This is a genomic window from Pseudoalteromonas sp. 31A1 (genome assembly GCF_011378815.1).
Taxonomy (GTDB): domain Bacteria; phylum Pseudomonadota; class Gammaproteobacteria; order Enterobacterales; family Alteromonadaceae; genus Pseudoalteromonas; species Pseudoalteromonas arctica.
The window spans coordinates 1-56,130 of sequence record NZ_WTKY01000023.1 but is presented as its reverse complement, the minus strand read 5'-3'; the positions used below and the strand labels follow the sequence as shown (position 1 = coordinate 56,130).

At 39.7% G+C, this 56,130-nt stretch carries 52 protein-coding genes; 29 read left to right on the top strand and 23 right to left on the bottom strand.

Annotated features, from left to right (window positions below; genetic code table 11):
- Positions 1 to 117 precede the first annotated feature (117 nt).
- From hemF to GQR52_RS17610, 6 genes are all read right to left on the bottom strand, one after another.
- Positions 118 to 1,068 carry an oxygen-dependent coproporphyrinogen oxidase gene (hemF, locus tag GQR52_RS17635; protein WP_165729288.1) on the bottom strand — a complete coding sequence of 317 codons (951 nt, stop codon included), beginning with the start codon at positions 1,066 to 1,068 and terminating at the stop codon, positions 118 to 120.
- A 1-nt stretch (position 1,069) separates the two neighbouring features.
- Complete coding sequence (locus tag GQR52_RS17630; protein ID WP_004335153.1) at positions 1,070 to 1,633, bottom strand: L-threonylcarbamoyladenylate synthase; 564 nt, start codon at positions 1,631 to 1,633, stop codon at positions 1,070 to 1,072.
- Between the two features lie 25 nt (positions 1,634 to 1,658).
- Positions 1,659 to 2,234, bottom strand: coding sequence for a topoisomerase DNA-binding C4 zinc finger domain-containing protein (locus GQR52_RS17625; protein WP_165729287.1), 576 nt, complete (start codon positions 2,232 to 2,234; stop codon positions 1,659 to 1,661).
- A 114-nt stretch (positions 2,235 to 2,348) separates the two neighbouring features.
- On the bottom strand, positions 2,349 to 2,822 hold the full coding sequence (locus GQR52_RS17620; RefSeq protein WP_010555161.1) for a DUF494 family protein: 474 nt from the start codon (positions 2,820 to 2,822) through the stop codon (positions 2,349 to 2,351).
- 1 nt (position 2,823) lies between these two features.
- Complete coding sequence (gene dprA, locus GQR52_RS17615) at positions 2,824 to 3,915, bottom strand: DNA-processing protein DprA (RefSeq protein ID WP_165729286.1); 1,092 nt, start codon at positions 3,913 to 3,915, stop codon at positions 2,824 to 2,826.
- A 31-nt stretch (positions 3,916 to 3,946) separates the two neighbouring features.
- Complete coding sequence (locus GQR52_RS17610) at positions 3,947 to 5,065, bottom strand: LysM peptidoglycan-binding domain-containing protein (RefSeq protein WP_165729285.1); 1,119 nt, start codon at positions 5,063 to 5,065, stop codon at positions 3,947 to 3,949.
- Between the two features lie 118 nt (positions 5,066 to 5,183).
- On the opposite strand from GQR52_RS17610, the gene def reads away from it, so the two are divergent.
- From def to trkA, 4 genes are all read left to right on the top strand, one after another.
- Positions 5,184 to 5,687: a peptide deformylase gene (def, locus tag GQR52_RS17605; RefSeq protein ID WP_165729284.1), complete on the top strand. Its 504-nt coding sequence runs from the start codon at positions 5,184 to 5,186 to the stop codon at positions 5,685 to 5,687.
- A 24-nt stretch (positions 5,688 to 5,711) separates the two neighbouring features.
- Positions 5,712 to 6,665 (top strand): methionyl-tRNA formyltransferase, encoded by a 954-nt coding sequence (fmt, locus tag GQR52_RS17600; RefSeq protein WP_010555158.1) that lies wholly within the window; start codon positions 5,712 to 5,714, stop codon positions 6,663 to 6,665.
- A complete protein-coding gene (gene rsmB, locus GQR52_RS17595; protein WP_024593219.1) occupies positions 6,658 to 7,953 on the top strand; it encodes a 16S rRNA (cytosine(967)-C(5))-methyltransferase RsmB in 1,296 nt (431 codons plus the stop codon). Before fmt ends, rsmB begins: the two co-directional genes overlap by 8 nt.
- Before the next feature lie 86 nt (positions 7,954 to 8,039).
- Entirely contained in the window at positions 8,040 to 9,416 is a 1,377-nt protein-coding gene (trkA, locus tag GQR52_RS17590; protein ID WP_004335170.1) for a Trk system potassium transporter TrkA, read from the top strand.
- An 81-nt stretch (positions 9,417 to 9,497) separates the two neighbouring features.
- Here trkA and GQR52_RS17585 read toward each other — a convergent pair whose 3' ends face one another.
- The 8 genes from GQR52_RS17585 to GQR52_RS17550 all read right to left on the bottom strand — a co-directional run bounded on the left by GQR52_RS17585 (position 9,498) and on the right by GQR52_RS17550 (position 17,133).
- Positions 9,498 to 9,713, bottom strand: a complete 216-nt coding sequence (locus GQR52_RS17585) for an EF-hand domain-containing protein (RefSeq protein WP_007584177.1) — start codon at positions 9,711 to 9,713, stop codon at positions 9,498 to 9,500.
- A gap of 77 nt (positions 9,714 to 9,790) precedes the next feature.
- Positions 9,791 to 10,003, bottom strand: a complete 213-nt coding sequence (locus GQR52_RS17580) for a calmodulin (protein ID WP_165729283.1) — start codon at positions 10,001 to 10,003, stop codon at positions 9,791 to 9,793.
- A gap of 139 nt (positions 10,004 to 10,142) precedes the next feature.
- Positions 10,143 to 10,355, bottom strand: coding sequence for an EF-hand domain-containing protein (locus GQR52_RS17575; RefSeq protein WP_004335175.1), 213 nt, complete (start codon positions 10,353 to 10,355; stop codon positions 10,143 to 10,145).
- A gap of 464 nt (positions 10,356 to 10,819) precedes the next feature.
- Positions 10,820 to 11,479: a flagellar brake protein gene (locus GQR52_RS17570; RefSeq protein ID WP_165729282.1), complete on the bottom strand. Its 660-nt coding sequence runs from the start codon at positions 11,477 to 11,479 to the stop codon at positions 10,820 to 10,822.
- Positions 11,480 to 11,523: 44 nt separating this feature from the next.
- Entirely contained in the window at positions 11,524 to 12,975 is a 1,452-nt protein-coding gene (locus tag GQR52_RS17565; protein WP_121953916.1) for a TrkH family potassium uptake protein, read from the bottom strand.
- A 96-nt stretch (positions 12,976 to 13,071) separates the two neighbouring features.
- Complete coding sequence (locus tag GQR52_RS17560; protein ID WP_165729281.1) at positions 13,072 to 13,686, bottom strand: YigZ family protein; 615 nt, start codon at positions 13,684 to 13,686, stop codon at positions 13,072 to 13,074.
- An 88-nt stretch (positions 13,687 to 13,774) separates the two neighbouring features.
- Positions 13,775 to 15,097 carry a Xaa-Pro dipeptidase gene (pepQ, locus tag GQR52_RS17555; RefSeq protein ID WP_024592280.1) on the bottom strand — a complete coding sequence of 441 codons (1,323 nt, stop codon included), beginning with the start codon at positions 15,095 to 15,097 and terminating at the stop codon, positions 13,775 to 13,777.
- 149 nt (positions 15,098 to 15,246) lie between these two features.
- Positions 15,247 to 17,133: a transglycosylase SLT domain-containing protein gene (locus tag GQR52_RS17550; protein ID WP_165729280.1), complete on the bottom strand. Its 1,887-nt coding sequence runs from the start codon at positions 17,131 to 17,133 to the stop codon at positions 15,247 to 15,249.
- A gap of 193 nt (positions 17,134 to 17,326) precedes the next feature.
- Between GQR52_RS17550 and fadB the strand changes: the two genes are divergently transcribed.
- The 3 genes from fadB to tusA all read left to right on the top strand — a co-directional run bounded on the left by fadB (position 17,327) and on the right by tusA (position 21,216).
- Positions 17,327 to 19,486: a fatty acid oxidation complex subunit alpha FadB gene (gene fadB / locus GQR52_RS17545; RefSeq protein WP_165729279.1), complete on the top strand. Its 2,160-nt coding sequence runs from the start codon at positions 17,327 to 17,329 to the stop codon at positions 19,484 to 19,486.
- Between the two features lie 4 nt (positions 19,487 to 19,490).
- Positions 19,491 to 20,660 carry an acetyl-CoA C-acyltransferase FadA gene (gene fadA / locus GQR52_RS17540; RefSeq protein WP_007584192.1) on the top strand — a complete coding sequence of 390 codons (1,170 nt, stop codon included), beginning with the start codon at positions 19,491 to 19,493 and terminating at the stop codon, positions 20,658 to 20,660.
- Between the two features lie 316 nt (positions 20,661 to 20,976).
- Positions 20,977 to 21,216, top strand: a complete 240-nt coding sequence (gene tusA / locus GQR52_RS17535; RefSeq protein WP_008138040.1) for a sulfurtransferase TusA — start codon at positions 20,977 to 20,979, stop codon at positions 21,214 to 21,216.
- A gap of 62 nt (positions 21,217 to 21,278) precedes the next feature.
- Here tusA and GQR52_RS17530 read toward each other — a convergent pair whose 3' ends face one another.
- From GQR52_RS17530 to dnaA, 8 genes are all read right to left on the bottom strand, one after another.
- Positions 21,279 to 21,803: a transposase gene (locus tag GQR52_RS17530; RefSeq protein ID WP_165729278.1), complete on the bottom strand. Its 525-nt coding sequence runs from the start codon at positions 21,801 to 21,803 to the stop codon at positions 21,279 to 21,281.
- 317 nt (positions 21,804 to 22,120) lie between these two features.
- Entirely contained in the window at positions 22,121 to 22,570 is a 450-nt protein-coding gene (locus tag GQR52_RS17525) for a hypothetical protein (protein ID WP_165729277.1), read from the bottom strand.
- A gap of 74 nt (positions 22,571 to 22,644) precedes the next feature.
- Complete coding sequence (glyS, locus tag GQR52_RS17520) at positions 22,645 to 24,714, bottom strand: glycine--tRNA ligase subunit beta (RefSeq protein WP_165729276.1); 2,070 nt, start codon at positions 24,712 to 24,714, stop codon at positions 22,645 to 22,647.
- 2 nt (positions 24,715 to 24,716) lie between these two features.
- Positions 24,717 to 25,619, bottom strand: a complete 903-nt coding sequence (gene glyQ / locus GQR52_RS17515; protein ID WP_007584197.1) for a glycine--tRNA ligase subunit alpha — start codon at positions 25,617 to 25,619, stop codon at positions 24,717 to 24,719.
- A gap of 142 nt (positions 25,620 to 25,761) precedes the next feature.
- Positions 25,762 to 28,188: a DNA topoisomerase (ATP-hydrolyzing) subunit B gene (gyrB, locus tag GQR52_RS17510; protein WP_165729275.1), complete on the bottom strand. Its 2,427-nt coding sequence runs from the start codon at positions 28,186 to 28,188 to the stop codon at positions 25,762 to 25,764.
- 12 nt (positions 28,189 to 28,200) lie between these two features.
- Positions 28,201 to 29,295, bottom strand: coding sequence for a DNA replication/repair protein RecF (recF, locus tag GQR52_RS17505; RefSeq protein ID WP_008138030.1), 1,095 nt, complete (start codon positions 29,293 to 29,295; stop codon positions 28,201 to 28,203).
- Positions 29,296 to 29,310: 15 nt separating this feature from the next.
- Positions 29,311 to 30,414 (bottom strand): DNA polymerase III subunit beta, encoded by a 1,104-nt coding sequence (gene dnaN, locus GQR52_RS17500; RefSeq protein WP_024599960.1) that lies wholly within the window; start codon positions 30,412 to 30,414, stop codon positions 29,311 to 29,313.
- Between the two features lie 13 nt (positions 30,415 to 30,427).
- On the bottom strand, positions 30,428 to 31,816 hold the full coding sequence (gene dnaA, locus GQR52_RS17495) for a chromosomal replication initiator protein DnaA (RefSeq protein WP_010555148.1): 1,389 nt from the start codon (positions 31,814 to 31,816) through the stop codon (positions 30,428 to 30,430).
- Positions 31,817 to 32,334: 518 nt separating this feature from the next.
- Here dnaA and rpmH point away from each other — a divergent pair.
- The 20 genes from rpmH (at position 32,335) to glmU (ending at position 51,441) form a co-directional block, all read left to right on the top strand.
- The gene (gene rpmH, locus GQR52_RS17490; RefSeq protein ID WP_004335215.1) at positions 32,335 to 32,469 is read left to right on the top strand and encodes a 50S ribosomal protein L34; all 135 of its coding nucleotides are present in this window, start codon (positions 32,335 to 32,337) and stop codon (positions 32,467 to 32,469) included.
- Positions 32,470 to 32,476: 7 nt separating this feature from the next.
- The gene (rnpA, locus tag GQR52_RS17485) at positions 32,477 to 32,899 is read left to right on the top strand and encodes a ribonuclease P protein component (RefSeq protein ID WP_007377653.1); all 423 of its coding nucleotides are present in this window, start codon (positions 32,477 to 32,479) and stop codon (positions 32,897 to 32,899) included.
- Positions 32,900 to 33,028: 129 nt separating this feature from the next.
- Positions 33,029 to 33,304: a membrane protein insertion efficiency factor YidD gene (yidD, locus tag GQR52_RS17480; RefSeq protein ID WP_165729274.1), complete on the top strand. Its 276-nt coding sequence runs from the start codon at positions 33,029 to 33,031 to the stop codon at positions 33,302 to 33,304.
- An 8-nt stretch (positions 33,305 to 33,312) separates the two neighbouring features.
- Positions 33,313 to 34,950 (top strand): membrane protein insertase YidC, encoded by a 1,638-nt coding sequence (yidC, locus tag GQR52_RS17475; RefSeq protein ID WP_165729273.1) that lies wholly within the window; start codon positions 33,313 to 33,315, stop codon positions 34,948 to 34,950.
- 135 nt (positions 34,951 to 35,085) lie between these two features.
- Positions 35,086 to 36,450 (top strand): tRNA uridine-5-carboxymethylaminomethyl(34) synthesis GTPase MnmE, encoded by a 1,365-nt coding sequence (gene mnmE / locus GQR52_RS17470; protein WP_165729271.1) that lies wholly within the window; start codon positions 35,086 to 35,088, stop codon positions 36,448 to 36,450.
- Between the two features lie 1,105 nt (positions 36,451 to 37,555).
- Complete coding sequence (gene mioC / locus GQR52_RS17465; protein ID WP_024591277.1) at positions 37,556 to 38,005, top strand: FMN-binding protein MioC; 450 nt, start codon at positions 37,556 to 37,558, stop codon at positions 38,003 to 38,005.
- Between the two features lie 428 nt (positions 38,006 to 38,433).
- Positions 38,434 to 40,323 (top strand): tRNA uridine-5-carboxymethylaminomethyl(34) synthesis enzyme MnmG, encoded by a 1,890-nt coding sequence (mnmG, locus tag GQR52_RS17460; protein ID WP_010555145.1) that lies wholly within the window; start codon positions 38,434 to 38,436, stop codon positions 40,321 to 40,323.
- Positions 40,324 to 40,338: 15 nt separating this feature from the next.
- Positions 40,339 to 40,959 (top strand): 16S rRNA (guanine(527)-N(7))-methyltransferase RsmG, encoded by a 621-nt coding sequence (rsmG, locus tag GQR52_RS17455; RefSeq protein WP_165729269.1) that lies wholly within the window; start codon positions 40,339 to 40,341, stop codon positions 40,957 to 40,959.
- Between the two features lie 14 nt (positions 40,960 to 40,973).
- The gene (locus GQR52_RS17450) at positions 40,974 to 41,759 is read left to right on the top strand and encodes a ParA family protein (protein ID WP_004335235.1); all 786 of its coding nucleotides are present in this window, start codon (positions 40,974 to 40,976) and stop codon (positions 41,757 to 41,759) included.
- Positions 41,760 to 41,779: 20 nt separating this feature from the next.
- Positions 41,780 to 42,703: a ParB/RepB/Spo0J family partition protein gene (locus tag GQR52_RS17445; RefSeq protein WP_165729267.1), complete on the top strand. Its 924-nt coding sequence runs from the start codon at positions 41,780 to 41,782 to the stop codon at positions 42,701 to 42,703.
- A 142-nt stretch (positions 42,704 to 42,845) separates the two neighbouring features.
- The gene (locus tag GQR52_RS17440) at positions 42,846 to 43,226 is read left to right on the top strand and encodes an ATP synthase subunit I (RefSeq protein ID WP_165729265.1); all 381 of its coding nucleotides are present in this window, start codon (positions 42,846 to 42,848) and stop codon (positions 43,224 to 43,226) included.
- A 15-nt stretch (positions 43,227 to 43,241) separates the two neighbouring features.
- Entirely contained in the window at positions 43,242 to 44,099 is an 858-nt protein-coding gene (gene atpB / locus GQR52_RS17435) for a F0F1 ATP synthase subunit A (protein ID WP_010555143.1), read from the top strand.
- Between the two features lie 61 nt (positions 44,100 to 44,160).
- Entirely contained in the window at positions 44,161 to 44,403 is a 243-nt protein-coding gene (gene atpE, locus GQR52_RS17430) for a F0F1 ATP synthase subunit C (RefSeq protein WP_007585980.1), read from the top strand.
- 41 nt (positions 44,404 to 44,444) lie between these two features.
- Positions 44,445 to 44,915 carry a F0F1 ATP synthase subunit B gene (gene atpF, locus GQR52_RS17425; protein ID WP_004335264.1) on the top strand — a complete coding sequence of 157 codons (471 nt, stop codon included), beginning with the start codon at positions 44,445 to 44,447 and terminating at the stop codon, positions 44,913 to 44,915.
- Between the two features lie 16 nt (positions 44,916 to 44,931).
- The gene (atpH, locus tag GQR52_RS17420; protein WP_007585978.1) at positions 44,932 to 45,465 is read left to right on the top strand and encodes a F0F1 ATP synthase subunit delta; all 534 of its coding nucleotides are present in this window, start codon (positions 44,932 to 44,934) and stop codon (positions 45,463 to 45,465) included.
- 14 nt (positions 45,466 to 45,479) lie between these two features.
- Positions 45,480 to 47,021 carry a F0F1 ATP synthase subunit alpha gene (gene atpA / locus GQR52_RS17415; RefSeq protein WP_007585976.1) on the top strand — a complete coding sequence of 514 codons (1,542 nt, stop codon included), beginning with the start codon at positions 45,480 to 45,482 and terminating at the stop codon, positions 47,019 to 47,021.
- A gap of 60 nt (positions 47,022 to 47,081) precedes the next feature.
- Complete coding sequence (gene atpG / locus GQR52_RS17410; protein WP_007585974.1) at positions 47,082 to 47,942, top strand: F0F1 ATP synthase subunit gamma; 861 nt, start codon at positions 47,082 to 47,084, stop codon at positions 47,940 to 47,942.
- A 33-nt stretch (positions 47,943 to 47,975) separates the two neighbouring features.
- Complete coding sequence (gene atpD / locus GQR52_RS17405; protein WP_007585971.1) at positions 47,976 to 49,361, top strand: F0F1 ATP synthase subunit beta; 1,386 nt, start codon at positions 47,976 to 47,978, stop codon at positions 49,359 to 49,361.
- A 13-nt stretch (positions 49,362 to 49,374) separates the two neighbouring features.
- Complete coding sequence (locus tag GQR52_RS17400; protein ID WP_165729264.1) at positions 49,375 to 49,797, top strand: F0F1 ATP synthase subunit epsilon; 423 nt, start codon at positions 49,375 to 49,377, stop codon at positions 49,795 to 49,797.
- 285 nt (positions 49,798 to 50,082) lie between these two features.
- Positions 50,083 to 51,441 (top strand): bifunctional UDP-N-acetylglucosamine diphosphorylase/glucosamine-1-phosphate N-acetyltransferase GlmU, encoded by a 1,359-nt coding sequence (gene glmU, locus GQR52_RS17395; protein WP_165729263.1) that lies wholly within the window; start codon positions 50,083 to 50,085, stop codon positions 51,439 to 51,441.
- 27 nt (positions 51,442 to 51,468) lie between these two features.
- Here the strand turns inward: glmU and GQR52_RS17390 are convergent, their stop codons facing one another.
- Complete coding sequence (locus GQR52_RS17390; RefSeq protein WP_165729262.1) at positions 51,469 to 52,311, bottom strand: LytTR family DNA-binding domain-containing protein; 843 nt, start codon at positions 52,309 to 52,311, stop codon at positions 51,469 to 51,471.
- 144 nt (positions 52,312 to 52,455) lie between these two features.
- On the opposite strand from GQR52_RS17390, the gene GQR52_RS17385 reads away from it, so the two are divergent.
- Together GQR52_RS17385 and GQR52_RS17380 are read left to right on the top strand one after the other, a co-directional pair.
- Positions 52,456 to 53,685 carry an acyltransferase family protein gene (locus GQR52_RS17385; protein WP_165729261.1) on the top strand — a complete coding sequence of 410 codons (1,230 nt, stop codon included), beginning with the start codon at positions 52,456 to 52,458 and terminating at the stop codon, positions 53,683 to 53,685.
- Positions 53,686 to 53,768: 83 nt separating this feature from the next.
- Complete coding sequence (locus GQR52_RS17380) at positions 53,769 to 55,562, top strand: choice-of-anchor I family protein (RefSeq protein WP_165729260.1); 1,794 nt, start codon at positions 53,769 to 53,771, stop codon at positions 55,560 to 55,562.
- Positions 55,563 to 56,130 lie beyond the last annotated feature (568 nt).

Sequence of the window (56,130 nt, the reverse complement as noted above, 5' to 3'; positions counted from 1 at the left end):
GCAAGGATGGCTTAAGTTACAAGCCATCCTGGAAGGCTACGATTTAGCAAAATCTCTTGAGCCAGACTTGTGATCAAGAGACAGCTAATTAGCGCCTTTTTGATTACTGTGTAATTGTTATAGTTGCCACTCTCTGGCTATCAACTCACTTGGTTGACTAGTTAACCACTCTTGCGGGCGTAAGTAATACTGATATAGGTTAGCTTCTGGGCTACTTGGCTCTGGTTTATAGTTATATTCCCAGCGTGCAAGTGGTGGCATAGACATTAATATAGACTCAGTGCGCCCGCCACTTTGTAATCCAAATAAAGTGCCTCTATCCCATACTAAATTAAACTCGACATAACGTCCGCGACGATAAAGCTGAAAATCACGTTGTTGCTCTGTGTATTCGTCATTTTTACGACGTTCAATAATAGGTAAATAAGCATCTAAAAAGCCATTACCCACCGATTGCATAAACGCAAAGCTTTGCTCAAAACCAAGTTCGTTTAAATCGTCAAAAAACAAACCGCCTACTCCGCGAGTCTCATCTCTGTGCTTTAAATAAAAGTACTCGTCGCACCAGGTTTTGTATTTTGGATAAACGTCGCTGCCAAAAGGCGCACAAATGTCGTGAGCAACTTGATGCCAATGTTGTACGTCTTCTAATACTGGATAAAAAGGAGTGAGATCAAACCCGCCACCAAACCACCATATTGGCTCTTCGCCTTCTTTTTCGGCTATAAAAAAGCGCACATTGGCATGACTTGTTGGTACATGAGGGTTTTTAGGGTGAATAACTAACGACACACCACACGCATGAAAGCTGCGCCCTGCAAGCTCTGGTCTATGTGCTGTTGCCGAACCTGGCATTGAAGCGCCAAATACGTGTGAGTAATTAACTCCGCCTTGCTCTATTACAGTACCATTTGTGGTTACACGTGTGCGACCACCACCACCTTCTGCTCGCTGCCAGTTATCTTCTATAAATTTAGCACTGCCATCTGCAGCCTCCAAACCTTGGCAAATAGTGTCTTGCAAAGCCATAAAGTATGCTTTTACTTGATCTAATAATTCGCTTTGCATATTAACCTCTAAATATTTTGCCAGTCATGGCGTCTTTTATTGTGCTTGGTTGAGTATTACCACCTAACGGCTCGTCAACGTAAAAGCCAACTTGTTCTGCAAATTGCGCTTTGGCTTGCTCAATACTAATTACTGTTTCTTGACCGGTTAAGTTTGCACTGGTTGATACTAGTGGCTTACCAAACTCTTGGCACAAACGTTTTACTGTTGGATGGTTTGTTACTCTTACTGCAATGGTATCAAACTGCCCTGTGAGCCATTTAGGCGTATTTTTAGATGCAGGCATAACCCATGTAATTGCAGCAGGCCAACTCGAAAAAATATCAGCGCGTTTATCCATTGGTATTTTTGCATCATCTACGTATTTTAATAATTGCCCGTAGTTATCAGCAATTAAAATAAGCCCTTTTTCAACCGGGCGCTGCTTAATAGCTAATAGTGCCTCAACGGCTTGTTGATTATCTGGATCACAACCTAAACCATATACAGCTTCTGTTGGGTATAAAATAACTTCGCCTTGCGTTAAGCATGTTATTGCAGTGGGCGTATTTGAAAGGTCTGACAAAGTAGTCTCCAGATATAATTAAACGTTATTCAGTTGGGGTGAGCTTATGCATGCAGCTTTTTTGTGGGCATTGCAATAATGTGCCGTTTGCCATATTTCTCTCTATGACGATAGGCCAGTTACATTCAGGACACGGGTGTTCAACCGGTTTATTATTAAGTGTGTATTTACAACTTGGATAGCAATCACAAGAATAAAATACTTTACCAAACTTATTACTGCGCGCGACTAAATGACCTTTTTTGCATTTAGGGCAACTTGGCAAAGTGTCTTCGCTTTGTTTTTCTTCATTTTCGTTAGCAATGTAATGGCACTCTGGATATCCCGTACACCCAATAAACATACCGTAGCGCCCATTTTTAACCACCAGTGGTTTGCTGCACTCAGGACATGCTGAATCTTCAAGAACTTTAATTTCGTTACTATCGTGATGTGCCAACGGCCTAATAAAGTCGCATTGGGGATAACTTGCGCATCCTAAAAAAGGGCCTGATTTACTATTGCGGATCACTAACTCTGAACCACACTGTGGGCATATCTCGTATTCTTTTTCGAGGGCGTGCTTGTTCGCCGAGAAAAGCGAATGGTCGATTTTACTCATGGTGATCCTAATAGGTTAGTGAATTTTCGCCTAATATACCCAAACCACTTAAAGATACAAGCAATGCCGTGCTTATCCGTTTAAGTAATTTGAGTACAATTAAGATAATTATCTCTAATGAAGAAGTTCGCTGGGTTCATCAAAAATCAAATCTTCCATTTGCTCATATGCCTCTTCAGAGCCAGGAACATTAAACAAAATCATAAGTACAATCCATTTTAAATCTTCTAGGCTTATGGTTGGTTTATCTAGTGAGGCTAAACAGTCCATTACCATCTCACGAGTTACATTGTTAATTACGCCTATTTGCTCAATAAACATTAAAAAGCCACGACACTCAGCACTGAGCCTTTGGCATTCACTATCGGTAAATATACGCACAGCATCTTTAGGGTTAGTAATAAGATAAGGAGACTCGTCACTGTGTTGTAAATCGGCGAGTTGCTCTAACCAATCGAGTGCTTTAAATATCTCAGGCTTATTAAAGCCCGCGCGCAGTAGCTCATCGGTTAATTCATTTTGCTCTGCAAATATATCCGCTTCGCTATGAATGTAATTTTCAAAAAGATATAAAAGAATATCAAACATATTACCTTCCTGCGCTTAGCTTAATATAACCATCTAACACTCGCTCAATCTGATCGTCTAATTCTAAATCGAGCAACCTAGCGAGCACTTTGTCTATTGGCCACTGCGCACGACGCACAATGTCATCTACGCTGGTTACTTCAAAGCCAATACTATTTAGAACCTCGCATTGAGAATTTGCCTGAATAGGCTGCTCTTTGTTACATACATTATTGTCGTAAGTAAAACTCACCTCATCAAGAATGTCGGCTACGTTTTCTACTAGCTTAGCGCCTTGCTTTATTAAAAAGTGACTTGCCTGCGCTAACGGGTTTTTGATAGAACCCGGTACTGCAAACACCTCTTTATTTTGCTCAAGCGCATAACGTACTGTTATTAACGAACCGCTTTTAATTTCAGCCTCAACAATAAGCACTCCCAACGATAACCCAGAAATAATACGATTACGACGCGGAAAATTATGTGCATTAGCAGCTGTTCCGGGTAAAAACTCACTCACCAGCAGGCCGCTTTCTAAAACTTGGTCTGTTAATAGTTTATGGCGTTTGGGATAGTAAATATCAACCCCAGTACCGAGCACAGCAATGGTTTTACCCGTACCAGCAAGAGAGCCTTTGTGCGCAGCACCATCTATCCCTCTTGCCATACCTGAGGTAACTGTAATACCAGCCAAAGTTAATTCGTATGCAAATTCTGATGCTATTTCAAGTCCGGTGGGTGTCGCATTACGACTTCCTACTATTGCAATTTGCGGCGTAGATAATAACGAGACATCACCTCTACAAAATAGTAATAAAGGCGCGCTGGCAATCTGCCGGAGATCTTCTGGATAAAGCGCATCAAAAATACAGACAACCGTAATGTTGTGCAGCGTAATTAGTTGCTCATAATGGCTGACTTGTTGCCAATTGGTGTTGAGTAAATTACTCGCTTGATTAGCAGTTAATCCAAGCTTTAAAAGCTTGTCATGGGGTAAGTCGAATAACGACCCAAGGGAATAATGTGTAGATAATGCTAAAAGGGTTTTTATACCCAACCCTTTACACATATAAAAGGCAAGCCAGTGGGCTAGCTTGCCAGATGACTGATCCATGCTCTCTCCTAGAGCACCGACTCGCTACTTCTTAATGAATAACTGCAATATCTCCAATGCGAATTGGGTGCTGGTTTTTAGTTATTAATGCATAACTTACTTTGTCATACACTTTAAAGACAATTAGCTCGCCAACTTTTTCTTTAGGCATAGTCCACGTTGTATTTTCTTCGTCAGACTCACCACCAAATAATTGGCTTGCATCAGATAAAAGCTTCTCGTATTTACTAGAATCTTCTGGGTAACGAGGGCCACGAGGGCCATCAATAACCGTTGGCGATTGACGTTCTAGATCTAATACATGACCTTCTTCTATATTTTGTTCACTGCCTAAGTTTAGCACTACAACATCCATTGTGCTGAATTCTCTAACGTGTCGTGGGGAAGCAATAATATTCCCTGTTACAGGCTCAGAAGGACGGTGAATATTAAAGTACGCAGGAAGCATTTGACCTTCCATTGCCGGCATTAAAAAATCGCCTTGCTGAATTTCTCGTTTAACAGACTCAACACGTAATGACGAAGGCACGCCATTATGTTCATCACCCGCTCTAAACGCACGTGCGATACCCACGTAAGATGCACGCGTTGCTAACACTTCACCGGTTAAATCAGTGTAAGGATCACCTTTATGGTAAATGGCATATGCCTTATGTACTTGTAAGTCGCCTTTAACATATAAAATATGGCCTAACGTTTGTGTTTTAGTATTTTCGTTAGCACCTAAAATATAAGGTTTGCCTTTAATATCGTCACTGTTCATTGCTTGCTCGTAACTGATATACGGTTTGATCATTTCAAGCGGCAAAGTAGTAATAGCATTACGCCCTTTTGGTGTAATACGACCCTGAGGAGATAGCTTTCTATATCCTTTATTAATCACTAAACGTGGGTTTCCATCTGCATCGTATATCAGCGCTAATGCATCACCGGGGTAAATTAGGTGCGGGTTGTCAATTTGTGGATTCATTTGCCAAAGTTCAGGCCATAGCCAAGGCTCATCTAAATAGATGCCAGAAATATCCCAAAGTGTATCGCCTTTTTTTACAACATACTGTTTTGGTGCATCTTTTTTTATTTTAAGCACGTCAGCAATTGCGGGGAACGCAGCACTTAACGTAAGCATGATTGCAAGTAATGGAGATTTCATTGAGCTTCCTTGTATTGTTTTTTCATTATTATTGCCCAAAACCTGTTAAAGGTGAACGCGAATGGCTAAAATAAGAGCATACAATACCCTAAATTAAGCACAAGTGAAAAAGGTAACTATGGCTAGGTTAGAAGTTTTAAGATTTCCAGATGAGCGTTTACGTACTACAGCAAAAGATGTTGCACAAGTTGACGACACAGTACGCCAAATTGTAAAAGACATGCTAGAGACAATGTACGATGAAAATGGCATTGGACTTGCGGCCACGCAAGTAGATATTCATCAACGAATCGTTGTTATTGATGTATCAGAAGAGCGCGATGAGCCACTGGTATTAATTAATCCACAAATCATTAAAAAAGACGGCTCTACCGTTAGCGAAGAAGGCTGTTTATCAGTACCTAACTCGTATGCAAAAGTAGACCGCGCTGAAACAGTAACAGTCGCTGCACTTAACGAAAACGGTGAAGAATTTGTACTAGATGCAGATGAATTACTGGCTATTTGTATTCAACACGAACTAGATCACCTTCAAGGTAAGCTGTTCATTGATTACTTATCTCCATTAAAGCGCCAACGTATTCGTAAAAAGCTTGAAAAAGAAGCTAAATTTGCAGATTAGTAATAAGTACCTTAGGAAAACTCAGTGACTCAACCATTACGCATTATATTTGCCGGTACGCCGGACTTTGCAGCACGTCATTTACAAGCGCTGATACAAAGCGAACACCAAATAGTGGGTGTATATAGCCAGCCAGATCGCCCTGCAGGTCGTGGTAAAAAATTAAAAGCCAGTGAAGTGAAAGCGCTAGCGCTTGAGCACAACTTACCGGTTTTTCAGCCACAGTCATTAAAAAATGATGAAGCACTAGCAGAGCTAACAAGCTTAAATGCCGACATTATGATTGTTGTAGCGTATGGCTTAATCTTACCTAAAGCTATATTAGAAGCCCCACGTTTGGGTTGTTTAAATGTGCATGGCTCTATATTACCGCGCTGGCGCGGCGCTGCACCTATTCAACGCGCAATTTGGGCAGGTGATGAGCAAACCGGCGTAACAATAATGCAAATGGATGAAGGGCTAGATACCGGCGATATGTTACATATAAGTCGCTGCCCTATTAGCACGACAGAAACTAGCGCTAGTTTATATACAAAGCTTGCTGAGCTAGGTCCAGACGCGTTAATTGAAACCATTAATAAATTAGCTAATGGCGAGATCACCCCTGAACCTCAAAATGATGAACTTGCTAACTACGCTAAAAAGCTTTCTAAAGAGGAAGCTAATATCGATTGGTCAATGAGTGCACTGCAAATTGAGCGAAACATTCGCTCTTTTAATCCATGGCCAGTGTGCTTTACCCAAATGGGTGGGCAAACAGTAAAGATTTATCAAGCGCAGGTTGTGCTGCAATCAGGTGATCCTGGGCAAATTTTATCAAGCGACAAAAATGGCGTAGTAGTGGCGTGTGGCGAACACGCTTTATGTATTACGCAATTACAGCCGCAAGGTAAAAAACCAATGGCAATTAACGACTTTTTAAATGGTCGTAGTGACTGGGTTACCCCTGGCACAATATTAGGCGAAAACAATGAGTAATGTTCCAAACGTACGAGCGCTGGCCGCTGAAACTTTATATAACGTAGTTGATAAAGGCGCATCGCTTAATCAAGAACTTCCATTTGCAAGCCAAGGCTTGCCGCCTAAAGATAAAGCGTTGCTACAGCAAATTTGTTATGGCGTTTTACGCTACTTACCGAGCCTTGAAAATTACTGCCAACACTTAGTAGAGCAGCCATTAAAAGGTAAACGTAGAATATTTCAGTTTTTATTATACGTAGGTATTTATCAACTGCAGCATATGCGCGTACCACCACATGCTGCAATTTCAGAAACTGTAAACGCACTGGCTCAACTGCGCGCTTTAGGATTAAAAGGGCTGATAAACGCCATTTTACGTAGTTTTCAGCGCCAACAAGCAGAGCTTGAAGAAAAAGCGAAGCTTATTCCGGTATGTTTATACAACCATCCAAATTGGTTTATTAAACAGGTGCAAACAGCCTACCCAGATAGCTGGGAAGCACTACTTGAAGAAAACCAGCAACAAGCACCAATGTGGCTTCGTGTAAATCAAGCACAATTTAGCACGCAAGAGTACAGCGACATGCTTAGCGCTAATGATATTGAACACACCTTAAACCCTGACTTTATTGATGGGATTAAGCTTGCCAAACCACGTGATGTATTTTCGTTGCCTGAGTTTGATACAGGTGCATGTTCAGTACAAGATGCTGCAGCACAGTTGGCAGCCCGCTTTTTAGAACCTAAAGCAGATGACTATATTTTAGATGCCTGTGCAGCACCTGGCGGAAAAACGTGTCATATATTAGAGCTTGCTGATGCTGATGTACTTGCACTTGATAGCGACTCAACTCGCCTTGAACGCGTTAAACAAAACTTAACGCGTATTGGCTTAGGTGCAGACCTTCAATGTGGCGATGCCTCACAACCACATACTTGGTGGGACGAAAAATTATTTGATCGTATTTTGCTTGATGTGCCTTGTTCAGCCACTGGCGTAATTCGCCGTCACCCTGATATAAAATGGTTACGTCGCGCATCAGATATCGAAGACTTATCTAAGTTACAAAACGATATTCTTGATAGCATTTGGCCACTGTTAAAACCAGGTGGCACATTGGTATATGCTACGTGTTCGGTTCTTCCACAAGAAAACCAACAGCAAGTTGCTAAGTTTTTAGCTAATAACGATGATGTAGAACATATACCTCTACACGAAAATGATACCGTAACAACTCCTGGTTTGCAGTTACTGCCCGGTGAAAGTGATGGATTTTATTACGCTAAGCTAGTTAAAAAAGCCTAATAGCCGTACACTAAATAGTTAGCCATTTATGTAACATTAAATGGCTATTTTTTTAATTAAATTATGATCAATACCACGGGTAAATAATGAAAATAATTATACTCGGTGCCGGGCAAGTTGGTGCTACGCTTGCTGAAAACTTAGTTGGCGAACAAAACGAAATTACCGTTGTTGATATAGACGGTAACCGATTACGTGAACTTCAAGATAAGTACGACTTACAAGGGGTTATGGGCCACAGTGCGCATCCTGATGTATTACGCCGTGCAGGCGCTGAAGATGCCGATATGATTATAGCGGTAACCAGTTCAGATGAAGTGAACATGGTTGCATGCCAAGTGGCGTACAGTATTTTTAAAACGCCCACTAAAATTGCCCGTATTCGCTCGGAGCAATATTTAAAATACCGTGAAAAACTATTTCAAAACGATGATTTACCTATCGACCATTACATTGCTCCCGAAGCACTGGTCACTAAGTATATTCGCCGTCTAATTGACTACCCTGGTGCTCTGCAAGTATTGCAGTTTGCTGATGGCATGCTCTCGTTAGTAGCCGTAAAAGCTTACTATGGGGGTTTATTAGTAGGTTATGCGTTATCTGCACTTAAAGAACATATTCCTAATGTAGAGACTCGTGTTGCTGCTATTTATCGTCAAGGTAAAGCAATAAAACCACTGGGTACCACCGTTATTGAAGCCGATGACGAAGTATTCTTTATTGCCGCTACAAAACATATACGCGCAGTAATGAACGAGCTACAAAAACTTGAGCGTTCGTACAAAAAAATTATGATAGCTGGTGGCGGTAACATTGGAGCAGGCCTTGCCCGCTCACTTGAAAAAAATCACACCGTTAAACTAATTGAACGCAGTAAAGAACGTGCCGAGCAACTCTCAGAAATGCTCGATAACACGGTCGTTTTTTGTGGTGACGCATCTGATCAAGAACTGCTCTCAGAAGAGCATATTGAACAAGTCGATGTATTTATTGCCGTAACCAACGACGATGAAGCAAACATTATGTCGGCCATGCTTGCAAAACGTATGGGCGCACAAAAAACCATGGTACTTATTCAACGTGGAGCTTACGTTGATTTGGTACAAGGCGGCGAAATAGATATTGCCATATCGCCACAACAAGCCACTATATCAGCGTTATTAACGCACGTACGCCGTGGTGATATTGTTAACGTGTATTCACTGCGTAAAGGCGCAGCAGAAGCCATTGAAGCGGTTGCTCATGGTGATGAAAACACATCTAAAGTGGTTGGTCGTGCGATTGCCGACATAAAACTTCCTGCAGGTACAACCATTGGGGCAATAGTACGTAATGACGATGTGTTGATAGCTCACGATGATACAATTATTATGTCGGGCGATCATGTCATCATGTTTTTAATCGACAAAAAACACATTACCGTTGTAGAAAAACTATTCCAAGTAAGTGCTATATTCCTTTAACTAGTTACTCTAATTAGTTAATTTAATACACAAAAAAGCCGCTGATTAAGGCGGCTTTAATGGAGTATGCTTAAATATTGATTACTGTACTTTTGAAAACTCTTCTTTAGAGATTTCACCATTACCATCAGTATCCAAATCATCAAAAATCTTTACAAGCTGAGGGTTAACCTTCGCTTCTTCCATTGTAATAGCACCGTTACCATCTGCATCAAAAGAGGCAAAATCTACTGCGGCATATGCTGCTGATGAAGATGCTAAAACGATAACTGCAAGTGTTGTATTTAATGTTTTCATAATAATATTCCTAGTAATATGGGAAGTCCTTTTCAAAGATCCCTGACTGTGAAAAATGTTTAATCTGAAAAGATTAATTAGTAATTAGCGAATTCTTCTTTAGAAAGCTCGCCGCTACCGTCGGTATCTAGCTCAATAAATTCAGCCATTAAATCTGTATCGACTGCCGCTTCGCTTGGGCTAATTGTGCCGCTACCATCGATATCAAGGCTGTCAAAATCTGATGCTGCAAATGCAGCGGAAGAAAATGCTAGTACTATAAGTGCTAATGCTTTATTTAAATGTTTCATAACTTAATCCTTCAATGTTCTATCAAAAAAATTGCTTCGTTTAACTTAAAACGTAATTTTTCACTTCCTTGTTATCCTCTTTCGTAAGCTCCCTTGCCTACTTAGGTGTCTTTGGCAACTCAGGATAAATACTTTTTAATTAAGCTTCTGAAAATTCTTCTTTTGATAACTCACCATTTTGGTCAGTATCAAGCTCAGAAAACATGCTCATTAGCTTTGCATCAACTGATGCTTCTGCTTGGCTAATTGTGCCACTGCCGTCTACATCCAGTGTGTCAAAATCTGTTGCAGCAAAAGCGGCTGAAGAAGATGCAATAGCGATAAGTGCTAAAGTTTTATTAATGCTTTTCATAATATGTATCCTTCAAATTTATGTGTGTGCGATTAAGTATTTCACTTTGAATCACGATTTCGTTCAGTACACTTAGACTATTACAACTTAGATGCCAACATTTAAAAGCTATTAATTTTCAATAAGTTAAATATAAAACGTACAACAAGAAGGCGTTTTTAGAATAGTTATTGTTGCCCTTTAGCAACACGTTTTAAAGGGATGACATTAAAGTCATTAAAAACATATAGTTATGTTTATATAAAAAGATACATTTTTAAGTGTACGGTTTTAAAAGGAGGGATTTTAAAGAATAATTGAGATAAATTTTAACGAGGAAGCTTTAATAACAAAAAATAAGCTGTAAAAAATAATACGTAATCAGTTGTTTTATTTAAATAATAATTTTAATTATGAAAGAGAAAAAAACATTTTATAAATACTGACGTAAAATGCCTTTTTGTTGCAAATAAGCGAAAACCTATTTATTCAACGGTAGGCTCAAGCGCAGAAGGGTCTATAAAATGCTCTTTCATAAAGGCTTTCATTTCATCCTCGCTTGCTAGTAGCTTAATTCCACAGTGCACACCTGCGGCATGCTCTTTAACACTGCAAATTTCACCTTCAAAATCTTTATCACTGCTATTAAGTACGACAGTGCATTGCATATCTTTAATACTTTCAACTTGCTGATCGCCTCTAATATCAAACATTACACCAGTGAGTGAAATGTCTTTAATAAGGCCTTCAAGTACCCTATCGTCACTTAGTTTTAGCTTTGCAGGTAATAAGGTAGGTATGCGTGTTTGTGAGCGTAGCGCAAATAACTGCACTTGCTTTGGAAAGTTTATAAACACGAGTTTAGCGGGATGAGAGGCTACCGACATAATTTGCTGGCGAAACGCAATAACTTGCCCACCACTACCTTCAATAAGCGCTCTTACAACAACCATTACGCCATCACGTAAATAGTCACTCGCCACAGGTAAACGCTTTGCATTGGGATAATTTAAAATAATAAACTGTTTATCGAGTAAACCAACTAATTCAGTTTTAACACGCTTACTGCTTGTAGGTGTTAATATTTCTAGGTCGACTAAGCTGCCTACACTTATATGCTTTAGCTTTTCTAAATTTGTTGGCATATCCCTTTCCCACTAACTTGTATTTTAAAATTCAAATGGCTCGTTTAACCACGCCAAAATGTAGGCGTAAATAGTACTAATAAAGTAAATATTTCTAAACGACCAAACACCATTGCAATGGTCAGTAACCATTTAGCACCATCGGTTATAGCACCATAATGCGAGGCTACATCACCCAAGCCGGGACCTAAGTTATTTAAACAAGCCGCAGTGGCTGAGAACGCAGTTATGTTATCCATACCCGTGCCCATAAGCGCTAACATAATAATAATAAACACCAACGCATACGCAGAGAAAAATCCCCACACGGCTTCTACTACTTTGTCTGGCAACGCCTTTCGACCCAGCTTGATTGAATATATAGCCCGTGGGTGCACCAAACGATTAAGCTCACGCACACCCTGCAAGTACAGTAAGAACACGCGCACTACTTTCATACCACCACCAGTAGAGCCTGCACAACCACCAATAAAGCTCGAAAATATAAGTAAAATAGGTAAAAACAAAGGCCATGTTGAAAAGTTATCAGTAGCAAAGCCTGCTGTTGTACTCATAGAAACAGCTTGAAATAATGCCTGATCGAGGGTTTCATCGCCATTAGCAAATATTTCATTAGAGGAAAGTACGGTAAAACAAATAACCACCAGCGCTAATTGAATACACAAAAACACCTTAAACTCAGGGTCTCGGATATAAACTTGTACGTTTCGACTCGCCACTGCAGCGTAGTGCAGGGAGAAGTTAACAGCGGCAATAATTAAAAAGAACACACAAATAAAGTTAATTACAGGGCTGTCAAAGTGCCCCATGGAAGCATCGTAAGTAGAAAAACCACCTATCGCGACCGTTGAGAATGCATGACATATCGCATCAAACCACTCCATCCCTGCTGCCCAATAAGCCAGCATACAAGCAATAGTCAGCGACACATAAATATACCAAAGGTGCTTTGCTGTATCGGCAATTCGCGGGGTCATTTTGGAATCTTTTACAGGCCCAGGTATTTCAGCGCGATATAACTGCATACCACCAACACCTAGCATGGGGAGTATAGCGACAGCGAGTACGATTATACCCATACCGCCAAACCACTGGAGTTGCTGGCGATAAAACAACACCGACTTAGGTAAGTACTCAATACCGGTAAGTACTGTAGCGCCGGTGGTTGTTAAGCCAGAGAATGCTTCAAACACCGCATCGGCGAGCGATAAATTAGGTTCTTGTAAAAATATGAGCGGTAAGGACGCAAACGCCCCAAGTACCAGCCAAAACAAAACAACAATTAAAAAGCCTTCACGCGCTTTTAAGTCACCGTTTTCATGGCGGTTTGGGTAATAAGCCATCATGCCAATAACAACACTGAAGATAAATGCTAAAACAAAAGGAACACCACCACCGTCTTTATATATTAAAGACACCAGTGCCGGAGGCACCATGGTAATACTAAACAGCGCAACAAGTTGGCCAAGAATTTTTATGATGGTACGAAATTGCATTTAGCTTGTCGCTTTTATTATTAGTAAATTCAGGCTGAGTCGTATCAGCCAAATTAAATAGGGTCAGTATGCATTACATGCAATTTGTGTAGGTTATTACTCTTTAATAGTTAACTCAACTGCGCCGTGACTTAAATCAAAAATATCTTTGATTGCTTGCTGAGCTTCGCGGCTATCTATAGTAATGAGCCATTCAATATTAGCAGTAAATTGCTTATCAATATTAAGCACTTGATACTTTGTTTTTAATAACTGTTCAATAGCACCTTGCATGCTGTATTCGCTACTCCCAGTAATTTCAACACTGGGAACTTTAAGTACCGTTTGCAATTTTACTAATGCATTATTTAATGAGCCACCATAAGCACGTACTAATCCGCCCGTGCCTAATTTTATTCCACCAAAGTAACGTGTGACTACAGCTGTGATTTCGCCAAGGCCCGAGCCCACCAGCACATTTAACATAGGCTTTCCTGCCGTGCCATTTGGCTCACCATCGTCCGAAAAACCATAAACATGGCTGCCACCGGGGTTGCCTGCCACATGTGCCCAGCAGTTATGACGGGCATCGCTATACTTTTCTTCAATGCTTTTAATAAATGCTTTAGCTGAATTTAAATCGGGGGTATGTGCAATGTGAACTATAAACGTACTTTTTTTAATTTCTTCTTGATGAAAAACGTCAGCAGCGGGATATTTATATTCAGACATATTTTAAACTTGTAAAAAGGGGGCCAAAAGGCCCCTTTAAATAATGTACGTATTTTAACGTGTATAAACTAATTAGTGTTAACTAGAATTAATCGAGCGCTAAATCTCGTGTCATATTTTCTAAGCTATCTTCGTGAACAATAATGTTATCTTCAATACGAATACCGCCAAATGGTTTAAATGACTCAACCTTTTCCCAATTAATAAATTGCTTATTATCGGTTTGCGCTAAATCACCAAGCAGTGAATCAATAAAATATAAGCCTGGCTCAATGGTAAACACTTGGTTTTTTTCAATCAGGCGAGTACAACGCAAAAATGGATGACCTTCAGGCGATGGTTGATGTGCGCCCTTTTCGTCACTCATAAAACCGCCCATATCATGTACTTGTAAACCAAGATGATGCCCTAGCCCATGTGGGAAGAAAGTAGAGGTAATTTTACGCTCAACAATTTCCTCAGCGGGTAGGTTAACAATTTTAAAGTCACTGAGTATTTGTGCGATACGGTTATGGCACTCAACATGTAAGTCACCATAAAGCATACCCGGCTTTAAACCTTTACCTAGTTCTATTTGTTGAACTGTCATAGCTTGTACAAGCTCAGCAAACTCACCCTGCTTTTTAAAATCATACGTACGAGTAATATCAGCAGCATAACCATTAAAGTTTGCACCAGCATCAATTAAAAATGAGTTATGAGTGTGTGGCGCTTTTGGATCAAAGTGCGTGTAGTGCAAAATAGCGCAGTTTTCGTTAAGCGCAACAATGTTGCCGTACGGCATTTCATTTTCGCTTTGACGTGTTGCCATTAAGTACGCTTGCTGAATATCGAACTCGCTACCACCATTAAAGAATGTGTCGCGTGCAGCTTTATGCCCATCTACTGCAATGCGGTTAGCGTTGCGTAAACATTCAAGTTCGTACTGCGTTTTATAAGCGCGGTGGTAATGAAAATAGTTAAGTACAGGCTCAGGGTTCATAATACTAAAACCAAGTGCTTGCGCTACTTCAATATATTCGCCCATGTAAGCGTATTTAGCTTTGTCGTATGGTAATAACTTTTCAACTTGATCAGGCTGAAGTAATAGCTCTATATCAAAGTACTCAGCCCAAAAGTCGCGAGGCTCGTCTGGTACTTTATGCCAAAAATCTACTGGACGATAAAATATTAGTTTTGGTTTGTCGCTGCCATTTACCACAATCCAGCAATGAGGATTATCAATAACCGGTAACCACGCTTTAAACTGTGGATTAACTTTAAATGGATAATACATATCATCTAAAAACTGGCGCTTAGCTTGGCCTGAATGAATTACTAATCCTTCTAACCCTTCGCTATTACAAATTGTACGAGTACGCTGTTGCAGTGTTGCAATATGTTCGGCGTATAAAACGGCTAATTTATCCATTGTTAATCCATCTGTTAAATTTAACTTGCTCTGAGTCTACCACTTAAACACTAAGCGCTCAAAAAAGGGGGATATTTAACATGTAAACATCCCCCTTATTAATACCTATACCTATCGTGTTAAGTTATTGGTCGATTGGTATCATATATTCAACCGCCCATTTTCATTTCGAGTAGCGGCGCTAATACATTACCTTCTCGGCCCATTCTTGTATGGTAAACCTGTCTGTACGCAAATACATTTTTTACGTAATCACGGGTTTCGCGATACGGAATAAGCTCTACCCATAACTCAGCCGGAATAGCGTCATCAGGTAACCAACGCTTTATACGGTGATAACCCGCATTATAAGAAGCTGTTGCCAGCACTTCATTGCCATGGTTTTTCTTTTTTAAGTATTGTAAGTAACTCGTACCCAACCTAATATTTGTTTTAGGTTGATATAAACGACTACTTGTCACACTGCCTTTATTTACATACTCAGCAGTACTAGGTAATAACTGCATTAAACCACGTGCATTAGCATGCGAGCGTGCATCTGGCGCAAAAGAGCTTTCGCGCCTTGCAATAGCAATACTCCAGGCAACATCTATCTTGCTACGTTTACTGTAGCGCTCAAAAACATCTTGAAACGCAAACGGAAAACGTTGCTCTACGTTATCCCACGCTTTAATTTTTGCTAAAGTAAAAATAGTACTGTCGTGCCAACCTAAATCGGTAGATAGTTGTGATGCTGCTAGCTTTTCTTCATCGCTAGACGTATCCGTTAAATAATTCCACTCACGGCGCGCCGACGTAAAGCGCTCAATATCGTAAAGTGCTTTTGCGCGCTTATAACCTGGTGCATTCCTTACTTTATCTACAAGTACCTTATCAACAGCTAAAGGTTGATTATTTAAATCAACAGGTAAACCCAAACGCGCAGCTGCTAAAAAGCCGTAATAATCACGATTAGCCGCTACGGTTTTCCAAATGTCGTCGGCTTTTTGTTGCTCACCACGTTTTGCATAGCTGTAAGCTAACCAATATTGTTGGCCAAGGCTTAAGTTTTCTTTACCTGTAAAAAACGCAGCGATACCTTCCCAATCTTGGGTTTTGAGCATATTGCCCAGTTGCCATTGAATAAGCTTGCTGTCTAGTCGCTCTTTTGGCACTTTATTTAGCCAAAAGCTCGCTTGTTTATGCCCGCTTGAAGCAAGCGACAATGCAAAAGTGTAATACACACCCGCTTTTTCCTCATCACTGTACTTAAATATTTTTTCTAACTTTTCCCACGCCTTCAAAGCAAGCTCTTTATCGCGCCATATTAAACGCTTAACACCATAAAGTGCTATTTGGCCTTCTTTAGCTGACTTATTTTTATATCTATATAATCCAGCTGCAGCGCTTGGATCTTTACGTACTTTTAAATATAAATCTGCTAAGTAGCTTTCATTTTTAGGTAACAGCGTTTTTAAATAAGGTAGTAAGCTTTGCGTACCGCCATCAGCAGCAAGTGTAACGCGCTTCCAAACGGTTTCTTCTTTCATGTAGCCTTTTTTACGCCACTGTGAAAATAAACTATCGCACTCATTTGGCTGCGACTTACCCACAGCCCATAGGTCGGTTACCTGATTAAATATTGCTTTTTCAGGTGCGCCCAAATCAAGCTGAAAATCTAAATAAGTACAGGTAAGCCCAGTATTAGACGTTTCACGGTAATTACGAATATAAGCTGCTTTTTTATTTTTCTTTTTTAAATACTCTAACCATGCTTTACGTACCGGCCACTCAAGCGGAGTATGTTGATATATGTTTAAATAGTCTTCTATCTCTGCTTGATACTTAATATTTGGATGGCGCTGCCAATATGTTTTTTCAACGTAAGGTTTCAACGGATGATTTAAGCCACTAACCGCTTCTTTAAAGTCTTGGTAGCTTCCGTACCTTACTTTTTTTTCGGCATCTAAAAATGCCTCGTTATCGATACTTGCCTCGGCAGAATAAAGAGGGAAAATGAATGCAGCTGCCGCAACACTTAATAAATATTTTTTCATAATGTCCTTTAATAAAAAATTAAAGTAGTGAATAAAAACTTTTCAACCACCTTAGCACCAAACCAGCTATATTTTAACCAGTCGATTGTAACCGAGTTAAATTTTTCGTTGCATTTTTAATTTAAAGCAAGCACACTGATTGAAATACAAACTCATCGTACCAGTCTTAGTTCGTCAACTAGGGAGAATAATAATGTTATATAAAAGCGATTCCTTTGAAGTTAGCTTCCTAAAGGAAAGCATCGCCGAGTTTAAGTTTTGTGTTGCAGGTTCTGTAAACACATTATCTCAAAAAACTCTTTCAGATTGCGCGGCAGCATTAAAAGAATTAGCCGCTAATACTGATATCAAAGGCATGATTTTTACCAGTGATAAAGAGCACTTTATTATTGGTGCCGATATCTTCGAATTTTTACCAACGTTTACTAAACCAGAAGCAGAATTAGTAACGTGGATCAAAAATGCAACAGACGTTTTTGATGCAATCGAAGATTTACCATTCCCAACCCTAACCGCTATAAACGGTATGGCACTTGGCGGTGGTTGTGAGTGGGCACTTGCTACCGATTATCGTATAGCAAGCGAAACAGCTAAAATGGGCCTACCAGAAGTTAAGCTTGGCATAATGCCAGGGTTCGGTGGCACAGTGCGCTTACCACGTATCATTGGCGCCGATAACGCAATGATGTGGATTACCTCTGGCGCAGAAAATCGCGCAGCAGATGCCCTTAAAGTAGGTGCGTTTGACGCGGTAGTTAGTACTGACAAACTTTTAGAGTCAAGTGTATCAACGCTTGAACTTGCGATTGCTGGCAAGCTAGATTGGCAAGCAAAACGTAACGTAAAACTACAGCCACTTAAATTAAACCGTGTTGAGCAAGGCATGAGCTTTGCTATGGCAGAAGGTATGGTAATGGGTAAAACCAAAGGCCACTATCCTGCACCGGTTATGGCTGTACGTACTATTAAAGCAGCGGCAAACTGTACTCGCGATGAAGCAATGGCAATCGAAAATGCCAACTTTGCTAAATTAGCACGTACACCAGAAGCAGCAGCTCAAACAGGTATATTCCTAGCTGACCAATACATTAAAGGTAAAGCACGTAAATTTGCTAAGCACAGCGATGTAGAAATTAAACAAGCAGCTGTATTAGGTGCAGGTATTATGGGCGGCGGTATTGCATACCAGTCTGCTTATAAAGGCACACCTATTATAATGAAAGACATCCAACAAGATGCGCTTGATTTAGGTATGGGTGAAGCGTCTAAGTTATTAGGTGCAAAAGTTAAGCGTGGCCACATGCCAATGGAAAAAATGTTGGCAACTCTTAGCAAAATCAAACCAACACTTAACGATTCAGACCTACAAAGCGCCAACATTATTGTTGAAGCCGTTGTAGAAAACCCTAAAGTTAAGCAAGCAGTACTCGCTGATCTTGAAAAGAACATGCCAGAAGGCACTGTACTTACTTCAAACACATCGACTATTTGTATTGATTTACTAGCACAAGCGCTAGATAAGCCAGAAAACTTCTGTGGTATGCACTTTTTCAACCCTGTGCCAAAAATGCCATTAGTAGAAATTATCCGTGGTGCTAAGACCTCAGATAAAACAATTAATGCAGTAGTTGATTACGCGCTTAAATTAGGTAAATCACCAATTGTTGTTAACGATTGCCCAGGCTTTTTTGTAAACCGTGTTTTATTCCCTTACTTTGCAGGTTTTAGCAAATTAGTGGTTGAAGGCGCTAACTTTGCAAAAGTAGATAAAGTAATGGAAAACGTATTTGGCTGGCCTATGGGTCCGGCTTACTTACTTGATGTTGTAGGTATTGATACAGCGTTCCATTGTACTGGCGTAATGGCTGACGGTTTCCCTGAGCGTATGGCTCGTGCTGATAAAGACCCTGTGACTATTTTTGCCAACGAAAAACGTTTTGGTCAAAAGAACAAAGCCGGTTTTTACAAATACGAAACAGATCGTCGCGGTCGTCTTAAAAAGTCTCATGACGAGACAGCAGTTGAGCTACTAAGCCCAATTACAGACGCACCAAAAGAATTTGATAAACAAGAAATCATCGACCGTTGTATGATTCCAATGATTAACGAAGTGCTACTGTGTTTGCAAGAAGGCATAGTTGCCTCGCCGCAAGAAGCAGATATGGCATTAGTTTACGGTGTTGGTTTCCCTCCATTTAGAGGCGGCGCGTTCCGTTACTTAGATCAAACTGGTTTAGCTAACTTTGTTGCAGCAGCAGACAAATACGCTCACCTAGGTGCGATTTACCAAGTATCTGAGCAAACTCGCAAGTGGGCCGAAGAAGGTCGTGTTTTCTATAAGGTGGAAGGTTAATATCATGAATAATCCAGTAATTGTAGATTGTATCCGCACACCAATGGGTCGCTCTAAAAGTGGCGTATTCAAACATAAACGTGCTGAAGACTTAAGCGCACATTTAATGAAAGGCTTACTTGATCGCAACCCAGCAGTTGATCCAGCATCAATTGACGATATTTATTGGGGTTGTGTACAACAAACATTAGAACAAGGCTTTAACGTAGCACGTAACGCAGCATTACTTGCCGGTATTCCGCACAGCGTACCTGCTGTAACGGTTAACCGTTTATGTGGCTCGTCAATGCAAGCATTGCATGACGCTGCACGCGCAATAATGACCGGCGCTGGTGACACTTACCTAATTGGTGGTGTTGAGCACATGGGTCACGTACCTATGACTCACGGCAACGACTTTCACCCAGGCCTTGCAACAACGATTGCACAAGCATCGGGCTCAATGGGTTTAACAGCAGAATACCTTGCAACACTTCATGGCATTAGCCGTGAGCAACAAGATGAATTTGCTTATCGCTCACATCAACGTGCACAAGCTGCAACTGTTGAAGGCCGTTTTCGTCGCGAAATTTTAGCAATGGAAGGTCACGCAGCAGATGGTTCGCTTATATTAGTTGAAGACGACGAAGTAATTCGCCCAGAAACAACAGTAGAAGGCCTATCAAAGCTTCGCCCTGTATTTAATCCTGCATCGGGCACGGTAACAGCCGGTACTTCTTCTGCACTTTCTGACGGCGCATCTGCAATGTTAGTAATGAGCGAAGAGAAAGCAAAAGAACTTGGCTTACCAATTCGTGCGCGCATTAAAGCAATGGCAGTCGCAGGTTGCGATCCGTCAATTATGGGTTACGGCCCAGTACCAGCAAGTAAAAAAGCACTTGCACAAGCCGGTATTACAATTGATGACTTAGGCGTAGTAGAACTTAACGAAGCCTTTGCAGCACAATCATTACCTGTAATGAAAGATTTAGGGTTAATGGATGTTGTTGACGAAAAAGTGAATTTAAATGGCGGCGCAATCGCACTTGGTCACCCACTGGGTTGTTCGGGTTCGCGTATTAGCACATCGCTTATTCACTTAATGGAAGATAAAAATGTACGATACGGTTTAGCAACTATGTGTATTGGTTTAGGCCAAGGCATTGCCACTGTATTTGAACGTGTTCAAGACTAATTAGTTTTAAACATGTAAAACCATCTTGGTGATTAAAAAGGCGGACTGATTTTATTCAGTTCGCCTTTTTTATTAGCTTTAATTAAGTGAAAACGACCCTTTATCAAACAAGCATGTAACAGCGTAATTATGTGATCGGGCGTATTATTAAATAAAGTCTTTTGCAGCAATAAAGTTTCAAATAATATGGGCATATTAAGATAAGTAAAATAGTTAAATTACACTTAAAATTGCGTTAAACTCCCAAACTTATTAATTGCTATACCTAAGCACTCGCGTACACAGCAATCACTTTAATTAAACAGGTCAATTTATTATGAGCTTTGATAATCCCGATCACCAATTAGATGCCATAGGCCTTCGCTGTCCAGAGCCAGTAATGATGGTACGTGCTGCTATTCGTAAAATGAATGATGGTGAAACTTTATTGATAACTGCTGATGACCCATCGACAACCCGCGACATTCCGAGCTTTTGTACGTTCATGGATCACACGCTGGTGGCTAAAGATGCAGAAGAAGCACCGTATAGATATGTAGTGAAGAAAGGAATTTGAACTCACGTAGGTTGGGTTGAGTCTTACGAAACCCAACATATTGTATAATCACCAAAATAACTTTACTCATCATATATATCGTTTAAGTTATTGTCGCACTCCCAGTTACTCAGTAATTTTGAATTATTGACATATCGATGAAAACTCGAAAAAGACCAATCACTGACTTTAGAAACATATTTATGCTTCACGGGATTATAGTGAACATAATTAATATGGTTATTTAAATCCCCTTCATCTCTAATTTTATGCTCCCAATAACGCCGCTGCCAAATTCCACGCTCACCTTTGGCTATTCGGCTAATATTACAAAACTCAGTTGGTGGTAACCCTCGAGAAAACCCAGATTTTATTAACCGCCAACGCATTGCATAATTACTGTCGCCCTCAGGTAATTGCCAAATAGCATGGAGGTGATCGGGCATGATAACTATCGCAATTGTCTTAACAGGATGCTTTTTTACAACTCTTAAATATACACGACGCAATAACTCTATATTTTCCACGAGCAAATGCTGAGATCTATCTTCTAAATTTACCGTAAAAAAATAACATGCGCCCGCCTCTAACATACGTTTATAACGCATATTTTTACCTAAAAAATAAACAGATAAATAAGAGTATAGATTAGTTTTGTTAATTATAATCAAGGCAAGTTTAAGTCAAACTTATCCACGATATTATTGCAGACTTATAAAACTTGTTTCTGGCGTAGGTTGGGTTGAGTTTTACGAAACCCAACGTATTTAATAACCATCAAAATAGTTTTATTCGCCACACATGTTGGGTTTCGTTTCACTCTACCCAACCTACGAAACCCCCTTGGTGTTAATGCTGAATAAACACTACAACGTCCTTGTCACAAATCCATTATTTCACTCGTGCAGCTTTAAAATTACCGCTATCACTTCTTCGTTATCGTCACTTCTGGCTTGTCGTAGTCACTGTAATCAATACTTACTATGTATGTGCCTTTAATTGCTGGAGTGTAGCTAAAGTAATTATAAATAGTATTACAATCGGCAACTGCAGGTTGGCCGAGTGTTAGTTTTTGCCCTGCAGGTTGTGCATCGCTGTAACCGCAGTTGTAACCTTCGCTAAAATCGGCATCTGCTATTTTAAATTCGTACACTTTACCAGGGCTAGAAAACTTTACTTCAGCTTGATAAAGCGCAGTGCCTACTGGCATAAATTGATACTGAGGTTCAGCATCCCAAAGCGTAAAGTCGCCTCTTAGGTAAATTGTTTTATCTAGCTCTTGTTGTGGCAATACATCGTTAATCGAAATTTGACTAGTACATGCGGTAAGTAAACCAGCAATTGCTAAGGTTAAAATTCGTTTCATAGAAATCATCAATGGGTATCCTTTGCGTACAGTGAAAACTAAAAAGCCAGCAAAATGCTGGCTTTTAAAATAGCTAATCGGTGTTATTTTTGTAAAACAGAAATATCTGCAATACCTAAAAACAATCCGCTTAACTGGCTTAGCAGCGCAAGACGATTTTGCTTAACAGCTTCATCGTCGGCCATAACCATTACGTTGTCAAAAAAGTTATCAACACTTTCGCGAATACCTGCCAATTGGCTTAATGCTTCTTGGTAGTTTCCATCTGCGTAAAGTGGTGCAAGGTCAGTGGCAAATTTTGCTACTTGTGATGCTAATACTTTTTCAGCGTCGTCGCTTAATAAGCTCTCATCAACACTACCTTGCCTGGTAATGTCGTTTTTAGCCAGAATATTACCTACACGCTTATTAGCTGCTGCAAGCGCTTCTGCTGCGTCTAATGTACGGAAGTGGCTTACGGCTTTAACACGGCGATCAAAATCAACAGGTTTAGTCGGACGACGTGCAAGCACTGCTTGAATTACGTCTACTTCAATACCTTCGTCTTGATACCAAGCACGGAAGCGCCCTAGCATAAATTCAAATACATCAGCTGATACATTTAAGTTAGTTAACTTGTCGCCAAACAATGTTTGCGATTTAGCTACTAGGTCTAAAATATCAAGTGGTAGTTCTTTTTCTACCATAATGCGAAGTGCACCAATAGCAGCACGACGAAGAGCAAATGGGTCTTTGTCACCTTTAGGTGCTTGGCCTATACCAAAAATACCCACCAGCGTGTCAAACTTATCAGCAATCGCTACTGCGCAGCTAATTAAATTTGTAGGTAAGTTGTCGCCTGCAAAGCGTGGCATGTACTGCTCGTTTTGCGCTATGGCTACATCCTCGGCTTCACCGTCATGGCGAGCGTAATGCATTCCCATTACACCTTGCACGTCGGTAAATTCCATTACCATTTCAGTCATTAAGTCTGTTTTACTTAATAGACCAGCGCGCTCTGCTAATGCTTTATCAGCACCTAATTGCTCAGCAATATAACCTGCAAGCTCACTAATACGCGCAGACTTATCTTTAAGCGTACCAAGTTGCTTTTGGAACAATACGCTATCAAGCGATTCTAGTCGGCTTTCTAGAGTTTTCTTTTTATCTGTTTCAAAGAAAAACTGTGCATCAGCTAAACGTGGGCGTACTACTTTTTCGTTACCAGAAATAACGACGCTTGGATCTTTACTTTCGATGTTAGATACAAACAAAAACTTATTTAAAAGTTTGCCGTTTTGATCTAATAACGGGAAATATTTTTGATCGTCTTTCATGGTGTAAATTAACGCTTCGGCTGGTACATCTAAAAATGCTTCTTCAAATGTTGCCGTTAAAGTAACTGGCCACTCTACAAGTGATGTTACTTCTTCTAGTAAATCTTCATCCATTGCAACAACAGCGTTAACTGCTTTTGCAGCCTCTTCTATTTGCGTACGAATTTGTGCTTTACGTTGTTCGTAATCGGCAATAACGTAAGCCGATTTAAGTACGTCAAAAACGTCGTCTGCATGGTTAATACTAATTTTTTCTGGGTGATGAAAACGATGACCTTGAAGCTGGTTAGTTATTTTCTTACCAAGGATCTCGCCTTCAAGTAGCTCATCACCAAATAAAATAGTGACTGTATGCACAGGACGAATAAATTGTGTTTTATTCGCGCCCCAACGCATTGGCTTAGGAATTGGTAATTTAGCTAACGCTTTAGTAATTGCACCTGTCATTAGCGATTTGGTTTCTTGCCCTGCTACTTTAGCAATGTGCAATAACCATGCGCCTTTATCAGTCTCAAGTGTTTGTGCATCTTTTACTTCAATACCACAACCACGTGCCCAACCCATTGCTGCTTTTGTTGGATTACCGTCACCGTCAAATGCGGCTTTAGTAGCTGGACCACGTTTTTCAACTTCTTTGTCTTGTTGCTTAGCTTCAAGCGCTTTTACTTGTAAACCTAAACGACGAGGCGATGCATACCAGCTTACGCCTTGGTGTGCTAACTCTAATGTTTCTAGCTCTGCAGTTAAGTTTGCAGCAAAGGCTTCTGCTAATTTACGCAGTGCTTTTGGTGGCAACTCTTCTGTGCCAATTTCTACTAATAAATTTTGTGCTGACATGCTTACTTATCCTTACACAGCGGGAAACCAAGCGCTTCGCGTTTGTCATAGTAACTTTGTGCACACGCTTTTGATAACGCACGTACGCGTAAAATATAACGTTGACGTTCGGTTACCGAAATTGCGTGGCGTGCGTCTAGTAAGTTAAATGCGTGCGATGCTTTCATTACTTGCTCGTAAGCTGGTAGTGGTAAGTTAGCTTCAATTAACTTTTGGCTTTCTGCTTCGCATTTATCAAACTGAGCAAATAAGTCTTCTACGTTTGCGTGTTCAAAATTGTAAGTAGACTGCTCTACTTCATTTTGATGGAACACGTCACCGTAGGTTACGCGCCCTAGTGGACCGTCTGCCCATACTAGGTCGTAAATGCTATCTACGCCTTGAATGTACATTGCTAAACGCTCTAGGCCGTAAGTGATCTCACCCGTTACTGGTGAACACTCAATACCGCCAACTTGCTGAAAGTAGGTAAACTGCGTTACTTCCATGCCGTTTAACCAAATTTCCCAACCTAAGCCCCAGGCACCTAATGTAGGTGATTCCCAGTTGTCTTCTACAAAGCGAACTTCGTGAGTTAGTGTATCGATACCCATAGCCGCTAAAGAGCCTAAATAAAGCTCTTGGATGTTATCTGGCGATGGCTTTAAAACTACCTGAAATTGGTAGTAGTGTTGTAAGCGATTTGGATTTTCACCGTAGCGACCATCGGTAGGACGACGACACGGTTGCACGTATGCACTCGCCATTGGCTCTGGACCAATAGACTTTAAAAAAGTTTGCGGGTGAAATGTCCCTGCGCCCACTTCCATATCAAGTGGTTGAATAATGACACAGCCTTGCTGCGCCCAATAATCCTGTAAAGCCAGGATCAAACCTTGAAAGGTTTTTACGTCATATTTTTGCATATTTGGCTTTTTACTATCTAAGAAGTAGCGTGAAAATTACCCTTAGTATACCGTGTGTACACTCAGGTTTTAAGCAGTTTGTGTAATTGAAGAAAATAAAAAAGGAGCCATTAGGCTCCTTTTTCTATGTAAGCAATATTTTTTACACGTCTAAGTTAACTACACGTAGTGCGTTCTTTTCAATAAACTCACGACGAGGCTCTACTTGGTCACCCATTAAGGTCGCAAATAATTGATCCGCGCCAACAGCATCTTCGATCGTTACTTGTAACATACGGCGAGCACTAGGATCCATTGTGGTCTCCCAAAGCTGGCTTGGGTTCATTTCGCCCAGTCCTTTATAGCGTTGAATATAGATCCCGCGCTTCGATTCTGTGATCAACCATTCCAAAGCATCCACAAAGTTATCAACAGGTTTTGTTTTCTCACCACGTTGAATATATGCACCTTCGCTAAGGATGTTTGCGATGTTAGTACCAGTCACAGCAATGCGTTGGTAGTCACGTGACGCAATAAAGTCATAATGAAGTACGTGTGCTTTATCTACACCGTGCTGACGAATATTCACAACCGGGTAATACATATTACGCTCAGCATCATGCTCTGTACCAGCATGGAAAATAGTCGCATCTTCATCACGTGCAATCAGGTCGTCAACCAACACTTTAGTCCAAGCAATTACTTTAGCTTCATCTGAAAGGTCATCAGTTTTCAATTCTGTTTGATAAATTAAGCGTTCCATTACCGTGTTAGGGTATTTACGCTTTAAACGCTCAATTACTTTAACTGTGTTTTGATAATCGTGAACTATTGACTCTAGTGCCTCACCTTCAAGAGCTGGTGCATCTGTACTTGCATACAACGCTGCACCATTAAGAGCAAGCGATGTTAGGTATTCAACTAATGCAGGGTCATCTTTAATATAACGCTCCTGCTTACCTTTTTTCACTTTATAAAGTGGTGGTTGAGCAATGTAAATATAGCCGCGTTCTACAATTTCAGGCATTTGGCGATAGAAGAATGTTAATAGTAACGTACGAATGTGAGAACCATCCACGTCCGCATCGGTCATGATGATGATACGGTGGTAACGTAATTTCTCAGGATTATATTCGTCACGACCAATACCACACCCTAATGCAGTAATTAGTGTTGCTACTTCTTGCGAAGATAACATTTTATCAAAACGTGCTTTTTCTACGTTTAAGATTTTACCTTTAAGCGGAAGAATAGCTTGGTTTTTACGGTTACGTCCCTGCTTGGCTGATCCGCCAGCAGAGTCCCCTTCCACTATATATAGTTCAGATTGGGCAGGATCTTTTTCTTGGCAATCAGCTAGCTTACCAGGTAAGCCTGCTAAGTCCATTGCACCTTTACGACGTGTCATTTCACGGGCTTTACGCGCCGCTTCACGAGCACGTGAGGCATCAATAATCTTACCTACAACAATTTTGGCATCAGTTGGGTTTTCTAATAAAAACTCAGTGAATTTTTCAGCCATTGCTTGTTCAACTGCAGACTTAACTTCACTTGAAACAAGCTTGTCTTTAGTTTGCGATGAGAACTTAGGATCAGGAACTTTAACACTAACAACAGCCGTTAAGCCTTCACGGGCATCATCACCGGTAGCATTGCTGGTTGTTTTAGCTTTTTTGTTAAAGCCTTCTTTTTCCATGTAGTTATTAAGTGTACGTGTTAGCGCTGATCTAAAACCGGCTAAGTGAGTACCACCATCACGTTGTGGAATATTATTTGTGAAACAGTAAATGTTTTCTTGGTATGCATCATTCCACTGCATTGATACTTCAACGCTAATACCATCTTCTTCACGTTCGTGAGTAAAATGGAATACACCTTTATGTATAGGTGTTTTATTACGGTTTAAGTATTCAACGAAAGCTTGAATACCGCCTTCGTATTTAAAGTGGTCAGATTTATTTTCTTCACGTTCATCATTTAAAATGATGCTCACACCTGAATTTAGGAATGAAAGCTCGCGTAAACGCTTAGCTAAAATTTCGTAATGAAAATCTAAGTTTGTGAATGTTTCACCACTTGGCCAAAAACGTAGTTCTGTACCAGTCGTGTCCGATTCACCAATAACAGCTAAAGGTGCATCTGGAACACCCATAGTGTAAAACTGTTCATGAAGTTTACCTTCACGGCGAACTGTAAGTTTTAGTTTTTCTGAAAGTGCATTTACAACAGAAACACCAACACCGTGTAAGCCACCAGATACTTTATAAGAGTTATCATCAAACTTACCACCGGCATGAAGTACCGTCATAATAACTTCGGCTGCTGATACGCCTTCTTCTTCATGAATAGAAGTTGGGATACCACGACCGTTATCTCGTACTGAGACAGAACCGTCTAAGTGAATCGTTACGTAAATATCATCACAATGACCTGCTAAGGCTTCATCGATCGAGTTATCAACGACCTCAAACACCATGTGGTGTAAGCCTGTGCCATCATCGGTGTCCCCAATATACATTCCAGGACGCTTTCTTACTGCGTCTAATCCTTTAAGTACTTTAATACTCGACGAGTCATAATTCTCAGACATGGTTAATCCCACTTATCTTGTTATTAGGTTGCCATGTTTCACGTGGAACATTTGTAGTTCTCGTTGCATGGGTTCCACCACAGCAGAAATACTTTCAGACAAAATTGAAGAGATAAAAATTTGAGAACTGCAGTGAGCAAGTAATTGTCCCACTTTCTCTTTTGTATCTTCGCCTAACTCTGAAGGTAGATCATCTATTAGCAATATAGATTGCTTATCTGTCTCTGACTCAATTAAGCTATTTTGCGTAACTTTTAACGCATATAATAGTAACTTCAATTGACCGCGTGAGAATGTATTCTCCACACTGTTGCCAGCGACACTAAAACTAAAATCGGCCTTATGAGGGCCTTTACTTGTAAATCCTTGGCGAGCATCTCGCTCAAAGTTTTGCTCTAACGCATCTGCAAGAGATTCGGTCTCTTTCCAACCTGCGTTAAAGGTCATTTCTAAATCACGTACAAGCGTTAATTCTGCACACATTTTATCAAAAAATTGCTGCTTAAACCTACTTATATACGCCAATCTTAATTTATTTATTTCTTCAGCCAGTCTAACAAATTCTTTGTCCCAAAACTTAATTTGGTCAAAATAATTCTTGGGCTTAGTTTTTAACAATGCATTACGTTGTTTAAGTACTTTATTGAACGATTGCCATAAAAAAAAGAACTCATGTTCCACGTGGAACAAACCTAAATCTAAAAACTTTCTGCGCTCTTTAGGCCCACCAAAAAATAAAGAATAGCTCTCTGGTGTAATAATTTGCACTGGCATGAGTTGAGCTAGTTCGGATATTTTACGGCTCGCCTTACCTTGAATTTTTAAATTGGTTTCACCCGTTTGGGTTTTACTAATACCAATTGGAATAGATAAGTCGTGTATTGTTTTGCGCCCGTGAATTACAAACTGCTCTTGCTGATGCGCGATAATACTTTTGTGTTTTGGAGTGCGAAAAGATTTGCCGTGAGAAAGGTAATAGATAGCCTCTAAAAGGCTGGTTTTTCCGCTGCCATTTTCACCATATATTATATTAACGCCGTTAACTGGTTCTAGCGTCAGCGCCTCAATATTACGAAAATATTTGAGGCTCAAATGACTTAAGCTCATTATGTATTTATAGTCTTATAAACGCATAGGCATAACAACGTACATTGCTTCTTCATCGCCTGCACCTTCAATTAATGCACTGCTATTTGAGTCAGCTAATGTAAATAGTACGTCTTCTGTTTTTAGAGTGTTAAGTACGTCTAATACGTAAGACACGTTAAACCCTATTTCTAGGTCTGCGCCTTCGTAACTTACTTCAACAACTTCTTCAGCTTGTTCTTGCTCTGGGTTGTTGGCCGTAATTTTTAATAAGCCGTTTGATAAGTTTAAGCGTACACCACGAAACTTTTCATTCGATAAAATAGACACACGTTGAAACGCATTTCGTAACCATTCTCGGTTAGCTGTAATTACTTTGTCGCCACCACGTGGTAATACACGACGGTAATCTGGAAAACGTCCATCAACTAGTTTACTTGTAAATGTAAACTCAAGATCGATAATACGAATATGGTTGGCACCAAACTGAATTGTTACCAATTCGTCATCTGCTACCATAAGGCGCATAATTTCTTGCACACCTTTGCGAGGTATAATTAATTGGCGTTGAGTATTAAGCGATTGCGTTAATTGCTTTTGCGCTATAGCTAAACGGTGACCATCTGTTGCTACTGTTTTTATATCGGTATTATCTACTTCAAACGACATACCATTTAAGTAATAACGTACATCTTGATTTGCCATAGAAAAATGCGTGCTTTCGAGTAACTTACGTAACTCTAAACGAGTAAGTTGAAATTCAACTTCTCCGTCCCACTCTTCTAAATTAGGAAAATCATCAGCCGATAAAGTCGTTAATGAAAAACGGCTTTTACCACTGGTCAAAAGTAATTGATGCTCTTGCAAGCTTAAAGTAATGTCCGAACCGTCTGGTAGACTTTTACAAATATCGAGTAACTTTTTAGCGGGTAACGTTAGTTTTGTATCGGCAATATCATCACCTACAAATACGCCAGAAACTAATTCAATTTCAAGGTCAGTACCCGTCATTGAAAGTTGTCCGTTTTCTACCACTAACAAAACGTTAGATAAAATTGGCAACGTGTGTTTGCGCTCTATTGCGCCAGACACTTGCACCAATGGCTTTAAAAATTGTTGTCTTGATATTGTTATTTGCATAATAAAGTCAGCCCTAAGATGACAATGTTCTTATTAAGTTTTGGTAATCTTCTTTAATTTCGTGGCTTTCGTCACGTAGTGATTTTATCTTACGACATGCATGTAATACGGTCGTATGATCGCGTCCACCAAATGCGTCACCAATCTCAGGTAAGCTGTGATTAGTTAATTCTTTAGATAATGCCATAGCTACTTGGCGCGGCCTCGCTATAGAGCGGCTGCGGCGCTTAGATAACAGATCTGATATACGAATTCGATAGTACTCAGCAACGGTGCGCTGAATATTGTCTATGGTAACCAGTTTATCTTGCAAGGCAAGTAAATCGCGTAGCGCTTCTTTTACAAAATCAATAGAAATTGGACGACCCGTAAAGTTAGCATTAGCAATTACACGGTTAAGTGCACCTTCTAATTCACGTACGTTCGAACGTAATTTTTTGGCAATAAAAAAGGCAACTTCGTGTGGTAAGTTAATCTTACTTTGCTGGGCTTTTTTCATCAAAATAGCAACGCGCGTTTCAAGCTCTGGTGGCTCTATCGCAATTGTTAATCCCCAACCAAAACGTGATTTAAGCCTATCTTCAACGCCTTCAATCTCTTTAGGGTAACGGTCAGAGGTTAAAATAATTTGTTGGTTACCTTCGAGCAATGCATTAAAGGTATGAAAAAATTCTTCTTGTGAACGCTCTTTGTTAGCAAAAAATTGAATATCATCAATCATTAATGCATCAACACTGCGGTAATAACGCTTAAATTCTTCTATCGCATTATTTTGAAGTGCCTTTACCATGTCTTGAACAAAGCGTTCTGAATGCATGTAAACAATTTTAGCATCTGGCTTATTTGCCATAATGCCATTACCTACCGCATGTAATAAGTGAGTTTTACCTAAACCTGTGCCACCGTATATAAATACAGGGTTAAAAGCAGAGCCAGGATTGTCGGCAACCTGTGTGGCCGCAGCTTTTGCTAATTGGTTTGATTTACCTTCAACAAAGCTATCAAAAGTATAGTTTTCTTTAATGTTAGATTTGTAACCTGACTTAGGTGCAGGTTCAACAACTGGCTTTTGCTCGCGAGGCTGTTGTTTTGCTGAAGCGTGTGCACTTGGTGCCGATTGAGTTTCTATAACCGGTGCAGCTTGTGCATTTAATAAAGGTTTACTACCTACATCAAAACGTAGTTTTGGGGCTTCAACACCACAAATTTCTACTAGTAATTCGTTAATTCTATTTAGGTACTTTTCTCTCACCCAATCAAGCACAAAGCGATTAGGTGCATAAATCGTCAAGGTATCTTCGGTACTTTCTGCTTGTAGCGGTCTTACCCACATACTGAATTGCTGCGAAGGCAGCTCATCTTGCAATACATATAAACAACTTTGCCAAACCGACAGATACACAGTTAAACTCCCAGAGATATAATTTTTATTCCCGCACATCATTAATGATTATAAATCATACATTTATTGCGTTCAAATGGTCCAATAAGCGACCCAAGACCGCGTATTATGAAGGCACTTTATCCACAAGTAAAAGATTGATTTTTGTAAAATTGTTGATATCGATGTATAAAATCATTAACAAACTGATTTAAAACAGTTTTTATTTTAGATCCTGAGAGGAGATCATAACAAAATAACACCAAGATCGCGAACCAAATTTACGATCCAATTTACTTTTCCCCCGCTTTTATTCACTTTTTATACAGGGGCTGTGGAAAACTTCTTATTTATGATGATCCTAACCGATCGCCTTATATGATCTCTTATATAGTAGTAGGTGGGTTATATACCCTTAACGTAATTATGATTGACTTTACATTACTTACTCTATAATATCTCGCGCTCGCAATGGCACCTATGCCAGGATCGCGACCTGTATAGGATGTTTTAACTTTAACCGATCGGATGAGATTGTTATGAAAAGAACTTTTCAACCTAGCGTTTTAAAACGCAAACGTGCACACGGCTTCCGTGCTCGCATGGCAACTGTAAATGGCCGTAAAGTATTAGCACGTCGCCGCGCTAAAGGCCGCAAAGTTCTTTCTGCTTAATTTATAAGTGGAAGACTTTAGCTTTGGCAGGGAGTTACGTCTGTTAACTCCCTCGCATTACTCTCGCATATTTAATGAACCCGCTCGGGCTGCAACTCCTTTCTTTACTCTATTAGCTAAACCAAATGACCAAGATAAACCTCGGTTAGGTCTTACTGTTGCTAAAAAACGTGTAAAAAAGGCATGCCAACGAAACCGTATTAAACGTCTTGCTCGCGAAAGTTTTCGTTTAAATCAACACAGCATCGATAATATTGATATTGTGCTTATGGTTAAAAATGGTATTGATGAACAGTCTAATGAAGAAATAACCAAACAACTTACTAAATTATGGCGAAAAATTAACGAACGCTGTAAACCAGGTGCACCTAAACCGCCACCTTTTAAGAAACGCCCAAACAAATCAGCTAAATCTAATAAACAAACCTAATTGCAATAGAATTGCAGGGTTAATTAATGTATCTTTAGCTCACCTTTTAATCATGCATTTAAATTTTCTAATTGAGTCTTTAAATACATGATATCTATCTCACTAAACTTAAGTAGGGGCATAAACATCATGAGGTTACTTAAACCACTTGTTGCTTTACCGAGGTTTTGTTTAGTGTTATTTATCCGCGGTTATCAAAAGTGGATTAGCCCGCTGTTAGGTCCGCATTGTCGTTTTAATCCAAGCTGCTCACATTATGCAATTCAAGCAATTAATTTGCATGGATTTATAAAAGGTAGTTGGTTAGCTTTAAAACGCATATTAAAATGCCATCCTTTACATTCAGGTGGAGAAGACCCCGTCCCTGAAAAATTAACCCATATTAACCACCAACACGAGAAATAAGAGCTGTTATGGAATCGCAACGCACGTTTTTATTAATTGGCCTAATGCTAGTGTCGTTTTTATTGTTCCAAGAATGGGATAATGATTACAACAAGCCTAAAGTCGATCCAAGTGCCACAACACAAACACTACAAGCAAATTCACCAGAGTCGGATGATTATATCCCTTCATCGTCAGATTCAGGTTTACCCGCTTCAGCAACTTTAGCTAAACGTTCTGTAATTAATATCACTACTGACGTTTTTAAAGTTAAAATTGACACCAAAGGCGGTGATATTGTTGAAGCAGATCTTCTTCAGTATGAAGATACCAAAGGTAGCGACACACCTTATATGCTTCTTGGTGAGCTTATTGAAGGTAGACAATACTTTTCACAAAGTGGCTTAATTGGCTTAAATGGCCCTGATGCATCAGCTAATGGTCGCCCTACTTATAGTACCGAACAAAAAACATATACCTTAACGGGTGATGAGCTTCGCGTTCCACTTCAGTTTACTGATAGTAATGGTGTTAACTTTACTAAGACGTACGTATTCAAAAAAGGTCAATATGATGTTGGTTTAGAATACAAAGTTAACAATACAACAAGCACACCACTTCAAGTACAGCTATACACGCAAATTAAGCGTACCGTACAAGAAAAAGGCAGCATGGTTGATCAAAACTATTTAGGTGCTGCATACGGTACTGATGAAGAACCTTACGAAAAGTATAGTTTTTCAGATATGGCTGACAAAAACCTAAATAAAAGTACACAAGGTGGTTATGTTGCCTTTATTCAGCATTACTTTGTAAGTGCTTGGGTTCCAATGCAAGATCAATCAAATACAATTTATAGCTTAATTACAAAAAGTAATGCCGCTATTATTGGTGCTAAAGACCCTGCTGTAAATATTCAAGCTGGTAGTGAGCAAATACTAACTGCTACTTATTATATGGGCCCGAAAGAGTCAGATATTCTTGAAGCTATTCACCCAGACCTAGACCTAACTGTAGATTACGGTTGGTTATGGTTTATTTCGCAACCTTTATTTGTATTGCTAAAATGGCTACACAGCATTTTAGGTAACTGGGGTGTAGCAATTATTGCCATCACTATTATCGTAAAATCGTTAATGTACCCACTTACTAAAGCGCAATACACTTCAATGGCAAAAATGCGTGCCCTACAGCCTAAAATGGCAGCCCTTAAAGAAAAGTTTGGTGATGACCGTCAAAAGTTCGGCCAAGCAACAATGGAAATGTACAAAAAAGAAAAAGTTAACCCAATGGGTGGCTGTTTCCCTATTTTGCTACAAATGCCAATTTTCTTAGCCTTGTTCTACGTATTCTTAGAGTCTACTGAACTTCGCCATGCTGAATTCATTTTTTGGTTAACTGACCTTTCTGCACAAGACCCGTACTACGTACTACCAATATTATTTGGTGCGAGTATGTTTGTGACGCAAAAGCTACAACCTATGACGGTTACTGATCCAATGCAGCAAAAAATGATGACCTTTATGCCGGTTATCTTCTCTGTATTCTTCTTATGGTTCCCATCTGGTTTAGTTCTTTACTGGTTAGTGTCTAACCTTATTTCTATTGTCCAGATGTTAATCATCTACCGTGGCATGGAAAAGAAAGGAATTAAAGTAAGAGGCTAACTAAGCTCCTACTTATATAAAGGCGACTTCGGTCGCCTTTTTTATTGCCTGTTTTTCACCACAGCTATTCGCTACAAATAAATCGATAGGTTACAATACGGGCATAAAGTTACTCATCGTTGGCAAATTAATAGCATGATCAATCAAGATACAATTGCAGCACAAGCAACAGCACCTGGACGTGGTGGTGTTGGTATTATTCGCGTTTCAGGTAGCCTTGCTAAAAGTGTCGCCGAAAAAGTAGTAGGTAAAATACCTAAAGTTCGCTACGCCGATTATGTGCCATTTAAAAGCCTTGCTGGCGAGCAACTTGATCAAGGTATTGCCATTTACTTTGCAGGTCCTAACTCATTTACTGGTGAAGACGTACTTGAATTACAAGGCCACGGCGGTCCTGTAGTACTGGATATGTTACTTAAAGAAATTAGTAAAATAGAGGGCGTTCGTTTAGCAAAGCCTGGTGAGTTCTCAGAGCGCGCATTTATGAATGACAAGCTTGATTTAACACAAGCAGAAGCCATCGCCGACTTAATTAATGCTACCAGCGAGCAAGCCGCTAAAAGCGCCCTACAGTCTCTCCAAGGTGAATTTTCTAAACACATAGAAACACTCGTAGAAAAAGTAATTCACTTACGTATGTATGTAGAAGCGGCAATAGATTTTCCTGATGAAGAAATTGATTTTTTATCCGATGGTAAAGTGTCAGGAGACTTAGACGCGATTATTACTCAGCTTAACACTGTAACCAACCAAGCGAAGCAAGGCAGCATCATGCGCGAAGGTATGCGTGTTGTTATTGCAGGTCGCCCTAATGCGGGTAAATCAAGCCTGCTTAACGCCCTAGCCGGTCGTGAAGCCGCAATCGTAACAGAAATAGCCGGTACCACTCGCGACGTACTAAGAGAGCATATACATATAGATGGTATGCCACTGCATATTATAGATACAGCAGGCCTACGCGAAAGCCCAGACAGAGTAGAACAAATAGGTATTGAGCGTGCATGGGATGAAATAAACCAAGCCGACCGCGTTTTATTTATGCTTGATGGCACTGATACTATAGATACTGACCCGCACAAAATTTGGCCTGAATTTATGGCAAAATTACCAGAAGGTATGGGGGTTACGGTCATCAGAAATAAAGCTGATTTATCGGGCGACATAGTCGGAATGGAGCAAGAGCAACAATACCCGGTAATCAGCTTAAGTGCTAAAAATGCTGACGGTATTGAACTTGTTCGCGAGCATTTAAAAGCGTGTATAGGCTTTCAAGGCGCAACAGAAGGTGGCTTTATGGCGCGCCGTCGTCATTTAGATGCACTAGAAAGTGCTGCGTATCATTTAGAAACGGGTAAAACACAATTAGAAATGCACATTGCTGGTGAAATACTCGCTGAAGAACTGCGTTTAACACAACAGCATTTAAATGAAATTACAGGTGAATTTACCTCAGACGACCTACTTGGCAAAATATTTAGCTCGTTTTGTATTGGTAAATAAACACCCTATTACAGATATATTTTTATTATAAGAGCACTTAGGTGCTCTTTTTTTATGTAAAATATTCAGCTGTAAAATATATATTTATACACCTGATGCCTGCAAATTACTGCCAATAAAATCATATCCAAAACTACCTTTGTTACGTGCTAAGAGAGGTCAGATTATATAGAGTAGGCAATACTGAGAGTGCTTATTGGGGGAATTAATAGCACAAATTACACCTATTATTAAGACTAAAACCAATGCCTTTTCAAACAACCGCGCGCTTTAATAGCGTTATATGTCATACAAAAAGTAGTTATAAATGGCTTCCTTATACTTACTTTAGCTCACAAAAATGCACTAAAACACACCTCATACACGCAAAAGATGATGCTATTCGCTCAATTAAAGAGCTAAAAAACACTGATTAGTACTCTAAAAAGCTTACTTTTGACAACATATAATTTGATGATCACTGTGATTTTTAAATAAAATAACTCAACTGCTAAGTATTCAAAACTTTTGATCTGCTTACTCCACCAGCAAAATTAATAAAAATAGCAGCTCTAAATTCGCATAAAATTAAAAATACCGAGATCACTTATCCACAATACCTAATTTTCAGCTCAAATAAATACCAAAACTAGGTAAATCAGCTGCAAAAACCTCATGATCAATTGTAATTTATCTATTTATGAACTTATTTTTAATTAATTTCATTAGATCTGCTTTATTAGATCATTTTTAAAAATTATTTTCGATCTAAATTTAAGGTTATCAACAGGCTTTATATCCACATTATGATCAACATGTATTTTTAATTGAGATATTTACAATTTAATTCCTTACTGACAAGTAATATCAATAACTTAGCGAATATAAAACAACCTAAAAAACAGTTTAAGCAGAGCTTTCCCCACTGTTATCAACAACTTGATCAGAAGATTACATTTAAAGATAATTTGTTAAACACTATATTATCAACAACTTAAAGACACAATTTTGAATGAGTGTAAAATTACCGCAAAAATAGTTATACAAAAAAGCACTCTTAACTTTACTGTTACCCTCACTCAGTTATCATAGGCGGCAATTAAAACCAATGTGATCACTAATATTCATGAGTTCAGTAAATCTTATTGTCGGCAGCCAAATGGGATCAGCCGAGTATGTTGCAGAGCAATTAAGCGACGCGCTTAATAACCTTGGTATTACTACGCAACTACATGATCAACCTGAATTTAGCGATATTGATCAGCAAAATACCATTTGGTTAATCTGCACATCAACTTATGGTGCAGGTGATTACCCTGAAAATCTTATTAGTTTTGTTGAAGATGTAACTCAAGCAGATGATTTATCTGAATTAAAATATTCAGTAATCGCTTTAGGCGACACTAGTTATGACACTTATAACCTAGCAGGACGTAATATAGATGCCTTATTAACTCAAAAAGGCGCTATAAAAGTAGCAGAACGTTTAGAGCTTAATATTCTCGATGAAGCACTACCAGAAGACACTGCATTAACATGGTTAGACTCTTGGATAGCTCAAACAGGCATAAAATAGATAGATCAAGTAAAAAGTTATATATAAAGTTACCCACAATTTACTAATAATTTAATAGGTTTTGTGGATAAAGATTGAATAAACTGCGTTTTAAAGCATGCTTATCCATTGGATAAGATCCAACTGATTCAACCCTGTGTATAAAGTGCCTTTTTGATCAGAGCTTATTTGCTGGATGATCCGATCATATTAACACCTTTAGATCTGATCTAATTTCATGTTTTAAATGAAGATCTAAACCTTATCAACAGAAAAGTCGATCAGTAGTAGTAATAGTAATAAAAGATCTCTTTAAAAGATCCTTTATATTATTAGAGATCACATACTTAGATCTTGCCCTTTGTTTAATCATTTATCTTCTGCCAATTTCTAGGTAGAATACGCTCCCTTTTGAAGTTTACCGGTTTGATTTAAGTAGGATCCCATTAATGATTTTTCACGAAAATTTTGACGTTATCGTAGTAGGTGGTGGACATGCTGGCACTGAAGCCGCATTAGCAGCTGCCCGTATGGGGATGAATACCCTGCTACTGACTCACAATATGGATACCCTTGGTCAAATGTCTTGCAACCCAGCAATTGGTGGGATTGGCAAAGGTCATTTGGTAAAAGAGATCGACGCTCTTGGTGGTGCAATGGCACAGGCCATTGATAAAGGCGGGATCCAATTTCGTACACTAAATTCTTCAAAAGGACCTGCTGTTCGTGCTACTCGAGCACAAGCAGATCGCGCTTTGTACAAAGCGGCTATTCAAACAACATTACAAAACCAAGATAACCTTAAGATTTTTCAACAATCATGTGATGATCTTATTGTTGAAAACGATCGTGTTACTGGCGTAGTAACTCAAATGGGTTTACGTTTTAGTGCACCAAGTGTTGTTTTAACCGTGGGTACTTTTTTAGGCGGCTTAATTCATATTGGTTTAGAAAATTATAAAGGCGGTCGTGCAGGCGATCCTCCTTCAATCGCTTTAGCTGATCGCTTACGTGAACATCCATTTAGAGTTGATCGTTTAAAAACAGGTACACCTCCACGTATTGATGCACGTACTGTTGATTTTACAAAAATGGAAGCACAGCCAGGTGATACACCAACTCCTGTGTTTTCGTTTATGGGTAAACAATCAGATCACCCACAACAGATACCGTGTTACATAACTTACACAAACGAAAAAACACATGATGTTATTCGTAAAAACTTACATCGCTCACCTATGTACTCAGGTGTTATTGAAGGTATTGGTCCACGATACTGCCCTTCAATTGAAGATAAAATTGTTCGTTTTGCAGATAAAGATAAACATCAAATATTTGTTGAGCCTGAAGGTTTAACATCATACGAATTATACCCAAATGGTATTTCGACTAGTTTACCGTTTGATGTACAACTTGAAATTGTGCAATCGATTACAGGTTTTGAAAATGCACATATTTGTCGACCTGGTTACGCAATTGAATATGATTACTTTGATCCACGTGATTTAAAACAATCTTTAGAAACTAAATTTATTGAAGGTTTATTTTTTGCGGGTCAAATTAACGGTACTACCGGCTATGAAGAAGCGGGTGCACAAGGCTTAATTGCAGGGATGAATGCTGCACTAAAAGTACAAGGCAAAGATTCTTGGACACCACGTCGTGATGAAGCTTACGTTGGTGTATTAATCGACGACTTAGCAACACTGGGTACAAAAGAACCATACCGCATGTTTACCAGTCGTGCCGAATACCGTTTATTACTTCGTGAAGATAATGCTGATATTCGTTTAACTGAAAAAGGCCGTGAACTAGGTTTAGTTAATGACGAACGCTGGCAGGCATTTAACGAAAAAATGGAAGTAATCGAAAAAGAGAAGCAACGCATTAAAGATACGTGGATTCATAAAGATCACGCCGTTGTAGAACAAGTAAATGCATTACTGAAAACACCGCTTACACGTGAAGCAAGTTTAGAAGAATTACTTCGTCGCCCAGAGATTCGTTATAACGATCTTATGGCTATAGAAGGATTAGGATCTGAATTTACAAACAAAGCGGCACTTGAACAAGTTGAGATCCATACTAAGTACGCAGGTTATATTGCGCGTCAACAAGATGAGATCAACAAACAGCTTCGTCATGAGCAAACAATTTTACCAAAAGAGTTTGATTATAAAACCGTATCTGGTTTGTCAAATGAGGTAGTTGCCAAGCTTATTGAGTCGCGTCCTGACACTATTGGTCAAGCATCGCGTATTTCTGGTATCACCCCAGCGGCGATTTCGCTATTATTAGTGTATCTGAAGAAGCAAGGCTTATTACGCAAATCCGCGTAACGGTAAGGGTACATAGTGTTACAGCAACAATTAACTACATTGTTAACGCAAACTGATATTGCGCTAACAGAAAAACAACAGCAACAGCTAGTTCGTTACGTCGAGTTATTGAATAAGTGGAATAAGGCTTATAACTTAACCTCAGTACGCTTACCTGAAGAAATGATGATTAAGCATATTATGGATAGCTTAGTTGTTGCGCCTCACTTACCCGGTCATCATTATATTGATGTTGGAACGGGTCCTGGATTACCGGGTATCGTATTAGCAATTGCATTACCTAATACACATTTTGTGTTATTAGATAGCTTAGGTAAACGTGTACGATTTTTAATGCATGTTAAACATGAGCTTGGTCTTGATAATGTAACCCCGGTTCAGTCAAGAGTTGAAGAATATCAACCAAGTGTTAAATTAGACGGCGTACTAAGTCGTGCTTTTGCTTCATTACAAGATATGGTTGACTGGTGTTCGCACTTAATCGATCATTCGGGTAAATTTATAGCACTTAAAGGCGTGTTCCCTAGCGAAGAGCTAGAGTCACTACCTGCAGGCGTTAAGTTTGAGCAAAAAATTGCATTAGAAGTACCTAATTTAGATGCACAACGACATTTAATTATTCTTTCTAAAGACTAGGGATCAGAGACACCGTGGCAAAAGTCATCGCATTAGCAAATCAAAAAGGTGGAGTGGGTAAAACTACAACCGCTGTTAACCTCGCTGCGTCTATGGCTGCAACGAAACGTAAAGTGCTGTTAATTGATCTCGATCCGCAAGGTAATGCGACTATGGGTAGTGGCGTAGATAAATATGGCGACGTGCCAACTATTTACGACCTACTTATTGAAGATAAACCTATAGAAGACGTTATCATTAAAGAAACGTCTGGTGAATACCATATGATTGCTGCAAACGGTGATGTAACCGCTGCAGAAGTTAAATTGATGGAATTATTTGCCCGTGAAGTGCGTTTACGTAATGCACTTGAAAAAATTCAGGACCAGTACGAATTTATTTTTATTGACTGTCCGCCCTCTCTAAATATGTTAACTGTTAACGCAATGGCCGCAGCTGATTCTATTTTAGTGCCAATGCAGTGTGAGTATTATGCACTAGAAGGGTTAACCGCATTAATGGATACGATTACGCAACTTGCTAAGTTAGTGAATCCTAGCTTACAAATTGAAGGTATACTTCGTACTATGTACGACCCGCGTAACCGTTTGGCAAATGATGTATCAGAACAATTAAAACAACATTTTGGCGATAAGGTATACCGTACGGTGATCCCGCGTAATGTTCGTTTAGCGGAGGCACCTAGTTTTGGTACTCCTGCTATGTACTATGACCGGGCATCAAGTGGTGCTAAAGCATATTTAGCACTCGCTGGTGAAATGTTACGCAGAAAAGAAAAAACAGCGTCCGTTGTCGCCTAACTTTGAGGTAAAAAAATAACATGTCTGCTAAAAAACGAGGTTTAGGCCGAGGACTCGATGCACTTTTAAGTTCGTCAAAGCCTGCACCAAGCCCAAGCAAGGAACAAGACACATCAAACGTTTCTGAGGCTGTGCAAAATGCTGCGGCTAATAATAGTGAATTACAAAAACTCCCAATAGAGTTTTTACACTCGGGTAAATACCAACCTCGTAAAGACATGTCTGAAGAGGCGTTAGAAGAGCTTGCTAGTTCTATTCGCTCACAAGGTATTATTCAACCCATTGTTGTGCGCCCTATTGCACACAATAGCTTCGAAATTATTGCTGGTGAGCGTCGTTGGCGCGCTGCGCAAATAGCTAAGCTTGAAACAGTGCCTTGTATTATTAAAGATGTACCTGATGAAGCTGCCGTTGCGATTGCACTGATAGAAAATATTCAGCGTGAAGATTTAAATGCTATGGAAGAAGCGGTTGCACTTAATCGTTTACTTATAGAATTTGAACTAACACATCAGCAAGTAGCCGATGCCGTTGGTAAATCACGTACAACAGTAACTAATTTACTGCGTTTAAATAATTTAAATAACGATGTAAAAATTCTGTTAGAACATGGCGATATCGAAATGGGCCATGCTCGTTGTCTGTTAGCTCTTGAAGGTGAAGCGCAGTCAGATGCTGCTCGTTTAGCGGTTGCTAAAGCACTAACCGTTCGAGAAACTGAAAAGCTCGTACGTTCTATCTTAGAGCCTGTACCTGCTAAAGAAGTAACCGAAAAAGATCCTGATGTTAAGCAGTTAGAGCAACAACTCGCTGAAAACCTAGGTGCCAAAGTTGAGATTAACTACAATAAAAAAGGCAAAGGTAAGCTTGTTATTTCTTATACTAATTTAGATGAACTTGACGGCATTTTAAATCGTATCAATCACGACAATACCCACCATTAATTTATTACATGTCTGAAAAGGGACATTTGTAGCTATTTCGTGTTACAAAGCGTCTACTCAAGTTGCAAAACTGGCAGGATTAAGTATAATTTCGCCAGTTTTCACACCCTAACAATTAGAACGCAATAAAGGTTAACTAAACGTGACTGACAAGTTAGCAAGTCCATATCGACTTGCCGTATTAAAGTTAATTTGCCTTCAGGGTGTTGTAGCATTAGTTGCTGCTGTAATTATTTTTTTTAGTTCGGGAGTCAATGCAGGGCTTTCATCACTTGTTGGTGGAGCTGTAGCAGTACTTCCGCACTTTGTATTTGCGCTTTATGCATTCAGATATATGGGTGCAAGCCGAGCAAATCAAGCGTATGCCTCGTTGAAACGCGGCAACGGATTAAAGTTTATGCTAACAATCGTATTGTTTGCGCTAGTACTGAAGCATTTTCCGGTAATTTTATTACCCTTTTTTAGTACTTATATACTGGCGCTCTTTACTGGATTGTTCGCACCCGTTTTTTTTAAACATTAACTTTTGGGATATAACATGGCAGCAGAAGAAGTTACTCTATCTGGCCATATCCAGCACCATTTGACCAATGCTAAGATGTGTTCGACCGATACAGGTCTCGCCTTCAATAAAGCATGTACGGACAGTGGATTCTGGACATGGCATATAGATACCCTTGCATGGTCTATCGGTTTAGGTCTTATATTTTTATGGATCTTTCGTAGTGCCGCTAAAAAATCAACACTAGGTGTACCTGGGAAATTTCAGTGTTTTATTGAAATAATCGTAGAATTCGTTGGTGACAACGTACGCGATACTTTCCATGGTAAAAGCAAGCTTATTGCACCATTAGCCTTAACGATTTTCGTTTGGGTGTTCTTAATGAACTTAATGGATTTAATACCAGTTGATTTCATTCCAGCACTTGCAGGTTTCGTTGGTGAGACTGCATTTGGTATGGATTCACACGATGTGTACATGAAAATTGTACCAACGACTGACATTAATATGACTTCAGCGCTAGCGCTGGGTGTATTTATACTAATGGTTGGCTTTTCAATCAAAATAAAAGGTATTGGCGGGTTTATTAAAGAGTTAACGCTTCATCCGTTCAGCTCAAATAACATGTTTGTTCAAATTATTTTGATACCATTTAACTTATTACTTGAACTGATTGCACTCGTTTCTAAACCGTTTTCATTAGCACTACGTTTGTTTGGTAACTTATATGCTGGTGAGTTGATTTTCATCTTGATCGGCGCTATCGGTTTTATGCAACTACCGTTGCACTTTGTTTGGGCTGTATTCCATATTCTAGTTATTACATTACAAGCATTCTTATTCATGATGCTTACGATTGTATACCTAAGCATGGCAAGTTCAGATAATCACTAATTTTTAGATTTACAATTTTACTTTTACTTTTAACTTTACAATTGAAACTTTGGAGAAATAAATGGAAGCTTTAGAATTATTAACAGGCTTAAAATACATCGCAGTAGCTTTACTAATCGGTTTTGGTGCAATCGGCACAGCAATCGGTTTTGGTAACATGGGCGGTAAATTCCTTGAAGCATGTGCGCGTCAACCTGAGCTTGCACCTTCGCTACAAGTTAAAATGTTTATCCTTGCTGGTCTAATCGATGCTGTAGCAATGATTGGTGTTGGTATCGCTATGGTATTGTTGTTCGTACTTTAATTTTATTCTTTGAACAGCTTACTATTTAAGGAGGAGCGGTTGTGAATTTAAACGCCACTCTTATCGGTGAATTGATTGCGTTTACGGTGTTCGTATTATTTTGTATGAAATACGTATGGCCACCACTAAACGGTGCAATTGAAGCTCGCCAGAAAAAAATCGAAGATGGTTTAGCTGCCTCTGATAGAGCCGAAAAAGACTTAGAACTTGCGCAAAAGAAAGCTGCTGAACAGCTTAAAGATGCAAAAGCTCAAGCGGCTGATATCATTGATCAAGCTAAAAAGCGTGCAGTGCTAATTGTTGACGAAGAAACACTTCGTGGTCAACAAGAGCGTGAAAGTATCATTGCTCAAGGGCACTCTGAAGTTGAGTCTGAACGTAATCGCATAACAGAAGAACTACGTAAGCAAGTAGCAACTCTGGCAGTGATTGGCGCAGAACGTATTTTAGAGCGTGAAATTAATCAAGCCGCACATAGTGACATCGTTGAAAAACTTGTCGCTGAGCTGTAATTAGGAGGGTATGAGCATGTCTAATTTGACTACTATCGCTCGCCCATACGCTAAAGCGGCTTTTGAACTTGCCGTTGAGAAAGGCACTCTAGAAAGCTGGAATGATATGTTGTTCTTTGCAGGCCATGTAGCCAGCAATGAGCAAGCATCGTCTGTTTTAGCGAGTATGCCTACAGCTACTGCACAAGCTGAATTATTTATTCAACTTTGTGCTGAGCAGCTCAACGAACAAGGTCAGAACCTAGTTAAGGTGATGGCTGAAAATGGACGTTTGACAGCTCTACCTGAAGTTGCACAGTTATTTGCTGAATTTAAAGCAGAATACGATAAAGAAATCGAAGTAGATGTGATTTCTGCAACTCCTCTTGTTGCTGCGCAACAAGAGTCATTGGTAGCGGCACTTGAAAAACGTTTCGCACGCAAAGTTAAGCTGAATTGTAGTGAAGACGCGTCAGTGGTTGGTGGACTTATTATTAGGTCTGGCGACACTGTAATCGACGGTACTATTCGCGGTAAATTAAACCGCTTAGCTACAACACTACAATCGTAATTGGGAAAAAGAGCATGCAACTTAATTCCACTGAAATTTCAGATCTGATCAAACAACGTATTGAGAAGTTCGAAGTTGTAAGTGAAGCTCGTAACGAAGGTACTATTGTATCTGTTACTGACGGTATCATCCGCATCCACGGTCTTGCTGACTGTATGCAAGGTGAAATGATTGAGCTTCCTGGCAGCCGTTATGCTATCGCACTAAACCTTGAGCGCGACTCAATTGGTGCAGTAGTAATGGGTCCGTACGCTGACCTTACTGAAGGCGTAAAAGTATATACAACTGGTCGTATTTTAGAAGTTCCTGTTGGTCCTGGTTTACTTGGTCGTGTTGTAAACACACTAGGTGCTCCAATCGATGGTAAAGGCGCTCTAGATAACGACGGGTTTGAACCTGTAGAAAAAATTGCACCAGGTGTAATCGAGCGTAAATCTGTAGATGAGCCAGTTCAAACTGGTTATAAATCTATTGATGCGATGATTCCAGTTGGTCGTGGTCAACGTGAACTTATCATTGGGGATCGCCAAACAGGTAAAACTGCACTAGCAATCGATGCAATCATCAATCAAAAAGACACAGGCGTTAAGTGTGTGTACGTTGCGATTGGTCAAAAAGCATCTACTATTGCAAACGTAGTTCGTAAATTAGAAGAGCATGGTGCACTAGCAAATACTATCGTAGTTGTTGCATCTGCTTCTGAATCTGCGGCACTTCAGTACTTAGCACCGTTCGCGGGCTGTACTATGGGTGAATACTTCCGTGACCGTGGTGAAAACGCATTAATCGTATATGATGATTTGTCTAAGCAAGCAGTTGCTTACCGTCAAATTTCATTACTACTTAAGCGTCCACCAGGCCGTGAAGCATACCCAGGTGACGTATTCTACCTTCACTCTCGTCTTTTAGAACGTGCATCGCGTGTAAACGCAGATTACGTTGAAAAGTTCACTAATGGTGAAGTGAAAGGTAAAACTGGTTCATTGACGGCATTGCCAATCATTGAAACTCAAGGCGGCGACGTTTCTGCGTTCGTACCGACTAACGTTATCTCTATCACCGATGGTCAGATCTTCTTAGAAACTGACTTATTCAACTCAGGTATCCGTCCGGCAGTAAATGCTGGTATCTCGGTATCGCGTGTTGGTGGTGCTGCACAAACTAAAATCGTTAAGAAACTAGGTGGCGGTATTCGTCTAGCCCTAGCTCAGTACCGTGAATTAGCTGCGTTTTCGCAGTTCGCGTCTGACCTTGATGATGCAACTCGTGCTCAACTTGAGCATGGTGAGCGTGTAACAGAGCTAATGAAGCAGAAACAGTACGCGCCAATGTCTGTTGCTGATATGTCTTTGTCGTTATTTGCTGCTGAAAAAGGCTTCCTTCAAGACATCGAAATCGCGAAAATCGGTGACTTTGAAGCAGCTTTACTTTCGTATGCAAATAGCACATACGCAGAGCTTGTGGCTCAAATCAATGAAACTGGTAACTTGAATGCCGAGATCGAAGCGCAGCTTAAAGAACTTCTAACGAAGTTCAAGTCTACGCAAACTTGGTAATTTAGTTATTAATGGTGCGCTTTAGGAAACTAAAGCACACCTTGATTCGGAGAGAGAGTCATGGCCAGCGGAAAAGAGATTAAAAGCAAGATCGGGAGTATTAAAAATACTCAAAAGATCACTAGCGCAATGGAAATGGTTGCTGCGTCTAAAATGAAAAGGGCGCAAGAACGCGTTGCTTCAAGCCGTCCATACGCTGACAAATTACGTGAAGTAATTGGTCGTGTTGCTCAAGCAAATCTTGATTTTACTCACCCGTTCTTAAAAGATCGTGAAGTGAAACGAGTTGGTTATATTGTTATCTCTACAGACCGTGGTCTGTGTGGCGGTCTAAACTCAAACGAGTTTAAGAAAGTTGCACTTGATGTTAAAGCGTGGAAAGAAAAAGGTGTTGATGCTGAATTTGCTACTTTAGGTAGTAAAGCAGCTGGCTTCTTTCAACGTTTTGGTGGTCAACTACTCGCTAAAAAAGCGGGCCTAGGAGATAAACCTTCAGTACAAGACGTTATTGGTCCTGTAAAAGTTATGCTTGATGCATTTTCTGAAGGCAAAATAGACCGTTTATTCTTGGTATATAACAAATTCGTTAATACCATGAGGCAAGAGCCAATTATAGATCAGTTACTCCCTTTGCCAAAAGCTGAAGAAGAAGTATCTGCTCACACATGGGATTACTTATACGAGCCAAATCCAGAGGCTATTTTAGAGTCTTTGTTAGTACGCTTTATTGAGTCTCAAGCATACCAAGGTGTGGTAGAAAATGCTGCCTCTGAACAGGCTGCTCGTATGGTTGCAATGAAAGCTGCAACTGATAACGCAGGTGACCTTATGGACGAGCTACAGCTTGTTTATAACAAGGCTCGCCAAGCAGCGATCACACAAGAAATTAGTGAGATTTGTTCTGGCTCAGCAGCAGTTTAATGCTTCGGGTAAAGATTAACGAGAGGAATAGACATGAGTTTAGGTAAGGTCGTCCAAATTATCGGCGCCGTTGTGGATATTGAATTTCCACAAGATAGCGTGCCAGCGGTATACCACGCACTAAGAGTAACAGATGGCGATTTAGCTGGTTTGACTCTAGAAGTTCAACAGCAGCTAGGTGGCGGTGTAGTGCGTACTATCGCTATGGGTACTACTGATGGTTTACGTCGTAGTGCTTTAGTTATGAATACAGGTGAATCGATTCAAGTTCCAGTTGGTAAAGCAACACTTGGTCGTATCATGAACGTACTTGGTGAGCCAATCGATGAAGCGGGTCCAATCGGCGAAGAAGACCGTATGTCTATTCACCGTGCAGCACCTTCATACGAAGAGCAATCAAGTTCAGTTGAACTTTTAGAAACTGGTATCAAGGTTATCGACCTTGTATGTCCGTTTGCTAAAGGTGGTAAAGTTGGTTTATTCGGTGGTGCCGGTGTTGGTAAAACTGTAAACATGATGGAACTTATCCGTAACATCGCAATCGAGCACAGCGGCTACTCAGTATTCGCAGGTGTTGGTGAGCGTACACGTGAGGGTAACGATTTCTACCATGAGATGAACGATTCAAACGTACTTGATAAAGTATCGCTTGTATACGGTCAGATGAACGAGCCTCCAGGTAACCGTTTACGCGTAGCGTTAACAGGTCTTACTATGGCTGAAAAGTTCCGTGATGAAGGTCGCGATGTACTTTTCTTCGTAGATAACATCTACCGTTATACTCTTGCTGGTACAGAAGTATCTGCACTACTTGGTCGTATGCCATCAGCGGTAGGTTACCAGCCTACACTTGCTGAAGAAATGGGTGTGCTTCAAGAGCGTATCGCTTCTACTAAGACGGGTTCAATTACATCAATCCAAGCGGTATACGTACCTGCGGATGATTTAACGGATCCATCTCCAGCAACTACCTTTGCTCACTTAGACGCAACAGTAGTACTTTCACGTGATATCGCATCACTTGGTATTTACCCAGCGGTAGACCCACTTGATTCATCTTCACGTCAACTTGACCCACAAGTAATTGGTCAAGAGCACTACGATACAGCACGTGGCGTTCAAACAGTTCTTCAGCGTTATAAAGAACTTAAAGACATCATTGCAATCCTAGGTATGGACGAGCTTTCTGACGAAGATAAGCAACTTGTATCTCGTGCACGTAAAATCCAACGTTTCCTATCTCAGCCATTCTTCGTGGCAGAGGTGTTTACAGGCGCGTCTGGTAAATACGTATCACTAAAAGATACAATTTCTGGCTTTAAAGGCATCTTAAACGGTGAATTTGATGATATGCCAGAGCAAGCGTTCTACATGGTTGGCTCTATCGAAGAAGCTCAAGAAAAAGCCAAAGGCATGTAACTAGGAGGGTAGTATGACAGCTATGACTGTACATCTTGACGTAGTAAGCGCTGAGCAGAGTTTGTTCTCTGGTCTTGTTGAATCGATTCAAGTATCTGGTAGTGAAGGCGAGCTGGGTGTAAACCTAGGCCATGCTCCACTACTAACTGCCCTTAAACCTGGTATGGTACGTTTAGTTAAGCAATTTGGTCACGAAGATGTGATATATGTTGCTGGCGGTACATTAGAAGTTCAACCAAATCACATCACGATTCTTGCAGATACTGCGGTTCGTGGTGAAGATTTAGATGAAGATTCTGTACAAAAAGCTAAACGTGAAGCTGAAGAACATATGGCGAATTCGTCAGCTGTTGAGTTTGATTATCAGCAAGCGGCTACGCGACTGGCAGAAGCAGTTGCTCAGTTACGCGTAATTCAGCAATTACGTTACAAGTAAGCCTACCCGGTTTGTAAAAAGCCCACTTTAAGTGGGCTTTTTTGTGCCTGTTACTTTTGTATTTACACTAAATACCTTAGTCCGATTATTATCTACACTTTTACACTTATATCCTGCCGGAATCCTCGCTACAATAACGTCATCCAATTAAGTGTGTTTTTTCAGTCAAGATTCAGTACTAATAAACTAACCTACTGAGTATTTGCACAAGAAGTGATTTACGTAATCTTCTGATCAAACATAAGACTTATTTAGCTAAAACAACGAAAAAAGGAAATTGTTTTAATGGCTCTAACAACTATTATTCTTGCTGCGGGTAAAGGTACTCGTATGCGCTCTGCTTTACCTAAAGTTTTGCACAAAGTTGCAGGTAAACCAATGGTGCAGCACGTTATTGATAATGCGATGGCATTAGGTGCAACGACTACAAACCTAGTTTACGGACACGGCGGCGAACTATTACAACAACAACTTGCCGATAACAATGTAAATTGGGTACTTCAAGCTGAACAACTTGGTACTGGCCACGCAGTAGCGCAAGCCAACTCTCATGTTAATGATGAAGACACGGTATTAATTTTATACGGTGATGTACCACTAACAAAACAATCAACACTAGATCGTTTATTAGCCGCAACACCTAAAAATGGTTTAGCTGTATTAACGGTAAATTTGGTAAACCCAAATGGCTATGGTCGAATGCTTCGTGCCGGTGGTAAGTTAGTCGGTATTGTTGAGCAAAAAGATTCAAGCCCAGAGCAGTTACTTATTAACGAAGTAAATACAGGCATTATGGCTGTTAACGGTAAGCTATTAAAAACATGGTTAGGTAACTTATCTAACAATAATGCACAAGGCGAGTACTACTTAACAGATATCGTTGCAATGGCTCACAGTGAAGGCGTAGAAATCAATTCAGCTCAGCCAGACCATGCAATGGAAGTTGAGGGCGCAAATAACCGCGTACAACTTGCAGGCTTAGAGCGCGCTTACCAAGCATGGCAAGCAGAAGAGTTAATGTTAAATGGCGCAACACTTGCTGATCCTGCGCGTATTGATGTGCGAGGAACAGTTACCACCGGTGAAGATGTACTTATCGACGTAAACGTTATTTTTGAAGGCACAGTCACGCTTGGTAACAACGTACAAATTGGCCCTAACTGTGTCCTTAAAAATTGTAGTATTGGTGATAACGTTATTATTAAAGCTAATACGCTGATTGAAGATGCCACAGTTGCAGATAAGTGTACGCTTGGTCCTTATGCTCGCCTTCGCCCAGGCGCTGTAATGGAAGAAGACTCACACATTGGTAACTTTGTTGAGATGAAAAAAACCCGACTAGGTAAAGGCTCTAAAGCCAACCACTTAAGTTATTTAGGTGATGCTGAAATTGGCGAAAAAGTGAATATTGGCGCTGGCACTATTACCTGTAACTACGATGGTGTTAACAAAGCAAAAACTATTATTGGCGATAATGCCTTTATTGGTTCTAATTCATCACTCGTTGCTCCAGTAAATATAGGTGCAACTGCAACAATTGGTGCAGGCTCTGTGATCACCAGTACCGTTGAAGATGATCAATTAGCAATAGCACGCTCTAAACAGCGTAATTTAACGGGTTGGAAACGCCCAGTTAAAAAATAACAATAGAGGCTACTTAGGTAGCCTTTTTTATTTTAGCTGAAGTTTAAATTGCTCTTTATAGCGTCTAGACAAGTTAAGTACTTTACCTGTAGTTAATTTTATTTCACTGTCGCCACTGGGTAGTGGTGTAATGGACTCCACTTTATCGAGTTTTACGCCATGGCTGCGGTGAATTCTACAAAACCCCTGCACTTCAAGTTGTTTACTTAATGCTGTAAGCGTTGCCCTTAACGGATATATACGTGAGCCTATATGTAGGTTTACATAATTACCCGATGATTCAAGCCAATCAACATCCTCTATTTTTATAATGAATTCTTTTCCGAGCTTTTTAACTAATAGGCGGTTTATGGTCGATGTTGTTTGCTGCTCACTTTCTTCAATTGAAGAGGCTTCACCTAGTAACTGCTGCACCACATATTGATATACTTTGATAAGTACGATGAAAAACACAAAGCTTATAGCGTCTTTCTGGTATTCATAAATAAGCTCAAACCAGCTAAGTCCAAAGTTGTAAGACCCATCATTCAACAAATATATGAATTTACGAACCCCTACCATAATACCAACGTGTAACACGCTAAATATAATAGAGACACCAAAGTACATACCTAATGAGGCCGTAATATTTTGCCAATTAAAAGATAAGTGTCTTAAAAACCAAATTAAAATAGGGAATATAAGCAAAGTACTCAAGGCACTTGAATACTCCCAAACAAATGGCTCCCACATTAAAAAAGTTAAAGCCCCTTCTCTTTGGGCTTCCATTATTTGGGTTGTAGCGTTTACTGTATTATTAATTAATACGTAAGCACACAGTAATACTGATGCGTAAATGCTTTGAAAACGTTGAAAGTGCTGTAGGTTCATAAATGTATGCTTATTGCTGACGTGGCACGCTTATCCCTGTATACCACCTTTTATCACTATTGCTTGTAATATAAGCACTTATAGATAGTTTTAGCGAGAGCTTTAGGTATGAATAACGCATAACATACATAAAGTAGTAAAAGCATGAGCACTCAAGTACAACAACCTTCATTAGTTAATTCGCGTAAATATTATCTTGATTGGCTTAGGGTAATCGCATTTGCGTCGCTAATTTTTTATCACATTGGCATGTTGTATAGCGAAAACTGGGGGTTTCATTTTAAGAGTAATTATACATCACAGTATGTTGAATATTTAATGTTGGTGTTTTCACCTTGGCGCATGTTGCTCATTTGGTTTATATCGGGCGTAGCACTGCGTTTTATGATTGATAAAGTAAGCAGCTTTAAGTCTTGGTTACATTTCACCTTATACCGCTCTATTTTTTTACTATTACCCTTGCTGGTGGGGTTATGGTTAATAGTGCCTTTACAGCTGTTTGCAGAAATGTCACAGCAAGGTGTTATTGATATTAGCTATTGGCAATTTTATTTAGCTTTTATAGAGACTAACAATACGCTTTTTATTAATTATCAGTCTGGAGTGTGGCCGAATGTGGATGTAAATCACTTATGGTATTTGCGCTCGTTGTGGCAATTTATGCTGATCATTATTGTTTTAACTCTTTTTGCACGCTTGCCCTTTATTGCGCCTTTAAAAACATTTGCTAAGGGGGGTATGTCATTTGGGCTTTTAATTACCTTGCTCACTATTGCCGTACTATTTACAAGCCATTACTTAACTGGCGATTCAATCAGAGAGACTAACGGCTTAATACTGTTACTCGCAGGATACATACTTGCTAAAAACACTTACTTTTGGAACTGCTTAAATAAAAACTTGGTATTACTGGCTTTGAGTTTTACGGTTTTGTTTGTACTTATAATATTAAGTTATCAGAAGGTGTTTACTCTTCCTCATTTTATTTTAAGCGCTAGCTACAATATTCAACGTGTTGTAGGTATATTTTTTGTACTTGCGCTCGCTCGTCGATTTTTAAATTTTAATACTTACTATTTAAAACAGCTCAATGTATGGGTGTTTCCCTTTTATTTATTGCATCAAAGCATTTTGATTGTTTTGTGTTTTTTACTACAGCCTTTAAGTTTAGGGCCTGTTGCTGAACCATTCATCATTATTACAGGGACTTGGTCTTTTTGCGGTGTTATTACATGGGGTATTACACGTATTGATGTACTTAGACCTTTGCTAGGGGTTGCAATTAAACGAAATTATTCCCCGACTGTAAAAACGATTGGCTATACGGCCGCTTTAATTTTAATAACTCCGCTAGCGTATAAGCTAATTACTTAGGCTGAGGGGCTGTATTAAAACTGCCATAATCTTGTCATGCCTGTGTGTTGATATTTAGCAAATACAATACTAAGGAAAATTACATGTTTAAAAAATCAATTATTGCGCTGTCACTTATATCTGTTCTTACTGGTTGCTCACTTGATGGTGACGATGGTCAAAACGGCTCTCAAGGATTACAGGGAGAACAAGGCACAGGTGGGACTAATGGGTTAAATGGTATAAATGCCAATTCAGCATTAAATATTAACCTTGTGGGTAGAGGTGTATTAAATGCACAAAGCCCAGAAGGTGCAGCTGAAATAGTTGCATATCAAGCATCTAAAAAATGGATTTACGCTATTAACAGTTCAGGTGATGACGCTGTTGTTAATATTTTACCCGCCGACACCTTTGATACTGCCGCACTCGTTAAAGATAACGAAGGGGTTATAAACGGCACAAATTTAACATCCGTTATTACGTTGCCTTTAAACGAGTTCACCCAAGGCGATGCAAACAGCATTGCTATTGATGAAAATAACAATCTACTTGCAGTGGCAATGGCTGCTGAAAGCACGGGTGATACAGGTCAAATTGCTTTTTACGATATAAGCGGCGACTCACCTGTATTTATTAAAAATGTTACAGTCGGATTTTTACCAGACATGGTGACGTTCACCCATGATGGCGCAAAAGCAGTGGTTGCTAACGAAGGTGAACCAAGTGATGACTACAGCGTAGATCCTGAAGGTTCTATTAGTATTATCGATATAACAAATAATGTAATAGCCGATACAGCAATAAATATTGATTTTAAAGCCTATAACAACAAACAAACCGAACTAGAAGCGCAAGGGGTAGTTTTTGCAAACCCAAATGGTCGTACTATTAACGGTAATCTAATAAATACCACCGTAGCTATGGATTTAGAGCCCGAGTACGTTAGCATTTCTAAAGATAACAAATATGCTTATGTATCTATTCAAGAAAACAATGCACTTGCAATAGTTAACCTACAAGACAACAGTCTTGAGCTAAAGGGCTTAGGCTTTAAAGATTGGTCAAGCTTACAACTTGATGCCTCAGATAAAGACGGCGGCGTGAATTTTAAATCATACCCAGGGCTCTATGGTATGTACCAGCCCGACACTATCTCAAGCTTTAGTTGGAAAGGCGCTAACTTTATAGTCACTGCCAACGAAGGTGACGCAAGAGAATACTTTTTTGATACAACGGATGAAGCAGACTGTATAGCAAAGGGCGGACTTGATTACGATAAAGACGATGGCTGCTTAGCTTATATAGATGAAAGCCGCGTTGAAGACTTAACGCTTGCTACTAATTTTGATTACTTAAATAATGACGATGATGATATTGGTCGCTTAAAAGTAACAACAATAAAAGGCGATACCAATAACGACGGACAATACGAATCGCTTTACGGCTATGGCGCACGTTCTTTTACTATTTGGGATAGCAATGGGCTGGTGGTTTTTGATTCAGGTGACGATATAGCACGTATAACAGCATCTGTGCATGGTGAATCATTTAACAATAATGAAGATGAAAACAAAGGTGACTCACGTTCAGATGATAAAGGCGCAGAGCCTGAAGCGCTGACTATTGGTAAAATTGACGATCGTACATTTGCTTTTGTTGGATTAGAACGTATGGGCGGTATTATGGTTTACGACATTACTAATCCATACAATGTGCAATTTGAAGACTACTTCTATAATAGAGGCTTAATTAAAGGAGCGAATATTACAGGCGATTTAGCACCTGAAGGAATGGTATTCGTTTCAGCAGAGCAAAGTGCAACAGGAAATCCACTCTTAATTGTTGGAAATGAAATATCAGGCTCTATTGCCGTATGGGAAATAGCATCTAAATAAATCTTTAATTTTAAATAAAGCTGTGTGTTGTTTGTTTAACATACAGCTTAGTTTAAACCTTACTAATACATCATCAATTGATACATAAATTATGAGTATTTTTTAAACTAAAAGTATCCTGCAGCCCTTTATTTGTATAGCTTTCATACTAAATTCATTTAATTGTCAAAAAGCTGAAATAAAACATTGACCCCCGCTCGAATCTCCCTATAATGCGACCCCACTGAGACGGGAAACGCCAACGCATAGCGAGACACGAACTACTCAGAGAGTTAAGTAAAACTTCGGTTTTAAATTTTCCAAAAAGAAAGTTTAAAACTAAGTGTTGACTCGAAAAATAAAGGGTGTATTATTCGGATCCCTTGAGACGCTAAAACGACTCAAAACGTTCTTTAACAATATAAAGCAATCATCTGTGTGGGCACTCGTACAGATTGAGTTCTAACAGCTAAACTACTTAGGTAGCGAGGCAAACAAATTTAGAGTCTCAATTGAAAACTGAGTGACCAACAGAATAGTTATTTCGGTAATTATTCGGCACAGTCAATTCAATATCGAAAGATATTAA

Excerpts from the sequence above, each read along its gene's own strand:
- mnmG (WP_010555145.1), top strand. The coding sequence starts at position 38,434 with ATGATTTTTCACGAAAATTTTGACGTTATCGTAGTAGGTGGTGGACAT.
- atpA (WP_007585976.1), top strand. The coding sequence starts at position 45,480 with ATGCAACTTAATTCCACTGAAATTTCAGATCTGATCAAACAACGTATT.
- GQR52_RS17385 (WP_165729261.1), top strand. The coding sequence starts at position 52,456 with ATGAGCACTCAAGTACAACAACCTTCATTAGTTAATTCGCGTAAATAT.
- atpD (WP_007585971.1), top strand. The coding sequence starts at position 47,976 with ATGAGTTTAGGTAAGGTCGTCCAAATTATCGGCGCCGTTGTGGATATT.
- atpE (WP_007585980.1), top strand. The coding sequence starts at position 44,161 with ATGGAAGCTTTAGAATTATTAACAGGCTTAAAATACATCGCAGTAGCT.
- GQR52_RS17390 (WP_165729262.1), bottom strand. The coding sequence starts at position 52,311 with ATGAACCTACAGCACTTTCAACGTTTTCAAAGCATTTACGCATCAGTA.
- GQR52_RS17565 (WP_121953916.1), bottom strand. The coding sequence starts at position 12,975 with ATGCAATTTCGTACCATCATAAAAATTCTTGGCCAACTTGTTGCGCTG.
- mioC (WP_024591277.1), top strand. The coding sequence starts at position 37,556 with ATGAGTTCAGTAAATCTTATTGTCGGCAGCCAAATGGGATCAGCCGAG.
- GQR52_RS17575 (WP_004335175.1), bottom strand. The coding sequence starts at position 10,355 with ATGAAAAGCATTAATAAAACTTTAGCACTTATCGCTATTGCATCTTCT.
- GQR52_RS17550 (WP_165729280.1), bottom strand. The coding sequence starts at position 17,133 with ATGAAAAAATATTTATTAAGTGTTGCGGCAGCTGCATTCATTTTCCCT.
- dprA (WP_165729286.1), bottom strand. The coding sequence starts at position 3,915 with ATGGATCAGTCATCTGGCAAGCTAGCCCACTGGCTTGCCTTTTATATG.
- glyQ (WP_007584197.1), bottom strand. The coding sequence starts at position 25,619 with ATGCAAAAATATGACGTAAAAACCTTTCAAGGTTTGATCCTGGCTTTA.
- fadB (WP_165729279.1), top strand. The coding sequence starts at position 17,327 with ATGTTATATAAAAGCGATTCCTTTGAAGTTAGCTTCCTAAAGGAAAGC.
- tusA (WP_008138040.1), top strand. The coding sequence starts at position 20,977 with ATGAGCTTTGATAATCCCGATCACCAATTAGATGCCATAGGCCTTCGC.
- glmU (WP_165729263.1), top strand. The coding sequence starts at position 50,083 with ATGGCTCTAACAACTATTATTCTTGCTGCGGGTAAAGGTACTCGTATG.
- GQR52_RS17620 (WP_010555161.1), bottom strand. The coding sequence starts at position 2,822 with ATGTTTGATATTCTTTTATATCTTTTTGAAAATTACATTCATAGCGAA.
- rsmB (WP_024593219.1), top strand. The coding sequence starts at position 6,658 with ATGAGTAATGTTCCAAACGTACGAGCGCTGGCCGCTGAAACTTTATAT.
- GQR52_RS17560 (WP_165729281.1), bottom strand. The coding sequence starts at position 13,686 with ATGTCTGAATATAAATATCCCGCTGCTGACGTTTTTCATCAAGAAGAA.
- trkA (WP_004335170.1), top strand. The coding sequence starts at position 8,040 with ATGAAAATAATTATACTCGGTGCCGGGCAAGTTGGTGCTACGCTTGCT.
- atpG (WP_007585974.1), top strand. The coding sequence starts at position 47,082 with ATGGCCAGCGGAAAAGAGATTAAAAGCAAGATCGGGAGTATTAAAAAT.
- pepQ (WP_024592280.1), bottom strand. The coding sequence starts at position 15,097 with ATGGATAAATTAGCCGTTTTATACGCCGAACATATTGCAACACTGCAA.
- recF (WP_008138030.1), bottom strand. The coding sequence starts at position 29,295 with ATGAGCTTAAGTCATTTGAGCCTCAAATATTTTCGTAATATTGAGGCG.
- yidC (WP_165729273.1), top strand. The coding sequence starts at position 33,313 with ATGGAATCGCAACGCACGTTTTTATTAATTGGCCTAATGCTAGTGTCG.
- rpmH (WP_004335215.1), top strand. The coding sequence starts at position 32,335 with ATGAAAAGAACTTTTCAACCTAGCGTTTTAAAACGCAAACGTGCACAC.
- atpH (WP_007585978.1), top strand. The coding sequence starts at position 44,932 with ATGTCTAATTTGACTACTATCGCTCGCCCATACGCTAAAGCGGCTTTT.
- fadA (WP_007584192.1), top strand. The coding sequence starts at position 19,491 with ATGAATAATCCAGTAATTGTAGATTGTATCCGCACACCAATGGGTCGC.
- GQR52_RS17585 (WP_007584177.1), bottom strand. The coding sequence starts at position 9,713 with ATGAAAACATTAAATACAACACTTGCAGTTATCGTTTTAGCATCTTCA.
- gyrB (WP_165729275.1), bottom strand. The coding sequence starts at position 28,188 with ATGTCTGAGAATTATGACTCGTCGAGTATTAAAGTACTTAAAGGATTA.
- GQR52_RS17525 (WP_165729277.1), bottom strand. The coding sequence starts at position 22,570 with ATGATTTCTATGAAACGAATTTTAACCTTAGCAATTGCTGGTTTACTT.
- GQR52_RS17400 (WP_165729264.1), top strand. The coding sequence starts at position 49,375 with ATGACAGCTATGACTGTACATCTTGACGTAGTAAGCGCTGAGCAGAGT.
- GQR52_RS17625 (WP_165729287.1), bottom strand. The coding sequence starts at position 2,234 with ATGAGTAAAATCGACCATTCGCTTTTCTCGGCGAACAAGCACGCCCTC.
- mnmE (WP_165729271.1), top strand. The coding sequence starts at position 35,086 with ATGATCAATCAAGATACAATTGCAGCACAAGCAACAGCACCTGGACGT.
- yidD (WP_165729274.1), top strand. The coding sequence starts at position 33,029 with ATGAGGTTACTTAAACCACTTGTTGCTTTACCGAGGTTTTGTTTAGTG.
- GQR52_RS17570 (WP_165729282.1), bottom strand. The coding sequence starts at position 11,479 with ATGCCAACAAATTTAGAAAAGCTAAAGCATATAAGTGTAGGCAGCTTA.
- atpB (WP_010555143.1), top strand. The coding sequence starts at position 43,242 with ATGGCAGCAGAAGAAGTTACTCTATCTGGCCATATCCAGCACCATTTG.
- GQR52_RS17580 (WP_165729283.1), bottom strand. The coding sequence starts at position 10,003 with ATGAAACATTTAAATAAAGCATTAGCACTTATAGTACTAGCATTTTCT.
- glyS (WP_165729276.1), bottom strand. The coding sequence starts at position 24,714 with ATGTCAGCACAAAATTTATTAGTAGAAATTGGCACAGAAGAGTTGCCA.
- GQR52_RS17610 (WP_165729285.1), bottom strand. The coding sequence starts at position 5,065 with ATGAAATCTCCATTACTTGCAATCATGCTTACGTTAAGTGCTGCGTTC.
- GQR52_RS17445 (WP_165729267.1), top strand. The coding sequence starts at position 41,780 with ATGTCTGCTAAAAAACGAGGTTTAGGCCGAGGACTCGATGCACTTTTA.
- def (WP_165729284.1), top strand. The coding sequence starts at position 5,184 with ATGGCTAGGTTAGAAGTTTTAAGATTTCCAGATGAGCGTTTACGTACT.
- GQR52_RS17380 (WP_165729260.1), top strand. The coding sequence starts at position 53,769 with ATGTTTAAAAAATCAATTATTGCGCTGTCACTTATATCTGTTCTTACT.
- GQR52_RS17530 (WP_165729278.1), bottom strand. The coding sequence starts at position 21,803 with ATGCGTTATAAACGTATGTTAGAGGCGGGCGCATGTTATTTTTTTACG.
- hemF (WP_165729288.1), bottom strand. The coding sequence starts at position 1,068 with ATGCAAAGCGAATTATTAGATCAAGTAAAAGCATACTTTATGGCTTTG.
- dnaN (WP_024599960.1), bottom strand. The coding sequence starts at position 30,414 with ATGCAAATAACAATATCAAGACAACAATTTTTAAAGCCATTGGTGCAA.